The sequence below is a fragment of the Paracoccus marinaquae genome (assembly GCF_018860165.1).
GTDB classification, from domain to species: Bacteria; Pseudomonadota; Alphaproteobacteria; order Rhodobacterales; family Rhodobacteraceae; genus Paracoccus; species Paracoccus marinaquae.
This window is the reverse complement of the sequence record NZ_JAHKNG010000027.1, coordinates 1-50,013: the sequence shown is the minus strand read 5'-3', so window position 1 is coordinate 50,013 and position 50,013 is coordinate 1. Positions and strand designations below refer to the sequence as shown.

Genomic DNA, 50,013 nt, shown 5'->3' with positions numbered 1-50,013 from the left:
CTGTATGCAGGCTGTCGGCCGCGCTTGCCGGTCGGCTTGGCCTCCCACATCATCTCGGGGTCGAACCAGATCGTCAGCGAACCCCGGCGCTTCAGCGCTTCGGTATAGGACCGCCAGTTCCTGGTCTTGCAGGTCGGAGGTATCGGTCTGCTCATGTGACCCAGCTATCACGCTGGATGCACCGGATGAATCCAAAACCAGATTTTGCGCAACAGCGCCCCGCGAAACGGCCGATGGCATCGCCGCGCGCATCGCCCGCGAACCCGCCTTTCGGCCCGGCGCCCTGAAGCTTGCCCATGTCGACAATTCCGGCGATCTGGAGACGGCCTGCGCCGCCTTCCTGACCGCCCTGACCGAGGTTGCTGCCCCATGATCCTGGCCAATGCCGAACTGATCCTGCCCGATCGCGTCCTGCGCGGCGCCATCCATGTGGAGGATGGCCTGATCGCTGCGATCACCGAGGGCGGCGCGGTGCCCGAAGGCGCCATCGACTGCGCCGGTGCGCATGTCGCGCCGGGGCTGATCGAGCTGCATACCGACAATCTCGAGCGTCATATCCAGCCGCGGCCCGGCGTCGACTGGCCGCATTCCGCCGCGATCCTCGCCCATGACGGGGAACTGGCCTCGGCCGGGATCACCACCGTCTTCGACGCGCTCAGGGTCGGCGTGCTGTCCGGCAAGGCGGTCGAGAATGAACGCTATGCCCGCGCCATCGCCTCGGAAATCAATGCGCTGACGGCGGCGGGGCGGACCCGGATCAGCCATTTCATCCATCTGCGGGCCGAGACATGCTCGGAATCGCTGCTGGAGGAACTGGACGAGTTCGACGACACCGACCGGGTGCGGCTGCTGAGCCTGATGGATCACACGCCCGGCCAGCGGCAGTTCCGTGACCTGTCCAAGCTGGCGCAGTATCATCAGGGCAAGCACGGCCTGTCGGACGCGCAGTTCAAGGCCCATGTCGACCGCCTGCTGGGCCTGCGCCAGAAATATGGCGAGGTGCATGAGGCCGGCGCCGTCGCCGCCGCCCGGCGCATCGGCGCGGTGCTGGCCAGCCATGACGACACCACCCAAGACCATGTCGCCACCAGCGCGGGCCATGGCGCCCGGCTGGCCGAATTCCCGACCACGCCCGAGGCCGCCCGCGCCTGCCACGACCACGGCATCGCGGTGATGGTGGGCGGGCCGAACCTGATCCGGGGCGGGTCGCATTCCGGCAATGTCGCGGCCAGGGATCTGGCCGAGGCGGGGCTTCTGGACATCATTTCTTCGGATTATGTGCCCTCGAGCCTGCTTCTGGGCGCCTGCCAGCTGGCCCGGATCTGGGGCGACCTGCCGCGCGCCATCGCCACCGTCACCGATGCGCCCGCGCGCGCCACCGGCCTGACCGATCGCGGCCGGATCGAGTTCGGCCTGCGCGCCGATCTGATCCGGCTGGCCGACCTGGACCGGACCGCGCGGCTGACCGGCGTCTGGGTCGGGGGGCGGCAGGTCGGTTAGGCGTCGGCGCCGGCCGGAATGTCCCGGTGCCTGCCCGACAGGCTCAGGTGCCGCGTTCGATCAGCTTGCCGGGCAGGAATACGTCCTCCTTCTGCGGCCCCGCCAGCACGTCCAGCAGATTTTCGCACATGGCGGTGATGGGCTGGCGATAGGTGGTCAGGTGATAGGACGGGGCGGCGGCCAGCGGGATGTCGTCGAAGCCGGTGACGGCGATGCGCTGCGGACCGCCCGGCCGGTGGCGCAGGGCCTCGGTGGCACCGATGGCGAGGATGTCGTTCTCGCATACCAGCACATCCGGCAGCTGATCGGCCGGCTCGCTGTCCAGCAGCGCGTTCACCGTCTCGATCGCGGCGTTGAAATCATAGCGCCGGGCATGCTGTGCCCGGACGGCGGTGCCGGTCCGTTGCGCCCAGTAACCGAGGAAACTGTCCAGCCGGTGCAGCTTGGCCGACTGGGTGTCCGGCCCGGCGATGAAGGCCGGGCGCAGGTAGCCCTTTTTCAGCAGATGGTCGGCGATCTCGCGCATCGCCAGCCGGTCGTCGCACGAGATGGTCAGCGTGTTCGGGTTGCTGCTGTAGCGGGCAAAGACCACCAGCTTCTTCACCCGCCGCGCGCCAAGCGCCGTATCCAGCACCCGGTCGTCGAAGCGCGTTCCGATCATCACCGCGGCGTCCACCCGCCTCTGGCTGGCGGCCAGCAGCGCGGCCGAGGCATCCTCGCTTTCCGACATGTTGACCAGCAGCGTGCCCCAGCCATGCGACCACAGGATCCGGGTCAGCCGCTCCAGCAGGACCAGCTTGTGGGGGTTGTTGAAGTCATTGGTGACCAGCGCCACCAGATGCGACCGGTCCGAGGCCAGCGAGGCGGCCAGAAGATCGGGCGCATAGCCCAGCTTCTTGGCCGCCGCCATCACCTTCTCGCGGCTTCTGGGCGAGATCGAGGCATCCTGCTTGAAGGCCCGCGCGACCGTCCAGCGTGAAACCCCCGCTGCCTCGGCCACATGGTCGGCGGTCACCACCGGACCCGGCGCCGCGTTGTCTGGCATGTCGTTCATACCTCACCCTAACCCGCCCGGATCCGGCCCGCAAAGAAATTTGCACGCGTGAGCAAAATAATTATTGCACGCGCGTGCAAGCAGAGTAAGTATCGGCGCTAACAACAGGCCTGTGGCGATTCGAGGGAGGGTGCAGGATGCTGAGGGTTGCGCTGTTGGGTGCTGGCCGGATCGGTCAGGTCCACGCCAGATCCATTGCCGCAAATGGGGACAGCCGGCTGATCGCCGTCGCCGACGCGGTCCCCGAGGCGGCGCAGAAGCTTGCCGCCGATTTCGGCGCCGAGGTCCGCTCGATCGATGAGATCCTTGTCGATGACGGCATCGACGCCGTCCTGATCGCGACCTCGACCGACACCCATTCCGACCTGATCGAGCGTGCCACCGCCGCCGGCAAGGCGGTGCTGTGCGAAAAGCCCGTCGATCTGTCGCTGGATCGCGCTCTGACCGCGCTGAGGAACGTCGCCACGACCGGCCGGCCGGTGATGATCGGCTTCAATCGCCGTTTCGATCCGCAATTCGCCGCGCTCAAGGCGGCTTTCGACCGGGGCGAGATCGGCAAGGGTGAACTGCTGTCGATCACCTCCTTCGATCCGGCGCCGCCGCCGGTCAGCTATATCCGGGTCTCGGGCGGGCTGTTCCGCGACATGATGATCCATGATTTCGACATGGCCTGCTGGATCTTCGGCGGCGCCCCGTCGCGGGTCACGGCCGCCGGCAGTTCCATCGTCGATCCCGCCATCGGCGAGGCCGGCGATGTCGATACCGCCGTCGTCACGCTGCAATGGGACGACGGGCGCATCTGCGTCATCAAGAATTCGCGCCGCGCCGGCTATGGCTATGACCAGCGGATCGAGCTTCTGGGCTCGAAAGGGCTTCTGTCGGCCAGGAACGTGCTGGAAAACACCGTCGAGAAGATCACCGCCGAGGGCGCAAGCGCCGCGAAGCCGGTCTATTTCTTCCTCGAACGCTACATGCGGGCCTATGAAATCGAATGGACCGCCTTCATCGATGCGCTGAGGTCCGGGGCCAGGATGCCGGTGACCCTCGGCGAGGGGGTGGCCGCGCTGGCCTGCGCCGAGGCCGCGACGCGCTCGGCCGCGACCGGCGCGACTGTGGCGGTGACGCCCGACATGCTGGGGGCCTGAGCATGCGCCAGACGGGTTGCTGCACATGGATCTTCGGGGGCGAGGAACTGCCCGCCATCGCCGCCCGCGTCAGCCGGGCCGGTCTCGACGGGGTTGAACTGCACGGCGATATCGACGGGATCGACCCGGAACAGGCTGGCCGCATCTTCGCCGACCACGGGCTTGCGATCTTTTCGATCACGCCCGGCGACGCCGATATCTCGCATCCTGATCGGGCGATCCGCGATCAGGCGGTGGAATATTACGAACGCCTGATCGTCTGGGCCGGGCGTCTCGGCCAGCCCCCGGGCCTGCCGCGAATCTCCTGCCACGGGCTGGTGCAGCGGATCCGGCCCATCAGCGATCAGGCCGACGAGGACGCGCATCTGGCGGACAGCACGCGCCGCATCTGTGCGGCTGCCGAACGGGCCGGGCTGCCGGTCGTGTTCGAGATCCTCAACCGCTATGAAAGCCATCAGGTGCGGACCGTGGCCGAGGGGCTGGCGCTTCTGGATCGCGTCGGCGCGCCGAACCTGTCGCTGCTGCCCGACGCCTATCACATGAATATAGAGGAGGCCGATCCCGCCGCCGCCCTCGACCGGGGCGGGGACCGGATCGGGCTTTATCATGCCGCCGATTCCAACCGTGGCGCGATCGGCGACGGGCATACCGATTTCGCGGCACAGTTCGCCGCGCTGGACCGAATCGGCTATGATGGCCCGATCATCATCGAACCCGCCGCGCCCGGCCCCGACCCGTTCAACACGGACAAGGGCGAGGGTTTCCGTGACAGGCTGGAGGATATCCTGTCACGCTCGGTCCGCGCGATCCGGGCATTGGGCGGCTGAGAATGCATCCGGCGCCATCCGCGCCGGATGAGCAGGGTGCCGGGGAGGCGCCCGAATAACCACGAATGGGAGGAAAAACATGAAATTCTTGCTTGCAGCTACTGCCATGACCATGGCCCTTGCGGCCCCGTCTCTGGCGCAGGACATCGTTGTCGTGGCCCATGGTCAGGCCAACGACCCGTTCTGGTCGGTGGTCAAGAACGGCGCGGCCAAGGCCGGCGAGGACAGCGGCGCCAATGTCGAATTCCGCTCGCCCGAGACCTTTGACATGGTCCAGATGAGCCAACTGATCGACGCCGCCGTGAACCAGGAACCCGACGGGCTGGTCGTCTCGATCCCAGATCCCGATGCGCTCGGGCCCTCGATCCAGCGCGCCATCGAGGCCGGCATCCCGGTCATCTCGATGAATTCGGGCGGTGATGTGGCCGCCGATCTGGGCATCCTGCTGCATGTCGGCCAGTCGGAATACGATGCGGGCGTCGCTGCCGGCAGGAAACTGGCCGAACTGGGCGGCACCAAGGGCATCTGCGTCAACCAGGAGGTCGGCAATGTCGCGCTGGACCAGCGTTGCGCGGGCTTTGCCGAGGGGTTCGGCAACCCGGTCGAGGTGATCCCGACCCAGGCCGATCCGACCGAGGTGCAGTCCAAGGTGCGCGCGGCACTTGAGGCCGATCCCGATGTCAACGCGGTCCTGGGCCTGAACGCCACGCTGGTCGGCGAACCCTCGGTCGAAGCCGCCGCCGCAGTCGGCCGCGAGGGCGTGCTGATCGCCACCTTCGACATGTCGGCGGGCTTTCTCGAGGCGGTGGCCGACGGACGTGCCGCCTTCGCCATCGACCAGCAGCAGTTCCTGCAGGGCTATCTGCCGGTGAACTTCCTGGCGCTGCATGCCAAATACGGGCTGATGCCGGGCGGCGACGTGCCCTCGGGGCCGAACCTGATCACTCAGGACAAGGCCGCGCAGGTGGTCGAACTGTCCGCCCAGGGCATTCGCTGAGGCCGATCCCTGCGCGCGCGGCGGATGCGCCGCGCGCCTGCCACATCTTTCCCATCCGGGTGGAGGACCCCCATGACGACGGACGCTACGTCTCCGGCGGACGAACGGATCAAATCCGAATCGTTCGTCACCCGCCTGATGAAACGGCCAGAGCTCGGCGCCATCGGCGGCGTCATCCTGGTGACGATCTTCTTCCTGATCACCGCCGACAGCGCCATGTTCACGCTTTCGGGCATCGTCAACTTCCTGACGCCCGCCGCGCAGCTGGGCATCCTCGGCATTGCCGCGGCGATGCTGATGATCGGCGGTGAGTTCGACCTGTCCATCGGCTCGATGGTGGCCTTCACCGGGCTGATCTTCGGGGTCCTCGCGGTCAATATGGGCCTGCCGCTGATCGTCGCGATCCCGGTGACGCTGCTGGCCGCCGCCGCCATGGGGGCGCTGAACGGCTATGTCGTCATCCGCACCGGCCTGCCCAGCTTCATCGTGACGCTGGCCTTCCTGTTCATCCTGCGCGGTGCCTCGCTGGTCGGGCTGAAACTGTTCACCGGCGGCTCGACCCAGCTGCGCGGGGTGCGCGACGCGGTTCAGGGCGATTTTCTGACCCCGTTCTTCTCGGGCGATGCCTTCGGCGGGCTGTTCCGCTGGCTGGCCGAGCGCGGCATCGTCGAAAGTTTCGGGTCCGGCGCCCCCAAGGTGCCCGGCATCCCGGTCGAGATCCTGTGGTTCATCCTGATGGCGCTGGTCTGCACCTTCGTGCTGCTGCGCACGCCCGCCGGCAACTGGATCTTCGCCACCGGTGGCGATGACAATGCGGCGGCGAATTCCGGCGTGCCGGTCCGGCGGGTCAAGATCGCACTGTTCATGCTGACCGCCTGCGCCGCGGCGCTGGTCGCGGTCATCACCGTGATCGACGCCGGCTCGACCGATGCCCGGCGCGGCTTCATGAAGGAGTTCGAGGCGATTATCACCGCGGTGATCGGCGGCTGCCTGCTGACCGGCGGCTATGGCTCGGCCATCGGCGCCTTCTTCGGCGCCATCATCTTCGGCATGGTGACGATCGGGCTGACCTATACCGATTTCGATCAGGACTGGTTCCAGGTCTTTCTGGGCGCGATGCTTCTGCTGGCCGTGGTCTTCAACAACGTCATCCGCAAGCGCGTGACGGGAGAGCGTTGAGATGTCCGATCCCATCATCCATATGGAAAACATCAAGAAGCATTTCGGCAATGTCATCGCTCTGAACGGCGTGACCTTCGATGTCCGGCCCGGCGAATGCCACTGCCTTCTGGGCGATAACGGCGCCGGCAAATCGACCTTCATCAAGACCATGTCCGGCGTTCACAAGCCGACCGCGGGCGAGATCTTCTTCGAGGGCAAGCCGCTGAGCTTCGACAGCCCGCGCGACGCGATGGAGGCCGGCATCGCCACCGTCTTCCAGGATCTCGCCATGATCCCGCTGATGAGCGTGACGCGCAATTTCTTCATGGGCCGCGAACCGACCCGGGGCCGGGTCATCAAGCGCTTTGACGTGGACCGGGCCAATGCGGTCACCATGGAGGAAATGCGCAAGATGGGCATCAACCTGCGCGCCCCCGATCAGGCCGTCGGCACGCTGTCGGGGGGCGAGCGTCAGACCGTCGCCATCGCCCGCGCCGTCTATTTCGGCGCCAAGGTGCTGATCCTCGACGAGCCGACCTCGGCGCTGGGCGTGCGCCAGACCTCGAACGTGCTGGCGACCATCGACCGGGTCCGGGGCCAGGGTGTCGGGGTGGTGTTCATCAGCCACAATGTTCGTCACGCCATGGCCGTGGGCGACCGTTTCACGGTGCTGAACCGGGGCCAGACGCTGGGCACCGCCGTCAAGGGCGAAATCGACGCGGCGGAATTGCAGGACATGATGGCGGGCGGTCAGGAACTGGCCCGGCTCGAAGGGTCGCTGGGCGGCACGATCTGAAACCGGCGGGCCGGCGCGCCCGCCCCCGAAGGATAAAGGTGTGACGAGATGACGGACCGGATGCCTTCCCGCCCTCTGGGGGTGGCGCTGATCGGCACGGGCTTCATGGGCAAATGCCACGCCATGGCCTGGCGCAATGTCGCCACCGTCTTCGGCGGCGCCCATCCCCGGCTGGAGATTCTGTGCGACGCGCCGGCCGACAAGGCCGCGGGCTTTGCCGCCCGGTTCGGCTTTGCCCGGGGCAGCGACGACTGGCAGGCGACGGTGGCCGATCCGGGCGTCGATGTGGTGTCGATCACCACGCCCAACGGGTTGCACCGGCCCATGGCCGAGGCGGCCCTCGGCGCGGGCAAGCATGTCTGGCTGGAAAAGCCGATGGCACTGAGTTTGGCCGATGCGAAGGCCATGGCCGATCTTGCCGCCGCCCATCCCGGCCAGGTGACGCTTCTGGGCTATAACTATCTGCGCAACCCGGCCTTCCAGCAGGCGCGGCGGCTGATCACCGAGGGCGCCATCGGCCGCCCGCTGGCCTTCCGGGGCGTCTATGACGAAGACTATTCCGCCGATGCCAGCCTCCCGTGGTCGTGGCGGATGACTCACGAGGGGGGCGGGCTGGGCGCGCTGGGCGATCTGGGCTGCCACCTCGTGAGTCAGATGATCGCGCTGATGGGGCCGGTGGCCGAACTCACGGCCATGACCCAGATCGCCGTGCCGCAGCGGCCCTCGCCCGATGGCCCGCGCGCGGTGGAAAACGAGGACAGCGCCCTTGCGCTGATCCGCTTTGCCTCGGGCGCGCAGGGGTCCTTTGCCACCTCGCGCGTCGCGCGCGGCCGCAAATGCCGCCTGCAATGGGAGGTGCATGGCTCGGACGGCGCGCTGGTCTTCGATCAGGAGAACATGAACGAATTCTGGCTGTATCGCGCCGGCGAGGCCGGGTTCACCCGCCACCTCTCCGGCCCCGAACAGCCCGATTTCGCCGCCTTCTGCCCGGCGCCGGGGCATAATTTCGGCTTCAATGAACAGAAGGTCATCGAATGCCGCGACCTGCTGCAGGCCATTGCCGGCGGCCCCGTAGCAGCCCCCGATTTCGCGGCCGGCCTGCGGATCGAACGGATCATTCACGCCATGGCGACCTCTGAGGGCCGCCCGGTCAGGATCGAGGAGAATGCCCATGAAGACGCTTGACCTGATCACGATCGGCCGCAGTTCTGTTGACCTGTATGGCGACCAGATTGGTGGCCGGTTGGAGGACATGGGGTCTTTCAGCAAGTATATCGGCGGCAGTCCGACGAATATCGCCTGCGGGACGGCGCGGCTCGGGTTGAAGAGCGCCGTCATCACAGGTGTTGGTGACGAGCATATGGGCCGCTTCATCCGCGAGCAACTGGTGCGCGAGGGCGTGGACGTGCGCGGCGTGAAGACCGATCCCGACCGGCTGACGGCGCTGGTTCTGCTGGGCATCCGCGACGAGGACAGTTTCCCGCTGATCTTCTACCGCGAGAATTGCGCCGATATGGGGCTGACCGAGGCTGACATCGACGAGGATTTCATCGCCTCGGCCCGCGCCGTGGTGGCGACCGGCACGCATCTGTCGCATCCGCAGACCGAGGCCGCGACGATCAGGGCGCTGGATTTCGCGCGCAAGCACGGCGCGCGGACGGCGCTGGATATCGACTATCGCCCGAACCTCTGGGGCGTCGCCGGCCATGGCGAGGGCGAGAGCCGCTTCGTCGAAAGCGCCGCGGTGACGGCGAAGCTGCAGGCGAGCCTGCATTATTTCGACCTGATCGTCGGCACCGAAGAGGAGTTCCACATCGCCGGCGGCAGCACCGATACGATTGCGGCGCTGCGGGCGGTGCGGGCGGTCTCGGATGCGACGCTGGTCTGCAAGCGCGGGGCGGCCGGTGCGGTCGCCTTCGAGGGCGCGATTCCGGACAGCCTGGACGAGGGCCGGACCGGCCCCGGTTTCCCGATCGAGGTCTTCAACGTGCTGGGCGCGGGCGACGGGTTCTTTTCCGGGCTGATGAAGGGCTGGCTGGACGGCGAGGACTGGCCGCGCGCGCTGGAATATGCCAATGCCTGCGGGGCTTTCGCGGTCAGCCGCCATGGCTGCACGCCCGCCTATCCCTCGCTGACGGAACTGGACTTCTTTCTGAAGCGCGGCGTCACGCGGCCCGATCTGCGGAACGATGCCGAACTGGACCGGATCCACCGGGCGACGAACCGCACCAACCCGGGCGCGGGCGACTGGTCCGAGATGCGGGTCTTTGCCTTCGACCATCGCGGCCAGCTGGAGGAGATGGAGGGCTATACGCCCGCGAAGGGCGGCGCCTTCAAGGAGCTGTGCCTGAAGGCCGCGCGGCAGGTCGCGGACGGGCGTCCGGGCCATGGCATCCTCTGCGACAACCGTATCGGGCGGGCGGCCCTGCATGCGGCCTCCGGCGCGGGCCTGTGGATCGGGCGGCCCTGCGAATGGCCGGGCTCGCGGCCCTTGCAACTCGAGCCGGAACTGGGCGCGGATTGCGGCGGCTTGCACGAATGGGCGCGCGAGAATGTGGTGAAGGTGCTGTGCTTCTGCCACCCGGATGACGATGCGCAGGTGCGCGCGGATCAGGAGGCGACGGTGACGCGGCTTTATGCCGCCGCCCGGCGCAACAGGCTGGAATTCCTGCTCGAGATCATCCCCTCGAAGGTCGGGCCGGTCGATGACGGCACGGCGGCGGTGCTGATCCGGCAATTCTATGCCGCCGGGATCTTCCCCGACTGGTGGAAGCTGGAGCCGATGCGGAGCCGTGCGGGCTGGCAGAACGCGATCGCCGCCATCGAGGAGCATGACCGCCAGACGCGCGGCATCGTGGTCCTTGGGCTGGAGGCGCCCGAGGATGAGCTTGCGGCGAGTTTCAAGGTCGCGGCGGGCTTCGATCTGGTGCGCGGCTTTGCGGTCGGGCGCACGGTCTTCGCCGATCCTGCGCGGGACTGGCTGGCGGGGCGGATCGGCGACGGGGAGGCGGTGGCGCGGATGGCCGATCGTTACGCCCGGCTCTGCGCCATCTGGGACCGGGCGCGGGCCGCGGCGCGGCCGGCGGGCGAGGCGCGGGCGGCGCGGCGGGAAGGGGGCTTTGCCCCCATCGCCTGACGGCGATTCCCCCAGGATATTTGGCATGAAGGAGAATGGGCGTGGAGGCGAGAAGATGAGCGGGACGATCCGTCTGACGGCGGCGCAGGCGATGGTGCGCTGGCTGTCCGTGCAGATGAACGCGGAGGGCCAGCGCTTTGTCGAGGGCGTCTGGGCGATCTTCGGCCATGGCAATGTGGCCGGCCTGGGCGAGGCGCTGCACGGGATCGGCGACGCCCTTCCGACCTGGCGCGGGCAGAATGAGCAGACCATGGCCCATGCCGCGATCGCCTATGCCAAGGGCAGCGCGCGCCGGCGGGCGCAGGCGGTGACCACCTCGATCGGGCCGGGGGCCACGAATGTGGTGACGGCGGCGGCACTTGCGCATGTGAACCGGCTGCCGCTTCTGGTGATCGCGGGCGATGTCTTTGCCAATCGCCGCCCCGATCCGGTGCTGCAGCAGGTCGAGGATTTCGGCGACGGCACGGTTTCCGCCAATGACTGTTTCCGCCCCGTCAGCCGCTATTTCGACCGCATCACAAGGCCCGAGCATCTGCTGACGGCCTTGCCGCGTGCGATGCGGGTGATGACCGATCCGGCGGATTGCGGGCCCGCGGTGCTGGCCTTCTGTCAGGATGTGCAGGCGGAAGGATTTGACTGGCCCGAGGCGTTCTTCGCGCCGCGCGTCTGGCGCATCCGCCGGCCCGAGCCCGACCGGGCGGAACTGGCCGGGGTGGCGGCGATGATCCGCGCCGCAGAGGCCCCGGTGATCGTGGCCGGTGGCGGTGTCATCTATTCGGGTGCCGAGGAGGCGCTGGCGGATTTTGCCAGCCGCCACAACATTCCGGTGATCGAGACCCAGGCCGGCAAATCCGCCCTGCCGCAATCGCATCCGATGAACCATGGCGCGGCGGGGGTGGATGGCTCGGCCGCCGCGAACCGGGTGGCGGGGAAGGCCGATCTGGTGATCGGCATCGGCACGCGGCTGCAGGATTTCACCACCGGCTCGCGGACCCTATTCGGGGATGCGGCCCTGGCCTCGATCAATGTGCAGCCCTATGATGCGATGAAGCATGGCGCGGTCAGCCTCGTCGCCGATGCGAAGGTCGCGCTGGAGGCGCTGGCCGGGGCACTTGGCTTGTATCGCGCCGAGGCGGCCGAGCCGCAGGCGCGCGCCGATTGGCTGGCCGCCGTCGATGCCCATTGCGCCGCGCCCATGGACACGAACGCCCTGCCGACCGATGCGCAGGTGATCGGCGCGGTGCAGCGCGCGACCGGCGAAGACGCCATCGCCATGTGCGCCGCCGGCACCATGCCGGGCGCGCTGAAACTGCTGTGGCAGGCCAGCCGCCACGGCTATCACATGGAATACGGCTACAGCTCCATGGGCTACGAGATCGCGGGCGCGATGGGGCTGAAGCTGGCCCGGCCCGAGCGCGAGGTGATCTGCTTCGTCGGCGATGGCTCCTACATGATGGCGAACAGCGAGCTGGCGACGGCGGCGATGCGGCGCATTCCCTTCACCGTGGTCCTGACCGACAATCGCGGCTATGGCTGCATCAACCGGCTGCAGCGGGGCACTGGCGGCGCGCCCTTCAACAATCTCTATGCGGACAGCAGGATCGAGGCGCAGCCGCAGATCGACTTCGTGGCCCATGCCGCCAGCATGGGCGCGCATGCGGTGAAGGCCGAAACCATCGCCGATCTGGAGGCGCAGATCAAGGTGGCGCGGAGCCGCGACATCCCGACGGTCATCGTCATCGACACCACCGCCGAACCCGGCCCCGGCGACGGGCTGGAGGGGGCGGGGCACTGGTGGGACGTGGCCGTGCCCGAGGTCGGCGGGACCGACCGGCTGCGCGCCGCCCATGACGCTTATCTGCGCGGCATGGCCCGCCAGCGGCTTCTGAACTGAGGAAAGACGCATGATCCTTTATGGCACCAATCCCATCGCCTGGTCGAATGACGACGATCACAGCATCGGCGCGCATCTGAGCCTGTCGGACTGCCTGTCGGACTGCCGCGAGATCGGCTTTGACGGCATCGAGAAGGGCCACAAGATGCCCTCGGACGGGGCGGAGCTGAAGGCCGCGCTGGCCGTCTATGGGCTCGGCTTCATCGGCGGCTGGCATTCGACCAACATCCTCGCCCCCGGCGCGACCGCCGCGGCCGAGCGCGCGGCGCTGGACGCGCATATCGCCATGTCGAAGGCGGCGGGCAGCGATCTGGTTATCATCTGCGAATGTTCGAACACGGTGCATGGCGATCCGCAGGTGGCGGCGAATGACCGGCCGATCCTGTCAGATGCGGACTGGGACCGGCTGATGGCGGGCATCAACGATCTGGCCGCCCATGCCGCCCGGCAGGGGATGCGCTTCTGCTATCACCATCATGTCGGGTCCTGCGTCGAAAGCGCCGCCGATATCGACCGCTTCATGGCGGCGGCCGGCCCGGATGTGCATCTGCTGCTGGATACCGGGCATGCCCGTTTTGGCGGCGCCGATCCGGTCGAGGTCGCGCGCAGATACATGCAGCGCGTCGGCCATATCCATTGCAAGAACATCCGCGCCGGGGTGATGGATCAGGTCCGGGCCGAGGGGCTGTCCTTCATCGAGGGGGTCCGCCGCGGCGCCTTCACCGTGCCCGGCGACCCCGAGGGCTGCGTGGACTTCGCCCCGGTGCTGAAGATCGCGGCCGAGGCCGGCTATCAGGGCTGGCTGGTGATCGAGGCCGAACAGGACAGCGCCATCCGCGAGCCGCTGCAGTACCAGTCGATGGGCCATCGCGCCCTGCGCCGGATGGCGGTCGAGGCCGGGCTGGACCGCGATGCGCAGGCCCGGGCGTAAGGCGCGGGACCGCGCAACGCGCGTTGCCGGTGTACAGGCTGTGCACGCGCCGTGCCCCGCGCGTGTCCGCGTGGTGCAGCCGGATCCCCGGCAATTGCTGGCCCGAACCGCCCATCGGGCGATTTCGCCCGCAACGGGCTGCGCGCGCCCGTTGCGCGCCCATCTGAAAGGAGCCTCTGATGCCTGATCTTCTGCGCCGACCCTTCGGCAGCCATGGCAAGGTCCACCAGATCACCCCGGCCGATGCCGGCTGGCGCCATGTCGGCTTCGGGCTCTACCGGCTTCGCGCCGGCGACAGGATCGCCGAGGCCACCGGCGCCTGCGAGGTCATCCTGGTCATGGTCGAGGGCAAGGCGCGCATGAAGGCCGCCGGCCGGGACTGGGGCCTGCTGGGCGAGCGGATGGATGTCTTCGAGAAGACCCCGCCGCATTGCCTCTATGTGCCGGACGGCCATGACTGGCAGGCCGAGGCGGCGACGGATTGCGTGATCGCGGTCTGTTCGGCGCCCGGGCGCGGCGGCCATCAGGCGCGCCGGATCGGCCCCGACGGGATCACCCTGACCGAGCGCGGAAAGGGCACGAATACCCGCCATATCAACAACATCGCCATGGAGGACCAGGATTTCGCCGACAACCTTCTGGTGACCGAGGTGTTCACGCCCGCGGGCCACTGGTCCAGCTATCCCAGCCACCGCCACGACGAGGACGATTTCCCCCGCATCACCTATCTGGAGGAAACCTATTACCACCGCCTGAACCCCGGCAATGGCTGGGCGATCCAGCGCGTCTATACCGATGACGGCAGCCTCGACGAGGCGATGGCGGTCAGGGATGGCGACGTGGTCCTCGTCCCCCGCGGCCACCACCCCTGCGGCGCCCCCTACGGCTTCGAGATGTATTACCTCAACGTCATGGCCGGACCGCGCAGGAACTGGAGATTCATCCCCGCCCCAGAGGTCGAATGGATCATGGAACGGGACAAGGGGTAGGGAACAGCGGGGGGCGGCATTTTCCCGGCCCGAACCTCTCTCGGCGGTTCACCCCATGGGACATGTCTACTAGAGAGGCGGGAAAGGCAGGAACGATCAGGAGGGGCCGGCATGCGTGTCGTCTTCATGGGAACCCCGGAATTCTCGGTGCCGGCGCTGCGCGCGCTGGTGGCGGCGCATGATGTCGTCGCGGTCTATTCGCAGCCGCCGCGAGAGGCCGGACGAGGCCAGAAGCCGAGGCCCTCGGCCGTGCAGGCCGCAGCCGAGGCGTTGGGGATCACGGTTCGCACGCCGCTGCGGCTGCGCGACGCCGTGGCGCAGGCGGAATTCGTGGCGCTTGGCGCGGATGTGGCGGTGGTCGTGGCCTATGGATTGATCCTGCCGCAGCCGGTGCTGGATGCGCCGCGGCTCGGTTGCCTGAACATCCATGCCTCGCTTCTGCCGCGCTGGCGGGGGGCGGCGCCGATCCACCGGGCGGTGATGGCCGGCGACGCCGAAATCGGCGTGGCGATCATGCAGATGGAGGCGGGCCTGGATACCGGGCCGGTGCTGGCCGAGGCGCGCACGACGATCGGCGCCGAGGAAACGACCGCCGACCTGCATGACCGGCTGGCCGGAATGGGCGCCGATCTGATCGTCGAGGTCCTGGCCGGGCTGCCGATGACGGCCGTCCCGCAATCCGGGGCGGGGGTGAGCTATGCCGCCAAGATCGACAAGGCCGAGGCACGGATCGACTGGACCCGCCCGGCGGTCGAGATCGACCGGCAGATCCGCGGCTTGTCGCCCTTTCCGGGGGCCTGGTGCGAGATCGGGGCCGAACGGGTCAAGCTGCTGCGCAGCCGCCTGGCGAACGGGCAGGGGGCGCCCGGCGAGGTCCTGTCCGGCTTTCGCATCGCCTGCGGCGCGGGGGCGGTCGAGATCACCGAGGCACAGCGATCCGGCAAGAAGCCGATGGCCGCCCGCGATCTTCTGAGGGGCTGGGCGCTGCCCGCGCGGCTGAGCTAGGGGCGGGGGAACCCGCCCTTCGCGGCCGCTGCGGCGGGGGCCTGCCCCCGCCCGGCGGGCGCGAACGCCGTCGCGGGACGCAAATCTCGGCGGCAGGCGCTACAGCGCGCCGTGGCAGTGCTTGAACTTCCTGCCCGAACCGCAGGGGCAGGGATCGTTGCGGCCCGGATTGCCCCAGCTTGCGGGGTTGCTCTCGTCGAAGCCCTCGACCAGCGGGGCGGGCTTCTCCGCGTCGTCGCTCGATTGCTTCTCGGCGCCGTGCTCCATGGTCAGGTGTTCCTGCCGGGCCTTCTGCTGCTCGGCCATCTGGCGCAGCATTTCCTCGCGCTCGGCCTCGGTCAGCGGGCGGATCTGGGACAGTCGCTGGGTCACGTCGAAGCGCAGCCCGTCCAGCAGCGTCTCGAACAACTGGAAGCCCTCGGTCTTGTATTCCGACAGGGGATCGCGCTGCGCATAGCCGCGGAAACCCACGACCGAGCGCAGATGTTCCAGCGTGACCAGATGCTCGCGCCATTTCTGGTCGATCATCTGCAGCAGGACCTGCTTTTCGATCATCCGCATGTTCTCGATGCCGAAACCCTGTTCCTTCTCGGCCATGTAGGTGTCGGTGGCGTCCACGATCCGTTCCCGCAGCACCTCCTGATCCACGCCCTCCTCGGTCGCCCAGTCGGCGACCGGCAGGTTCATGTTCAGCTTTTCGCGCACGGCCGTCCGCAGCCCGTCGGTGTTCCACTGATCGGCATAGGTCTTCGGCGGCATGAAATCCTCGACAAGATCCTCGATCACCTGATGGCGCATGTCGGCCGCGATCTCGCCCACCTCCTCGCTGTCCATGATCTCGCGGCGCTGGCTGAAGATCGCCTTGCGCTGGTCGTTCATCACGTCGTCGAATTTCAGCAGCTGCTTGCGGATGTCGAAGTTCCGCCCCTCGACCTTGGCCTGGGCCCGTTCCAGCGACTTGTTGACCCAGGGATGGACGATGGCCTCGCCCTCCTTCATGCCCAGCGAGGACAGCACCTTGTCCAGCCGTTCCGAGCCGAAGATCCGCATCAGGTCGTCATCCAGCGACAAAAAGAACAGCGAGCGCCCCGGATCGCCCTGGCGGCCCGAGCGGCCGCGCAGCTGGTTGTCGATGCGGCGGCTTTCATGGCGCTCGGTGCCCAGAACGAACAGCCCGCCCGCATCCAGCACACGCTGCTTGTCGGTGGCGTGTTCTTTCTCGATCCGGGCGCGCAGTGTGTCGGGATGGGCCTCGGGATCGGCCTGCAGCGCCTCCAACACCTTCATCTCGACATTGCCGCCCAGCTGGATGTCGGTGCCGCGGCCGGCCATGTTGGTGGCGATGGTGACCGCGCCGGGCTTGCCGGCATCGGCGACGATCTGCGCCTCGGCCTCGTGCTGGCGGGCGTTCAGCACGTTATGGGGGATGCCGTCGCGGGTCAGCATGGCCGCCAGCATCTCGGACTTCTCGATGCTGGTGGTGCCGACAAGGGTGGGCTGGCCCTTGGCATGGGCTTCCTTGATCGCCTCGATCACGGCGGTGTATTTCTCGTCCGCGGTGCGATAGACCCGGTCGTCCTCGTCGCGGCGCTGGATCGGGCGGTTGGTCGGCACCTCGACCACGCCAAGGCGATAGATCTCGGCGAATTCCTCGGCCTCGGTTGCCGCCGTGCCGGTCATGCCGCCCAGCTTCTCGTAAAGCCGGAAATAGTTCTGGAAGGTGACGCTGGCCAGCGTCACGTTCTCGGGCTGGATATCGACGCCCTCCTTGGCCTCGATCGCCTGATGCAGCCCGTCCGAGAGGCGGCGGCCCTTCATCATCCGGCCGGTGAATTCGTCGATCAGCACCACCTCGCCGTCGCGGACCATGTATTGCTGGTCCTTCTGGAACAGCTTGTGGGCGCGCAGGGCCTGGTTGGCATGGTGGACGATGGTGGTCGATTCCGGGTCATAGAGGGTCTGGCCCTCGGGCAGCACGCCATCGGCCCACAGCCTCTGTTCCAGAAACTCGTTGCCCTCTTCGGTGAAGGTGGCGTTGCGGGTCTTCTCGTCCAGCTTGAAATGCTCTGCGGTCAGCTGCGGGACATACTTGTCCAGCACGCGATACAGTTCGCTGCGGTCCTGCGACGGCCCCGAGATGATCAGCGGCGTGCGGGCCTCGTCGATCAGGATCGAATCGACCTCGTCGACGATGGCGAAATGATGGCCGCGCTGGACCATCTCGGCGACCGAGCCCTTCATGTTGTCGCGCAGATAGTCGAAGCCCAGCTCGTTATTGGTGGCATAGGTGACATCGGCGGCATAGGCCTCGCGCTTCTCGGCCTCGGGCTGGAACGGATAGACGACGCCGGTGGTCATGCCAAGCTGCGCGAAGACCTTGCCCATCCAGGCGGCGTCGCGCTTGGCCAGATAGTCGTTCACCGTGACGACATGCACGCCACGCCCGGTCAGCGCGTTCAGATAGGCCGGGAAGGTGGCGACCAGGGTCTTGCCCTCGCCGGTCTTCATCTCGGCGATATTGCCCTGATGCAGGAAGATGCCACCCTTCAGCTGCACGTCGAAGGCGCGCAGGCCAAGGGCGCGGCGGGCCCCCTCGCGGCAATTGGCGAAGGCCTCGGGCAGGATGTCGTCAACGCTCTCGCCGCCCTCGACGCGCTGCCGGAATTCGCGGGTCTTCTCAATCAGCCCCTCGTCGCTCAGCGCCTTGAATTCCTCTTCCAGCGCATTGATCCGGGCCACCAGCGGGCGGGTCGATTTCACCTTGCGGTCATTGGGCGTGCCAAAGACCTTCTTCGCCAGAGTTCCGATGCCGAGCATGTTACCTTCGCAATCACGTTGTTGGGAAAGGCCGCCCCGGCCGGGCCACTTGCCCCTGCCTTCCGCATTGCCGTATCAGGGGCAGGAACGAAAAGCGGCGGCGGCGCCTTCCACGGTTGCGTGGGGATGTATGCCTCGCCTGCCTGACTGTCAACGCTGGCCCGGTTCCCTGAACGGTTCCGGGCGTGACTGCAAAGGATTTTTCATGCTGAGACCCTCGATTCTGGCCGCCGTCGTGATCGCGACCCCGGTGCTGATGCCCCTTGCCGCGCTGGCGCAGGACCAGAACGCCGATACCGTTGTCGCAACCGTGAACGGCCAGACGATCACGCTGGGGCAGATGATCGTGATGAAGCAGTCGGTGCAGGACCCGCAGATGGCCGGGCTGCCCGATCAGGCGCTGTGGGACCTGATGCTGGACCAGCTGGTCCGCCAGACCGCCGTGGCCGCGACCGGCGCGGAAAATGCCGGCGTGCGCGCGCAGCTGGAACTGCAGCGCCGCAACACGCTGGCCACCGCCGCGGTGACCGTGGTGGCCGAGGTCGCCCCGACCGACGAGGAGATTCAGGCCGCCTATGACCGGCTGTTCAGCACGGCCGAGCCGGTGACCGAATATTCCGCCGCCCATATCCTGGTCGAGACCGAGGAACAGGCGAAGGAAATCAAGGCCGAACTGGACGGAGGCGCCGATTTCGGCGCGCTGGCCGAGGAACGCTCGACCGGGCCCAGCGGCCCGAACAAGGGCGATCTGGGCTGGTTCAGCGCCGACCAGATGGTGCCCCCCTTCGCCGAGGCGGTGCAGGCGATGGAAAAGGGCGCCGTGTCCGATCCGGTGCAGACCGAATTCGGCTGGCATGTCATCAAGCTGAACGACAGCCGCGTGAAGGAGGCGCCCGAACTGGCCGAGGTCCGCGAGCAGATCGACCAGATGGTCCGCCGCGACAAGGTCGAGGCCGAGATCGAGCGCCTCGTCGGGGCAGCCGAGGTCGAAAAGACCGAGGGCGTCGATCCGGCGCTGATGAACAAGGTCGAGTTGCTGGAGGCCGAATGATGGGCAAGGCAGGTCTGCCGGTTTCCCCGCTGGCGCCCGCAGGCTTTCCCGACCTGCCGGTGATCGCCGGCGTCGAATTCGCCAGCGGTGCGGCCGGGGTCAAGTACCAGGGCCGCACCGATGTGACGCTGATCCGCATCGCGCCGGGTTCCACCGTGGCCGGGGCGTTCACCAGATCCTCGACCCGCGCGGCCTGCGTGCTGGACTGTCAGGCCAAGCTGGCGCAGGGCGGCGATGCGCCCGGGGGCGCGGCGATCATCGTCAATTCTGGCAACGCCAATGCCTTCACCGGCGCGCGCGGACAGGAATCGGTCAATGCCGTGACCGGCGCGGTCGCGACCCGGCTGGGGGTGCCCGCCGGGCGGGTGTTCTCGTCCTCGACCGGGGTGATCGGCGAGCCGCTGCCGCATGAGCGGATCGTCGCCATCATCGGCGATCTGGCGGAGGGGCTGGATCAGGGTGGGGCGGCGGATGCCGCCCGTGCCATCATGACCACCGACACCTTCCCCAAGGGCGCCTCGGCCGAGGTTCCGGGCGAGGGCGGGACAATCCGCATCGCCGGCATCGCCAAGGGTTCGGGCATGATCGCGCCCGACATGGCGACGATGCTGGTCTATGTTTTCACCGATGCGAAGATTGCCGCGACGCTGTTGCAGCGGGCGCTGAGCAGCGGCCTGGACCGCAGCTTCAACGCGATCACCGTGGACAGCGACACCTCGACCTCGGATGCGCTGATCCTTGCGGCGACCGGGCAAGGCGGCGCGGCCGAGATCACCTCGCTTGAGGGCGGCACAGGCGCGGCCTTCGTGCAGGCGCTGCATGGCGTCATGCGCGATCTGGCGCAGCTTGTGGTGCGCGACGGCGAGGGGGCGACGAAATTCGTCGAGGTGCAGGTGACGGGGGCGGTTTCGGAGGCCGACGCGCAGCGGGTCGCCATGGCCATCGCCAATTCGCCGCTGGTCAAGACCGCCATCGCCGGCGAGGACGCGAACTGGGGCCGGATCGTCGCCGCCGTCGGCAAATCCGGCGCCGAGGCCGATCGCGACCGGCTGACCATCCGCTTTGGCGACATGATCCTGGCCGAAAACGGCTGGCGCGCGCCCGATTACGACGAGGCGAAGGCCAGCGCCTACATGAAGAACCAGGATCTGCTGATCGCGGTCGATCTGGGGCTGGGGCAGGGCGCGCGGACCGTCTGGACCTGCGATCTGACCCATGGCTATATCGACATCAACGCGGATTACCGGTCTTGAAGACGGTCCTTGTCGCCGCCGTCGCGCTGATCGATCCTGACGGGCGGGTGCTTCTGGCGCAGCGCCCCGAGGGAAAATCCATGGCCGGGCTGTGGGAGTTTCCGGGCGGCAAGGTCGAGCCGGGCGAAACCCCCGAAGCGGCGCTGATTCGGGAACTGCATGAGGAACTGGGCATCGACACCTGGCAATCCTGCCTCGCGCCGCTGACCTTCGCCAGCCACAGCTATGAGGATTTCCACCTGCTGATGCCGGTCTTTGTCTGCCGCAAATGGCAGGGGATCGTGCGGCCCGTCGAGGGGCAGAAACTGGCATGGGTTCATGCCAGGGACCTGCGCGGCTATCCGATGCCGCCGGCGGATATTCCGCTGATCCCGGCGCTGCAGATGTGGCTCTGAGCGCGCAGCCGGGCGATTAGTCCCGGCCGGGTGCGCTTCGAGCCGCTGGCCGTAAACGAATCCTTCATAATCCGGTCAGGGGCGGCGCGCAGGTCGGTTGCCGCCCGAGGACCCCCGGTTTCACGCGATCCCAGGACGGCATATGAAAAAGGGCGGCCCGTCGCCGCCCTTCTCTGACCGAACAGATGCCTGCAGCACCTTACAGGGTGCGCTCGACCTCTTCGCGCTCGAAGATCTCGATGACATCGCCCGGGCGGATATCGTCGTAATTCTCGAACGCCATGCCGCATTCCTGACCGGATTGCACTTCCTTGACCTCGTCCTTGAAGCGCTTCAGCGTCTTCAGCGTGCCTTCGTGGATCACCACGTTGTCGCGCAGCAGGCGAACGCCGGCCGAACGGCGGGCGACGCCCTCGGTGACCAGACAGCCCGCGACCTTGCCGACGCCGGTGACCTTGAAGACTTCGCGGATCTCGGCATAGCCGATGAAGTTCTCGCGGACCTCGGCCGACAGCAGGCCGGAGGCGGCGGCTTTGATGTCGTCCACCAGATCGTAGATGATCGAGTAATAGCGGATCTCGACCCCCTTCTGGTTGGCGGAATTGCGCGCGGGCGCATTGGCACGGACGTTGAAGCCGATGACCGGGGCATTCGACGCCTCGGCCAGGCCGATATCCGATTCGGTGATCGCGCCGACGCCGTAATGCAGCACCCTGACCCGGACTTCTTCGTTGCCGACCTTTTCCAGCGCCTGCACGATCGCCTCGGCCGAGCCCTGCACGTCGGCCTTCACCACCACCGGCAGTTCGGACACGCTTTCATCCGCCTTGGCCTTCGCCATCAGTTGTTCCAGCGTCGTCGCGGCACCGGCCGCGGCGCGTTTGTCCTTGGCCTGCTGGTTGCGGTAATCGGCGATCTCGCGCGCCTGGGCCTCGGTCTCGACCACGTTCAGCACGTCGCCGGCTTCGGGCGTGCCGTTCAGGCCCAGAACCTCGACCGGAACCGAGGGGCCGGCCTCATCCACGCGTTCGCCCTTGTCGTTGATCAGGGCGCGGACCTTGCCCCACTGTTCGCCGACGACGAAGATGTCGCCGCGATGCAGGGTGCCGTTCTGGACCAGAACCGTGGCGACGGGGCCGCGGCCCACATCCAGCTGCGCCTCGATCACCGCGCCCTGCGCGGCGCGGTCGGGATTGGCCCGCAATTCGAGGATCTCGGCCTGCAGCGCGATGGCGTCCAGCAGCTGATCCAGCCCCTGGCCGGTCTTGGCCGAAACCTCGACATCCTGCACATCGCCCGACAGCTTCTCGACGATCACCTCGTGATGCAGCAGCGCCGTGCGCACCTTGTCGGGATCGGCGGCGGGCTTGTCGATCTTGTTGATCGCCACGATCATCGGCACCCCGGCCGCCTTGGCGTGGTTGATCGCCTCGACGGTCTGCGGCATCACCGCGTCATCGGCGGCCACGACCAGCACGACGATATCGGTGACCTGCGCACCGCGCGCCCGCATCGAGGTGAAGGCGGCGTGACCCGGCGTGTCGAGGAAGCTGAGCACGGCCCCCGATTCGGTCTTCACCTGATAGGCGCCGATATGCTGGGTGATGCCGCCGGCCTCGCCCGAGACGACATTGGCATGCCGGATCGCGTCCAGAAGCGAGGTCTTGCCGTGGTCGACATGGCCCATGATGGTGATGATCGGCGGGCGCGGCTGCAGATCCTCGGCCTTGTCCTCGACCGTGTCGATGACCTGCTCCACATCTGCATCCGAGACGCGCACGGCCTTGTGGCCGAATTCGTCGATCACCAGTTCGGCCGTGTCGGCGTCGATGGACTGGTTGCCGGTGACCATCATGCCCATCTTCATCAGCGACTTGACGACATCGGCGCCGCGTTCGGCCATGCGGTTCGCCAGTTCCGAGACCAGGATGGTTTCGGGCAGCTGCACTTCGCGCACCTGCTTTTCGGCCCGCTGGCCGCCGCCCATCGCCTTCTGGCGGGCGCGCTCCTGCTTGCGCTTCATCGCGGCAAGGCTGCGCTGGCGGCCGCCCTCGCCCTCAAGCGCCTGGTTCAGCGACAGCTTGCCCGAGCGGCGGTTGTCGTCGCGGGCGCCCTTGTTGCGTGCGTCGCGGTCAGTGCCGCGCTCGGGGCGGTCGCGCTCGGACCGGCGCGGGCCGCCGGCTGCAACGCCCTTGGTTTCGGCACGCGCGGCGGCAGCCTCGATCGAGGCCTGATCCGGCGCGGCGGCGGCGGGCTGCTTGGCAGCCGGCTTGGCCTCTTTCTTCGGCTCGTCCTTGCGCTTGGCCTTTTCCTCGGCCTCGCGGGCGCGGCGTTCGTCCTCTTCGGCCTTGGCCTTCAGCGCCTCTTCGCGTTCGCGGTCCTCGCGTTCCTTGGCCTCGGCCTCGGCGCGGCGGCGCTCGCGTTCTTCCTCGCGGGCCTTTTCCTCGGCGGCGCGGGCGGCGGCCTCGTCGGCTTCGCGCGCCTTGGCGGCGGCAAGGGCCTTCAGGCGGCGCTCCATCTCGGCTTCCGAGATGCCGGCCGGGCGCTTGGACGGATCGCTTGCATGCTTCGAGACCAGGGGCGATCTGACCTTGTCGGCAGCCCCCTGCGCCGCGCCGGGCTTCGGCACGACGACGCGCTTGCGCTTGGTTTCCACGACCACATTCTTGGTGCGGCCATGGCTGAAGCTCTGCTTGACCTGACCCGAACGGCTGCCTGCGCCGCCGACACCCAGGGTCTTTTTACCGTCTTTATCGCTCATCTGTGTCTTCATTCCTTCCCGGCCGCCGAATTGCTGCCGTCATGCCCGCGCAGACCCGTCAGTCTGCCGGCTTCCAAGATCACTTTGTCCGTCAGGCCACCCGCCGCAAGCGCGCCGTGTATGACATGATCGCGCCCGAAGGACAAACCCAATTCTGATGCGGTGAGGCAACCGAACCAGCGTCCGCCGGTCGGTGTCCACAGCTTGCCTTTTCCGCGTTCCGAGCCGTCGCTGGCCTGCAGCAGCACCTTCGCGCGCCCCTCGGCCAGCCAGCCCTTCACCTTCTCGAACCCGGCCACCGCATGGCCCGATTTCCGGGCCAGCGATACCAGTTCCACGACTCGCCTCGCCAGCCCCGCCTCGACCAGATCGGCCAGCCCCTCGGGCGCCGTCACCTGCGCCTTCGCGGCGCGCGAGAACAGCCCCTTGGCGGCGGCCTTCTGGATCGCGGCACGGTCGGCCGACACCCAGATGCCTCGCCCGGGCAGCTTCTCGGCCAGATCGGGCACGACCACCCCGTCGGGGCCGGCCACGAACCGGATCAGGCCGGGCTTGGGCTGGACCTCGCCGGTGACGATGCAGCGCCGTTCGGGCTCATCGCGAGTCTTTATGCGTCCACCGCGGCTCAAGCGCGCAGATCCGGGGCATCACGCCCCGGCCTCCTCGTCGCTGTCGCCTTCCTCGGCCTCGGCCTCGGTCGCGCTTTCCAGTTCCGCCGGATCGACCCAGCCCAGCATGACGCGGGCGGTCATCACCATGGTCTGCGCCTCTTCCAGCGAGATGTCGAAGGGTTCCAGCAGCCCTTCGTCCTTCACGCGCTGGCCATCCACCGTGGTCCAGCCGCCGGCCAGTTCCCAATCGGCGCAGGTGGCGAAATCTTCCAGGGTCTTGATGCCGTCCTTGGCCAGTGCCTCGACCATCTGGGGTGTCAGCCCCTCGAATTCAATGAGGCTGTCCTCGGCGCCCAGGGCGCGGGCGGCCTCGAGCGCGGCTTTCGCGCGGGCTTCCAGCACGTCGCGGGCGCGGGCCTGCAGCTCCTCGGCCGTGCCTTCGTCGACGCCCTCGATGGACAGCAGTTCGTCCAGGTCGACATAGGCGACCTCTTCCAGATCGGTGAAGCCTTCGGCGACCAGCAACTGGGCGAAGAACTCGTCCAGATCCAGCGCCTCCATGAACAGGCCCGTGCGGGCGTTGAACTCGGCCTGCCGGCGCTTGGATTCCTCTTCCTCGGTCAGGATGTCGATGTCGAGGCCGGTCAGCTGGCTGGCCAGGCGGACGTTCTGGCCGCGCCGCCCGATGGCGAGGCTCAGCTGCTCGTCCGGGACCACGACCTCGATCTTGTTCGCCTCTTCGTCGAACACGACCTTGGCCACCTCGGCCGGCTGCAGCGCGTTGACCAGGAAGGTCGCCTGATCCTCGTTCCAGGGGATGATATCGATCTTCTCGCCCTGCAATTCGCCGACGACGGCCTGAACGCGGCTGCCGCGCATGCCGACGCAGGCACCAACCGGGTCGATCGAGTTGTCGTAGGAGATGACGGCGATCTTGGCCCGGCTGCCCGGATCACGGGCCACGGCCTTGATCTCGATGATGCCGTCATAAATTTCCGGCACTTCCATCTTGAACAGTTCCGCCATGAATTGCGGATCGGTGCGCGACAGGAAGATCTGCGGGCCGCGCGTCTCGCGGCGCACGTCCTTGACATAGGCGCGGATGCGGTCGTTCGGGCGATAGCTTTCGCGGCCGATCTTCTCGTTGCGGCGCAGGATCGCCTCGCCCCGGCCGACATCGACGATGATGTTGCCGTATTCCTCGCGCTTGACGATGCCGTTGATGATGGTGCCGGCGCGGTCCTTGAATTCCTCGTATTGCCGGTCGCGCTCGGCCTCGCGGACGCGCTGCAGGATCACCTGTTTGGCGCTTTGCGCGGCGATGCGGCCCAGATCGACGGGCGGAACCTGTTCCTGAAAGACATCGCCCACCTGCGGCAGGCCGGCGAATTCCTCGACCATCTGGCCCTCGCGCAGCCAGATGGTGCGGCCGTCGCGGGACGGCTCGAAATAGGGCTTGGCCTGCGCCGGCGTGAACTCGGCCTGGTAATTCTCAAGCTCTTCTTCCTCGACCACGGTGCGGGCGCGGGTGAAGGTGGCATTGCCGGTCTTGCGGTCGATCCGCACGCGGATATCCATCTCCGAGCCATAGCGCGACTTGGCCGCGCGGGCGAGACTGTCCTCCATCGCCTCGATGACCAACTCGGGCTCGATCATCTTCTCGCGCGCGACGGCCTCGGCCGTCTGCAACAGTTCCAGCTGATTGGCAGAGGTGATCGCCATCACTTACTCCTTGGCATCGGCGCCGTCCGCGCCCTGATTGTCTTCGGTTTCGCCGTCGTCCTCGGTCTCGACCGCGTCGAAGGCGCTTTCATCAAGATGGTCGATCTCGACCCCGGCCTCTTTCTTCTGGCGCAGCATCTCGCGGATCAGCTCGTCGGTCAGGACCAGCTTGGCGTCGGAAAGCCAGTCGAAATTCAGCCCGATCGTATGGGTTTCGCCGGCCTCGTCGATATTCAGCAGCACTTCCTCGCCCTCGACCCCGGCCAGCACGCCCTTCCAGCGCTTGCGCCCGTCGATGGGCTGGTTCGTCTCCAGCTTGGCCTCATAGCCCTCGAAGGTCGCGAAATCCTTCAGCCGGGTCAGCGGCCGGTCGATGCCGGGGCTGCTGACCTCGAGGTGATAGGCGTCCTCGAGCGGATCCTCGACATCCAGCGTGGCGCTGACCGCGACCGAGATATCGCCGCAATCGTCGACATTGATGCCGCCTTCGGGCCGGTCGGCCATGATCTGCAGCGTCGCCGTCTTGCCGCCCTGCAGGCGGATGCGCACCAGCTCGAAGCCCAGATCCTCGATCACCGGGGTGATGATCTCGGCCAGGCGCCGGTCGATGGCGGTCTTGGCGATCAGGTCGTTCGACATGGGATCCTTGCAGATATGAAAAAGGGCCCTCAGCGGGCCCATGCGAATGCATCCGGTGGGCAGGGGGTGGAAGCCTGCGCCGCTGTTGAGCAGGCATATAGTCCCGAATCCCCTGGAATGCAAGCGTGACTGTGGCGGGTTCCGAAAAGGGGGGCGACCGGCCCCGCCGTGGCTCAGACTGCGTCCCGGTTTTCGGTCAGGGCCAGAAGGCGATCGGTCATGGCGAGAACCTCGTCGGGCGAGATGTAGAAGCCGTCCGCGCGCGCCTCGCCGATCACCATGCCGCAGCGCATGTCGGTGATCCGCAGCCATTCATGCGGCGCCGGATAGAACCGGTCCGGCGGCTGCAGGACCAGCAGCGCACCGCCGTCGCGCAGCCCGTAGATGGCGTGGCAGGCCTGGCTTCCCTCGGTCGAGATGACGACCGAGGCATCGAGGATGCGCGACAGGAACTCGCTGCTTCCGTCTTCGGGCGTCAGGATATCGACGCCGCTGGCCCGAAGCCTGTCTTCGAATTCTGCGGCATTCACGATATCCCTCTGCTCGCCCGAGGGGCCCCGCCGGATATAGACGATCCCGCCCCCGTTCCCGGTGGTGGAAAGCCGGTCGCGCAGCCTTCGGCGAAGGGTCCGATAGCGTCCGGCCTTGCCGGTCCCGAACCCGAGGTCGTTTGCGACGACCAGATTCCTGCAGCGCACCACCTGATCGTCGCGCCAGTCCTGATCGAACAGGGCTTCATATTGCCGTGCATCCGGTCGTGCGGGTCTCTGCACGGTCATCAGGTCGGGATCGTCGCGCAGCGCCTCGTAGGCCGAACAGTCGTCGCCCAGCCAATGCCCGAAGAATTGCAGGCCGGCGGCCGAATTGGGGATGATTGCACGGTCGAATTCAGGCGGATTGGCCAGGATCGAGGCCAGCCTCGGCAGGTAGGGCTTCAGCCAGAACATCTTGTCCCTGGTGACCGCGATGCCGCCGATGATGATTGTCTGGCCGAGGTCGTGAAACACCATCGGCGTTTCCGTGAAGCGGGTTTCGGTCAGGATCCCGACGGCCCTCGACAAGGGGATGTCGAAGCCGCAACGGACCACCCGCGACAGATGCTCGGCGTCGAATATCGCCGGGCGGCAGGCGATTTCCTTGGGTTCGTATTCGTACCGGCTGGGAACCAGATCCGAAAAAGGGTTGCCGGCGCGTCTGAGTTTGCTTGATCCGTTGCGCCCGAGATATCGCAGCAATCCCGCCGCCGGCAGATAGCGCGGGTCGCGCGGGGTCGTGCGGCGTTCCTTGGTCATGCTGGCCTTCCGGTAAAGTCGTCCGGGGGGCAGACTCACCCGCTTTCAGGTCGTGCGCAAGATCCCCTGGTCGCGGATCATGTCCATGACGGTGACCAGTTCGGACGAGATGCGCGGCTCGGACAGCGCGTGGCCCGAGGCGGGGATGAGGCGCAGGTCGCATGTCTCCCAGCCATCGGCCAGCCGATAGGCGCTGACCGGCGGGCAGACCATGTCATAGCGGCCCTGCACGATCACCGCCGGCAGATGCTCGATCAGGTGGCGGTCGCGCAGCAGCTGACCCTCGTCCAGGAAGCAGCCGTTCATGAAATAGTGGTTTTCAAGCCGGGCGAAGGCGCGCGCGTAATCCGTCGGCGCATGACTGGCGGCCGAGGCGTTCAGCCCGGCCAGCGCGTTCTCCCACATCAGCCAGGGCAGGGCATAGTGGCCCTGCTCCGTGTCGTCGCCCGAAAACAGCCGGCGGTGATAGGCGCCGATCATGTCGCCGCGTTCGACCATGGGGATCGGCCCCTGGAACTGGGCCCAGAGATCGGGAAAGAAACGGCCCGCGCCGCCGCCATAGAACCAGTCCAGTTCGGCCCGGCTGCCCAGGAACACGCCGCGCAGGATCAGCCCGGTCACCTGATCCGGATGGGATTCGGCATAGGTGATGGCCAGCGTCGCCCCCCAGCTGCCGCCGAACAGCAGCCAGCTTTCGATGCCCAGTTCGGTGCGGATATGCTCGATATCCGCCAGCAGATGCCGGGTTGTATTGGCCTCGACCGAGGCCGTGGGCCGCGAGCGGCCGCAGCCGCGCTGGTCGAACAGGACGACGCGGAAATGCGCTGGGTCGAAGAAGCGCCGCATGAACGGGCTGCAGCCGCCGCCGGGGCCGCCATGCAGCACGAGGACCGCCCGCCCCTCGGGGTTGCCGCATTGCTCGACATAGAGTTGATGGCCGTCGCCGACATCCAGCGTGCGGCGATCGAAGGGCTCGCCCGCCGGGTGCAGGCGGCCATGTGTCGCGGAGATTTGCCCTGCCATTCGGTCCATCCGCGCAGTATAGAGCCAAGCGGAAGCGCCCGCCAGAAGGACCGTCGCATGACCAGCATCGACCCCGGTGAAATCGCGAAATTCGAGGCGATGGCCGCCGAATGGTGGGATCCGGCGGGCAAGTTCCGGCCGCTGCACATGATGAACCCGGTGCGGCTGGATTACATCACCACCCAGATTGCCGCCGAATTCGGGCGCGACCGCCGCAGCCTGCGCCCGTTCGAGGGGCTGCGGCTTCTGGATATCGGCTGCGGCGGCGGGCTGGTGGCCGAGCCGATGGCGCGGCTGGGCGCGGATGTGACCGGCGCGGACGCGGCCGAGGGCAATATCGCCATGGCGCGGCTGCATGCCGAACAGCAGGACCTGCCGATCGACTATCGCGCCACCACCGCCGAGGCGCTGGTGGCCGGGGGCGAGGTCTTTGACATCGTGCTGGCGCTCGAGATCGTCGAGCATGTCGCTGATCCCGCCACCTTCATCGCCACCTGCCGCGATCTGGTGCGCCCCGGCGGACTGATCGTTGTCTCGACGCTGAACCGGACCGCGAAAAGCTTTGGCGCGGCGATCATCGGGGCCGAATGGATCATGCGCTGGCTGCCGCGCGGCACGCATGAATGGTCGCGCTTCATCACCCCGGACAAACTGGCTGGCATGGCCGAAAGCGCGGGCCTGCACCCGGTTGACCGGCGCGGGATGGTGTTCAACCCGATCGGCTTTGCCTGGAAACTGTCCGACCGCGACCTGTCGGTAAACTATCTGCTGAGCGCGCGCCGCCCGGCCTGACCAATCAGTCGGATTCCGGCCCGCCCTCCAGCCGCAGCCGCAATTCGCGCAGCACGGGCAGGGCGCCGCGCACCTTCTCGGCGCCGATATCGCGCACCACATCCGCGATCAGCGGCATGAAGGCGGCGATGGCGGCATCGCGCGCCGCGCGCCCCGCCGGGCTGATCGAGACGAACTTGCGCCGCGCATCGTCCCAATCGGGGCGGATATGGACATGGCCGGCCCATTCCAGCCGCGACAGGGTGTTGGTCATGGCGCCGCGGGTGACGTGGAACGCCTCGGCCAACTGCGCGGGCGTGCGTTCCTCGCTCACATGCGCCAGAAGGTTCAGGACCGAGAAATGCGAAATCTGCATGCCCCGTGGCAGCGCCTTGCTGATCAGGTTGCGCGACAACTGGTCGGCAATCAGCACTTCGGCGAACAGGCTGGCGGCCAACCGGTCGTTCGAGTGCGGCTTGTCGAGATCTGTCACGGTCTTGTTCATGGGTTTCAAGGGCCCTCGAAGGCGCGTTCATGGGTCAGGGACGGGATGCGCGACCGTGCCCTGTCGACCGCGTCAAGGTCAAGTTGAACTATCGTTACCCCCGGCTCCTGGCCGCCATCGGCCAGCACCTTGCCCCAGGGATCGACCGCCAGCGAATGGCCGTGGCTGCGCCGGGGCACGCGGTCGGGGCTGTGCGGGGCGGGATGGGTGCCGCATTGCGCCGGGGCCAGGACGAAACAGCCGGTCTCGATGGCGCGGGCGCGCAGCAGCACCTCCCAATGCGCCTCGCCGGTGGTCGGATTGAAGGCCGAGGGCACCGTCAGCAACCGCGCGCCGGCCAGCGCCAGCCGGCGGAAAAGCTGTGGAAAGCGCAGGTCATAGCAGATCGTCAGCCCGAGGGGCACCGCCCCCGCCCGCGCCAGAACCGCGCGGGCGCCGGGCCGGTAGGCGGCGCTTTCGCGATAGCTTTCGGTCTCCGAGATCTGCACATCGAACATGTGCAGCTTGTCATAGCGCGCGGCAATGCCGCCCTCGGGATCGATCAGGAAGCTGCGATTGACGAAGCGCGCATCGCCATCCTCCGATTTCAGCGCCAGAGAGCCGATCAGCAGCCAGATCCCCGCCGCCTTGGCCTCGACCCGCAGTGCCGACAGCGTCGGATCCTCGGGCTCGACATGCAGGACGGCCTCCTGCCGCCTGCGTTCGGGCGACAGCAGGTTGGTGGCCTCGGGCGTCAGCACGAATCGGGCGCCCTGGGCCACGGCCCGGCGAATCAGCGGGATCGTCCGGCCCAGATTGGCCAGGGGATCGTCGCCGACATTCAGCTGGATCAGCCCGACGGTCAGCCTGCCGCCCGCGCCGGTCATGCCGCGCGGCCCTGCAGCAGCGGATCCAGCCGGCCGTCGCGCTCCAGCGCGTGCAGGTCGTCGCTGCCGCCGACATGGGTTTCGCCCACGAAGATCTGCGGCACGGTGCGGCGACCATGGGCGCGCTGCGTCATCTCGGCCCGGCGTTCGGGGCGGGCGCCGACGTCGATCTCGGTGAACTCGACGCCTTTGCGGCGCAGCAGCGAGCGGGCGGCGATGCAGAAGGGGCAGGTCTGGGTCAGGTAGATCTCGACTTGGGGCTTGGGGGGCATGGCGGTCCTTCCGGTCGTGCGTCTTTCACACATCTAGTCATCCTTGACCGCCCGCGCCAGAACCGCGACCGAAACTGGCCCCGAGCCCGCCGCCAGCAGGGCCTCGGCCGAGGCCGCCAGCGTCGCGCCCGAGGTCGTCACATCGTCGATCAGCAGGACCGCGCGCCCCTCGGCCCGGGCGGCGCGGCGCGGGTTCGCGGCGATCGCGCCCGCGACATTGGCGAAACGATCGCTGACGCTGCGATGGTCCTGCCCCTCGGTCTGGCGGCGGCGCAACAGCAGGTCGGGGACATGCTCCAGCCCGCGGGCGCGGGCCAGATGGGCCGAGACCAGCGCCGCCTGGTTGTATTTCCGCTTCAGAAGCCGCAGCGGGTGCAGCGGCACCGGGGCGATGATCATGCCCGGCCGGATCAGCGGCGCGGCCGCGCGCGACAGCCAGCCGGCCAGCGCCGGGGCCAGATCGGGCCGGTCGCCATGTTTCAGCGCCAGCACCAGTTGCCGCCCGGTGCCGGCATAGACCATCGCCGCCCGGCCATGCCGCCAGGGCCGGGCGATGGACAGGCAGTCGTCGCAAATCAGCGTCTCCTGCGGCGCGCCGCTGCCGTCATCGGGCAGGGGCGCGCCGCAGCGGCCGCAGGCGGTGCCGGTGATGAACCGCGTCTCGCGCCAGCATTCGGCGCAAAGCCCGGCCCCGGCGTCGCCCGCGCCGCCGACAGGCTGGCCGCAGCCAAGGCATTGTGGCGGATAAAGCAGACGCAGCGCGCCTTTCATCGCCCCGCGAAGCACCCTATGTTCGCGCCCCATGAACACCCCCAATGACACCGACCGCCCCCTGATGACCGACCGCGCGGCGCTGCTGCGCCAGCGCGCGCGTGCGCTGCGCGCGGGCCATGCCGACGTGCTGCACCGGATCGCCGCCGACGAGATCGAGGATAGGCTGTCCGAGATTAACAGATCGTTTACGCGCCCCGCCGTGGTCACGGGCTTTCCCGATTTCTGGGCCGCGCGCTTTCCGCAGGCACGGGTGGTCGGTGACGAGCCGCTGCTGGACCTGCAGCCCGGCGCCCATGATCTGGTGATCCACGCCATGGCGCTGCACTGGGCCGAGGATCCGGTCGGCCAGATGGTCCAGTGCCGCCGCGCGCTGAGCGAGGACGGGCTGTTCATCGCCGTCTGCTTCGGCGGCCAGACCCTGCACGAGGCCCGCGCCGCGCTGGCCGAGGCCGAGGCCGAGGTGACCGGCGGGCTGTCGCCGCGGGTCCTGCCGATGGGCGAAATCCGCGACATGGGCGGGCTTCTTCACCGCGCCGGGCTGGCCCTGCCGGTGGCCGATCTGCTGAGCCAGCGGGCCAGCTATCGCGACCTGCTGCACCTTGCCCGCGATCTGCGCGCCATGGGCGAGGGCAATGCCATGGCCGCCCGCCTGCGCCGTCCGACGGGACGCGCGGTCTTTGCCCGCGCCGCCGCGCTGATGGCCCGGCATCATCCCGACCGCGACGATCCGTCCCGTGTCGCCACCAGCTTCGATCTGGTCTTTCTGACCGGCTGGGCGCCCTCCGCGACCCAGCAGAAACCGCTGCGGCCGGGCTCGGCCCGGCACAGCCTTGCCAACGCGCTGAACGACCTCAGGACCAAGACATGACGCCAGCCCCCGCGCCCGCCGACCACCCTGCGCTGCCCGAACCCAAGACCGGTATCCTGATCGCCAATCTCGGCACGCCGGACGGTTATGACTACTGGTCGATGCGCCGTTATCTCAGCGAATTCCTGTCCGACCGGCGGGTGATCGACTATCCGGCGTGGAAATGGCAGCCGCTCCTGCAGGGCATCATTCTGACCAAGCGGCCGTTCACTTCGGGGGCGAATTACAGGCTGATCTGGAACGAGGAAAAGGGCGAGAGCCCGTTGATGACCATCACCCGCGACCAGACGCAGGCGCTGCGCGACCGCGCCAGGGCCGAATGGGGCGACAAGGTGATGGTCGAGTTCTGCATGCGCTATGGCAACCCTTCGACCCAGGAGGTGCTGGAGCGGATGGTGAAGGCCGGCTGCCGGCGGATCGTCTTTCTGCCGCTTTATCCGCAATATGCCGGCGCCACCTCGGCCACCGCGAACGACCAGCTGTTCCGGGCGCTGATGGCGCAGAAATGGCAGCCCTCGGTGCGGACCTGCGATCCCTATTTCGACCGGCCGGACTATATTCAGGCGCTGGCCGGATCGGTGCACCGGGTGCTGGGCGGGCGGGTGCCCGCGCGGCTGATCGCCTCGTATCACGGCATGCCGAAACGCTACCTGCTGGAGGGCGATCCCTATCATTGCCAGTGCCAGAAGACCTCGCGCCTGCTGCAGGCAGCGCTTGGCTGGCCCGATGGCGTGATCGACACCACCTTCCAGTCGGTCTTCGGCACCGAGGAATGGCTGCGGCCCTACACGGTCGAGCATGTGGCGGAACTGGCGCGCCGGGGCGTCACCGACATCGCCGTGATCTCGCCCGCCTTCGCCGCCGACTGCATCGAGACGCTGGAAGAGATCAACGGCGAGATCCGCGAAAGCTTCGAACATGCCGGCGGCAAGGATTTCACCTATATCCCCTGCCTGAACGACGATCCGGCCCATGTCGAGGTGATGCTGAACGTCATCCGCGAGAATATCGGCGGCTGGGTCTGAAACCGGCTGCCGGAACTGGAATCGCCCGGCACCGTGGTCGGTGCCGGGCGGCGCTTTCGTGATCGGGCTGCCGCGTTACTGGGCGGCCGATGACATCATGCTGTTCATGATGGCGTCGGTGTCAAAGTCCAGGCTGGCCTGCCGCGGCGGGAAATCCTCGAACGAGGCGAAATATTGCTGGACGATCGCCAACGCCGGCGACAGCGCCCACGACCGGTTCTCCTGCCATTCGTCAAAGCCGCGGGCCTCGTGAAAGCGTTCGAACGGGTCCAGATCCAGACGAGTGATAAGCGGCGTCGTAAGGGTGTTCTGGACGCCGTTGAACCACCTGTCCTGCTCGGTGAACAGGAACTTCCATTCGCCGAAACGCACGCCGTGGAACTTGGTTTCGGTGGTAAAGAAGAACTCGTTGCGGTTGCTGGGGCCGCTCTGGGTCAGGATCGGGGTCTGGTCATAGCCGTCCAGATGAACCTTGTAGGTCTTGCCGCCGATCTCGGCGCCTTCCAGAAGCTGTTCCTTCAGGTCGGGCTGGCCCAGCTGCGACATGATCGTGGGCATCCAGTCTTCCATCGACATCATCTCGCCGGTGGTGGTGCCCTCGGGGATCACCCCCGGCCATTTGACCGCCATGGGGACCTTGAAGCCGCCCTCATAGCCGCCGACGCCCTTTTCGCCCCGGAAGGGCTGGTTGCCGCCGTCGGGCCATGAATTCGACGCCGCGCCGTTATCGGTCGAGAACATGACCATGGTGTTGTCGGCCACGCCCAACTCGTCCAGCAGGGCCAGCAGTTCGCCCACATCGTCGTCCATCTCGGTCATGCCGTCGGCATAGACGTTGCCGGTGCCGGTGATGCCGTCGTAATTCTCGTCCAGATTGGTGCGGTAATGCATCCGGGTGGTGTTGTGCCAGACGAAGAATGGCTCGCCGGCCTCAACCGCCTCGGTGATGAAGCGCTTGGATTCGGTCAGCACCTCCTGATCCAGGGTCCGCTGGCGTTCCTGGCCGAAATTGCCCAGATCCTCGATCTGCTGCTCACCCCCATCCGTCGCGGCATAGGAGTGGATGATGCCGCGCTGGCCAAAGCCCGCGGCCTGGATCGCCTCGGTCGGATAGTCGACCTGCTCGGTATATTCGCCGGCATTGAGGTGGTAGAGAATGCCGAAGAACTCGTCGAAGCCGTGGTTGGTCGGCAGATGCTCGTCCCGGTCGCCGAGGTGGTTCTTGCCGAACTGTCCGGTGCGATAGCCCAGCGGCTTCAGCATCTCGGCGATGGTCGGATCCTCGGATTGCAGGCCCAGTTCCGAGCCGGGCAGGCCCACCGTCGCCAGACCGACGCGCAGCGGATACTGCCCGGTGATGAAGGCGGCCCGGCCGGCGGTGCAGGAGGCCTGGGCATAGTGGTCCATGAACAGCATGCCTTCATCGGCGATGCGGTCGATGTTCGGGGTCTCGCAACACATCATGCCGCGGTGGTAGGCCGAGATGTTCCACATCCCGACATCGTCGCCCCAGATCACCAGAATGTTGGGGCGTTCGGCCTCCTGGGCCATCGCGACGCCCGCCATCAGGGCCAGCGCGAACGCGCCCCCGGACAATTCCTTTCGCATCAAGGTCTCCCTTCCTTTCAGCCGCTTGTCACGCAGAACCAAAAACCTCACGCATTGGTGAGGCTTCGGGATGGTAAGGTGTATCGGCGGGAAAGGATGCAACTTCAGCCACAAAATAGGCGAATTTTCGCCTATCGTGCCGTTTTGCTGGGCTGGTAGGCGGCAGGCAGCCCGTCGGACGTTCCTGCCATCTGTCCCGAAAGCGCCCTCAGATCAGCAGCACCTGCGTTCCGATCTTGGTCAGATCGTAAAGCTGCTGGATATGCTCGTTGTAAAGGCCGATGCAGCCGTTCGAGGATTTGCGGCCGATCTTGCGCGTGTCATGGGTGCCGTGGATGCGGTAATACTGCCAGCTCAGCCACAGCGCATGGGTGCCAAGCGGATTGTCCGGCCCCGGCGGCACGAAATCGGGCCATTCGGGGTTGCGTTTCTTCATCTCGGGCGTGGGCGCCCAGCTGGGGCCGACCACCTTCTTGATGATCTCGGTCCGGCCCTTGCGGGTCAGATCCTCGCTGACCGGGATCGACGAGGGGAAGAGGCGATAGACCGTCCCGTCCTCGGACCAGTAATGCACCGCGCGCGAGGTCAGATCGCACAGGATGGCACCATTGGTCAGGGTATCGAAATAGGGCCGCCAGTCCTGCGCCCGGAAGCTGGAGATATTGTGGCGCTGGTTGGCTGCCGCATCATATTGCACCGCGCCCGCATCCGGTGTGGCGCCGGGCGTGGCGCCGACGATGGGCTGGCCGGTATAGGGGTCGAACTGCTGCGCGAAGGATGGCGCCAGACCTGTGGCACCAAGCGCAGCCGCCGTAGCCAGAAAGGCCCGGCGGTTGAGAGCAGGGGTTTTGCTCATGGCATCTGTCCTTCGTTTCCTGGCCGCTCTTGCCGGTCGGCCTTGACTGCTCCGCCTCATGCGGATGCCCATCATATACGCCTGTGACGATGTGGCATCAATTCAAACTGCCGTAACCGGCTTCGATGCAACACTGTCCGGATTTCACGGATTCGTGCGTTTGAACGCGTCTCCTGCATTCGCTAGACCTGCGGTCAATCGCATGCGAGGGATGCCGGAAATGAATATAGTCAAGGTGCTTGCGGCGCTGTCGGTGGTTGTGCTGGCCGCGTGTCAGCCCCGCACCGTGCCGCAGCTGGGGCCGGACGGGCAGCCCGCGCCCGTGGCCTACACGATCAACGAACGCGAAGCGGCCGAAATTCCGCAGCGGGTGTTGCAGCAGATCAACACCCTGCGCGGCAATATCGCGCTGGCGCCGATGGTGCTGAACCCGCAACTGAGCGCGGCGGCGCTGGCGCAGTCGCGCGACATGGCGGCGCAGAACCGCGCCTGGCACTGGGGCTCGGATGGGTCCTCGCCCCTGGACCGTGCCCGCCGGCAGGGTTACACGGGAACGCTGGTGGGCGAGAATATCTCGGAAACCTATGAGAACGACATCCAGACCCTGAATGCCTGGATGGGCACGCGCGACACCCGCGACGTGATCATGGATCCGACCGCCCGCAGCCTCGGCTTTGCCTGGTATCAGGAACCCTCGGGCAAGATCTGGTGGACCTTGCTGTCCGGCAGCTGAGCCCGGGCGACGGTGAACGAGAAAGGCCCCGGCAATCTCCGGGGCCTTTCTTCATCGCGGTCGGGGCCGTCTCAGGGATTGATGACGATGGGCACGCCGGGGCGCAGCATCGCGTAAATCTCTTCGATTTCCTCGTCGTTCACGGCGATGCAGCCGGCGGTCCAGTCGCGCTGCTTCGGCGCCTTCACCCGGCCTTCGGGACCCCAGCCGTGGATGAAGATATCGCCGCCGGGCAGGAAGCCGAAGGACTGGGCATAGGCCTTGTCGTTCGCGTCCGGATAGGAAATCCCGACCGATAGGTGATACTGGCTGCGCGGGTTGAAACGGTCGATGAAATAGACGCCCTCGGGGGTCTTGCCGTCGCCCTCGAACTGCTTGTCGCCGACAGGCTCGTTCCCAAGCCCGATGTCATAGGCCTTGAGGACGGTCCTGTTGTTCAGCAGATACAGGCGGCGATCACCCTTGTTGATGACCACCTGGGTCACCTCGGGGCCATCATAGCCTTTGAACTTCGATTTCTTGGGCGGAGCGCCGCAGGCCGCCAACAGGGCCAGCAGCGACAGGGAAACTGTCCGACGGGTTGCGCGATACATCACTGCCTCAGGTGGTTTTTAAGGTTTTTATGCCTTCTGATTACCACGAAAGCCCGGGCCGGGCTAGCCGCGCAGGAACTCCGCCACGGTCTCGACATGCGGCGACCAGCGGAACTGATCGACCACCCAGAGCCGGGTCAGCCGATAGCCTCCATGCGCCAGAATCCGCGCATCCCTTGCGAAATTCACCGGATCGCAGGCCACGAAGGCGATGCGCGGCACGGTCGAGGCGGCGATTTCGCGGCATTGCGCCTCGGCGCCGCTGCGGGGCGGGTCGATCACGATTGCGTCAAAGCCGGTCAGCTCGTCAACCAGCAGCGGCCAGCGCGCCAGATCGCGAATCCCGGTCGTGATCCGGCGCAGCCCGGCCGCCCCGCGCCAGCCGGCATCCAGCGCCGCCAGCGGCGCGGCCAGCCCCTCGATCGCATGGATCTCGGCGGCCTCGGCCAGGGGCAGGCTGAAGGTGCCGCAGCCGGCAAAGAGATCGGCGACCCGGTCCGCGCCCGCGGTGATCGTGCGCACCGCGGCCAGCAGCGCCGCCTCGCCCTCGGCCGTGGCCTGCAGAAAGCCGCCCGGCGGCGGCACCACCTGCGCCCGCCCCATCGGCAGCGCGGCCGGGCGGCGGGTGATCGTCTGCCCGTCCCAGTCCAGTCGCGCCAGATCGCCCTCTTCGGCCAGTTCGGCCAGCGTCTGGAACAGCGCAGGCTGCATCGGCTTGCCGCCGGTGACGGCCAGATCCAGCCCGGCGGGGCCATGGATCACCGTCAGGGAAAGCTCGCCCGAACGCGAGGCCCCCGCCGTCACGATCCGGCGCAACAGCGGCAGCGCGGCGGTGATCTGCGGGCGCAGCACATGGCAATCGGCCAGATCGACGACCACATCCGAGGCGCGGGCGTGAAAGCCGACCAGCGCGCCCTTTTTCGTCCGCCGCCCCGACAGCACCGCCCGGCGGCGCGAGCGCCGCGGCGAGACATGCACGCCCTGCACCGGCGCCTCCAGCCCCTGCGCGGCCAGTGCCGCCTCGACCACCCGCCGTTTCCAGGCGGTGGTGAACCCTTCCGTGGCGTGCATCAGCGAACAGCCGCCGCAGGCGCGGTAATGCGGGCAGGCCGGTTTCACCCGCTGGGGCGAGGGTGTCACGATGCGCGGGTTGGCGATGCGCCCGTCCACGGCCTCGCCCTCGATCTCTTCGCCGGGCAGGGTCAGCGGCGCCAGCGCCCGGCCAGCCGGGCCAAGCGCGACACCATCGCCGCGCCGGCCCAGCCGCTCGATCCGCCACAGGCTCACTCGGCGGCCTCCTCCGTGCCCAGGAACCCGCCCGACTGCCGGTTCCAGTAGCGCGCATAAAGCCCGCCGCGCGCCAGCAACTGGTCGTGCCGGCCCTGCTCGACGATCCGGCCGGCGTCGATGACGAGGATCCGGTCCAGCTGCGCGATGGTCGACAGCCGGTGCGCGATGGCCAGCACGGTCTTGCCGGCCATGGCGCGCGACAGCGCCTCCTGCACCTGCGCCTCCACCTCGCTGTCCAGCGCGCTGGTCGCCTCGTCGAGGACCAGAATCGGCGCATCCTTCAGGAAGGCGCGGGCCAGCGCGATCCGCTGCCGCTGCCCGCCCGACAGCTTGACCCCGCGTTCGCCCAGGTGCGCGTCATAGCCCTTGCGCCCGGCGTGGTCCTGCAGCCCGAGGATGAAGTCATGCGCCTCGGCCGCGCGGGCCGCCGCCTCGATCTCGGGCTGGGTGGCGCCGGGCCGGCCATAAAGGATGTTGTCCCGGGCCGAGCGGTTGAACATCGCGGTTTCCTGCGTGACCATGGCGATCTGGCGGCGCAGGCTTTCCTGCGTCACCTGCCGCAGATCCTTCCCGTCGATGCGGATCGCGCCCTCCTCGACATCGTAGAGCCGCAGCAGCAGGGCCACCAGCGTCGACTTTCCCGCCCCCGAGGCGCCGACGATGCCGACCTTCTCGCCCGGTGCGACACGCAGCGACAGGTCGCCGATGCCGCCCGCCTCGCGGCCATAATGAAAGCTGACGTGATCGAACTCGATCCGGCCCTCGACCCGGCTCAGCCGGGTGGCATCGGGCGCGTCGGTCAGCGCATGCGGCGGGGTCAGGGTCTTCATCCCGTCCTCGACCTCGCCGATGCTGCCCCAGATGCCCATCAGCGCCATGCTGACCCAGCCGGTCATCTGGCTCAGCCGCATGGCGATGGCGCCGGCCGCCGCGATATCGCCGGGGCTGGCCAGCCCCTGCCGCCACAGCAGGATCGAGCCGCCGACAAGGATCACCGGCAGCACGCCCGCGATGATCATCAGCGACATGCGGAACCAGGTCGAGACGACGCCGAAATCCAGCGCCCGTTCGCGGAAACCGGCCATGGCGCCCAGGGCGGCGCGGTCCTCGTGTTCGGCATGGGCGAACAGCTTGACGGTCTTGATATTGGTGATCGTGTCGACGACCTGCCCGGTCACCATCGCCCGGGCCGAGGCGCGCGCCCCCGATTTCGAGCGGATGCGGGGCAAAAAGAAGCGGATCAGCGCGAAATAGGCCGCCAGCCAGACGATCAGCGCCAGCGCCCCCCAGCCATCGACCGACAGCAGGAAGGCGGCCGAGCCGATCACCGAAGCCAGCGCGAAGGCCACCACGTTCACCATTTCACTGGCGACCTCGGTGACGGCGCGGGCGGTCTGCATCTGCTTCTGCGCCAGCCGGCCGGCGAAATCGTTGTCGAAGAAGGTGACCGAATGGCCCATGGTCCAGCGATGCAGCCGCGACAGCACCAGCGGCATGATATTGGGCGCGATGATGACGTTGGAACTGGCCGTGGACAGGCCGAAGATCGCCGGGCGCAGGATCAGGAAGAAGCCCGCGAACAGGGCCACGGTCAGCCCGTTATCGGCCCAGAAACTGCCCGGCTGGCCGCCGGCCACGGCATCGACCACCATGCCCAGCAGCACGGCCGAGGCGACATCCGCCGCCCCGCCCATGGCCGAGGCGATGGCAGCGACGCCAAGGCCGCGCCATGCCCCCGAAAGGCACCAGCCGAAAAAGGCCAGCAGCCGGTCGGGCGGCGGCCCTTCGGCGGGGCGGAAGGCATCGACCATGCGGCCAAAACGCTGATGCAGGCTCATCCCGTCGTCTCCTCCCCGGCCAGCAGGGCCGCATCGATCAGGGCCGCCGCCGGCAGGGTAAAGCCCGACGCGATCCATTCGTCCTCGGCGGCCTTCAGCCCCCGCCCCAAAGCCGGTCCCTGCAGCTGCGCCGACAGATCCGCGGCCGTCACCGGCAGGCGCGCGCGCGCCGCCGCGGCCAGCCGCTCGCGCCAGTCCGGGGCAGGCGCCGCGCCCGTCCGCGCCGCGCGCAGCAGGGCCAGATCGGCGCCGGCCTCGGCCCCCATACGATAGCCCGCGCGATCCAGCGACCAGTCTGCCGCCAGCCCGTCGCGCAGCAATACCTGCTGGCGCGCCTCGGCCCGCGACAGCCGCAGCGCGTCCGCGACATCCTCGGCCCCGGCCAGTGCCGCCAGCCGCCGTGGCCATCCCGGCGCCATCCCGGCCAGCGCCTCGGTCCGCACCAGCCGGGCCAGCGCCGCTGCATCGGCGCCCGGCAGCAGCAGATCCAGCACGCCGGTCTCCTTCATCAGCCGCACCGAAGCCACCGGGTCCGAGGCCGACAGCAGCTTCTTCATCTCGACGCCGATCCGTTCGCGGGCGATCCGCAACAGCCCGTCCTTCAGCGCCGCGCAGGCCGCGACGGCCTGCGGGTCGGCCTCGCGGCCATAGCAGGCGAAAAAGCGGAAGAAGCGCAGGATGCGCAGGTAATCCTCGCGGATCCGCAGCCGCGCGTCGCCGACAAAGCGCAGCCGCCGCGCCGCCAGATCGGGCAGGCCGCCGACCGGGTCGATGATCTCGCCCGCACGGTCTGCGTAAAGCGCGTTCATGGTGAAGTCGCGGCGCTGCGCGTCCTCGTCCAACCGGTCGGAAAAGGCCACCACCGCGCGCCGGCCGTCGGTTTCCACATCGCGCCGGAAGGTCGTGACCTCGAAGCCGCGATGGCCCGAGACGACGGTGACGGTGCCATGCTCGATCCCCGTCGGCACCGGCCGCAGCCCGGCCGCCTCGGCCAGCCGGATGACCTCGGACGGGTGTGCGCCGGTGGCGATGTCGATATCCTCGACCCTCTGACCCAGCAGCGCGTTGCGCACGGCGCCGCCGACCAGATAGGCGCGCTGGCCGCCGGCCTCGATCGCGTCCAGCACCGCGACCAGCGCCGGATCCGCCAGCAGTCGGGCGGGCAGGCGGGTCATGGCTGCATCCTCCGGGCCAGCCCCAGCAGCATGCGCGCGGTCGCCCCCCAGAGGTAATAGGGGCCGTGGGGCGCGACGTAATAGCTGCGCCAGTCGCCGCGCCAGCGCCGCTTTTCGACGTGATAGCGCGACGGATCGGCGATATGGGCGAAGGGCAGGGTGAACACCTCGTCGACCTCGCCCGGCTCGGGGCGCGGCACGAACCTGCCGCGAATGATGCCCAGAACCGGCGTCACCGCGAAGGCGGTCACGGTCTGGTGCGGCGGCAGGGTGCCGATCAGATCGACCTGCGCCGGATCCAGCCCGACCTCTTCCTGCGCCTCGCGCAGCGCCGCCGCCACCTCGTCGGCGTCACCGGGATCGACCTTGCCGCCGGGCAGGGCGATCTGGCCCGGATGATGCCGCAGCCCCGAGGCGCGCTTGGTCAGCAGCAGCCGCCCGTCATCCTCGTGAAAGGCGGCCAGCACCCCGGCCGGGCGCAGCCGGGCCTCGGGCGGGGTCAGGTCGTTCAGCTCGAAATCCGAACTCGGCACGGCGGCCACGCGCAGCGCCGCCCGCAGCCGGTCCTCGGACCAGAGGGGGATCACTCGGCGGCCCTGTCGGTCGCGTCGCCGCCGGCCTCGGATCCGATCGGCTGGCCCTCGGCATCGACCGTTGCCTCGAAGCCCAGGCTTTGCGGGTCGAATTCGTAATGCGCGCCGCAGAACTGGCAATCGGCGGTGACGATGCCCTCGGGCGTGGTCATATGGGCGATGTCCTTGGCCGAATAGATCGACAGCGTGTCGCGGACCCGCTCAGAGGTGCAGGAACAGCCGAATTCCACCCGCTGCGCATCGAAGACGCGCGGGGTTTCCTCGTGGAACAGCCGCAGCAGCAGGTCGGTCGGCCCGACCGTGGGGCCGATCAGTTCCAGCGTCTCGACCGTGTCCAGCAGCAGGTTGGCGCGGTTCCAGTCCTCGGATTCGGCGCCCTGCAGGATATCGGCGGCCTCGATCAGCCCGCCCTCGCCGCTGCCACCCTCGCCCGAGGTCATCGGCTGGGCGGGCAGGGTCTGCAGCATGACGCCGCCGGCGCGCCAGTGTTCGGCCTCGCCGGTCAGTTGCGACCGGCCGCTGGCCAGCTGAAAGCGGGTCGGCAGCTGCTCGGACTGGGCGAAATAGGTCTGCGCGCAGGCCGAGAGCGAGCCGCCGGCCAGTGGCGTGATGCCCTGATAGGGCGTGGTGCCGCTGCCCTGGTCGATCAGGATGGCGAAATACCCCTCGCCGATCTGCTCGAAGGCCGGGCGGTCGTCCAGCCGGTCCTCGTCGAAACTGGCCCAGGCGCGGATCCTGGCCGGCGTGCCATCGGCCTCGGGGGCGTAGAAATCGGCGGCGATGGTGCGCACGGCACCATTGCCGCGCACCTGCAGGCTCAGCTTCCAGCGCAGCTTGACGGTTGGGCCGATCAGCGCCGTCAGCAGCGCCAGTTCGGCCACCAGCGCGCTGACCGGGGCGGGATAGGCGTGGCGCGACAGAATATGGTCCAGCACGCCGTCCAGCCGCGCGACACGGCCGCGGATCGAGGAACGGTCCAACTGGAAGGGCAGAACCGTGTCGTCCCAGGCGATCTGGTTGATCATGCTCATGGCGTATCCTTGAAATCTCGGGTGGCCGCGCGCGCGGGCGGGCCGGGTTGCCGCCCAATATAAGGGATCTGGCGGCAATCCCAAGGGGGGCGGTCTTTCGCCTTCACCGCAGCCGGGTTAGCCCTTGGCCCGGATGACGCAGGAGCGATGATGATTCCCCGTTTCGGCCAGCCCCCGCAGTCCGGCGCACAGTATCGGCGGCGCCCAGGTGCCTATGCGGTGCTGCTGCGCGAGGGGCGGGTCCTGCTGACCCATCAGGCCGCGCCCACGCCCGAATTCCAGTTGCCGGGCGGCGGCATCGATCGGGGCGAGGGCGCCATCGCGGCGCTGCATCGCGAGGTTCTGGAGGAAACCGGCTGGACCATCGCCGGCCTGCGCCGTCTCGGCGCCTATCGCCGGTTCTGCTACATGCCGGATTACGATCTGATGGCCGAGAAGCTGTGTTCGGTCTGGCACGCTCGTCCGGTCTCGCGCCGCGGCCCGCCGTCCGAGCCCGGCCACAGCGCGCATTGGTGCAGCCCGGATCAGGCGCTGTCGCTGTTGCCCGATCCCGGCGCGCGGGCCTTGCTGCGACGGGCGCTGAGGGGGCCGGGCTAAAGGCCGTGAACTTCGCAGGGGCGCGGGATCCGACGGGGCATCCGTCCGTTGCGCCGCGCGGCGGCCGCGTCAGTGTTCGGTGATCGGGATGGCTTCGGCCGGGCGCAGATATTCGATCAGGACCGCCGACATGTCATCGGGACGCTCGCCCCGGCAATATTCCGAAACCGACCAGGCCATGGATTCCAGGAATGCGTGCCCGCCGAGGAAGGCGTTGGTGCGCATGATCGCCTCCAGCCCCTCCTCGCCCAGCAGCCGGCCGGCCCGATTCGCCGCCTCGGTGATCCCGTCCGAGGTGATCAGCAGCCGCGATCCCGGCGGCAGCTGGAACTCCAGCTCGTCGAAGATCGGGTTCTCGAACACGCCGACCGGCATGCCGCCCTGTCCGACGGTGCTGACCTGACCCGTCGGATCCTGCAGCATCGGATGCGGATGGCCGGCCTGCACCATGCGGACCAGGCCGGTCACATGGTTCAACTCGGCATAGATCATGGTGAAATAGGTGTCGGTGTTCATTTCCTCCAACATCATGTTGTTGAAGAAATGCGCCAGCGCCGCCGGCGGCACGGCATCATTGCCCGCCTGCGCCGCGCGCAGCGCGACATTCTGGTCCGAGGCGCCCGACAGATGCACCGAAAGCTGCGCGGTCAGCAGGGCGGCGGTGACGCCATGGCCCGACACGTCCAGCGCATAGATGCCGATCCGGTCATCGCCGATCGGAAAGAAGCCGACAAGATCGCCGCCGATATGCCCGGCCGGCCGCAGCAGCAGCGACAGCTGGAACGGCCCGAACCGCCCCGAACGCTCGCGCACCAGTCCCTGTTGCAGCTTGCGCGCCTCCAGCAGGTCGCGGTCGAGGGCGGCCTGGGTCACCTCCAGACGCTCAAGCGCGCTGCGCAGTTGCGCGTTGCTGGCGCGCAGTTCCGCCTCCATCCGCAGCACCCGTTCGCCGACCGCAAGCCGGGCCAGCATCTTGGCCGAATCCGCCGGCAGGGTGACGAAATCATCGGCCCCGGCGCGCAGCCCGTCGGCAATGTTGCCATTGCTGCCGGCGGGGGCCAGCAGGATCAGATAGCTGCGTCGATGCGGGTCCTGCAGGCGCAACGCCCGGCAGAAATCCGGGCCGTCCATGCCCCGCATGGCCAGATCGTAGATGACGATATCGGGGGGCTGATCGGCGCAGAGCCGCAGCGCCTCGGCGCTGTCCACGGCTTGCGCCAGACCATAGCCGGCGCGGCGCAACTCGGCCGTCAGCCTGCGGGTCGCCGCCGACGGGGTGCAGGCAAGCAGCACCCGAAGCGGTGTCTCGGCCCCGGCCGATGCGGTCTCCTCGCCGCGTGTCTTGCGATTCCCAGCCCTCATGCCGCGCTTCTAGCGCAGGTGCGGTAAAGGCGCGGTAAATCGTGCCTAGGCAATAGGTCAAATTGTCTGGACCGGCGCCGGCCCCGCCGGGCCTCAGACCAGAAGTTCCGCCAGGATCTCGTCGCGGGTGATGTCGCGATAGGAAAGTCCCGCCCCGTCCAGCCGCTGCGCCAGCGCGGTCAGGTTGGCCGGTTCCGAGGTCTCGATCCCGATCAGCACCGAGCCGAAGTTGCGGGCCGATTTCTTCAGGTATTCGAACCGGGTGATATCGTCATCCGGCCCCAGCAACTGCAGGAAATCGCGCAGTGCGCCCGGGCGCTGCGGCATGCGCAGAACAAAATATTTTTTCACGCCGCTGAATCGCTGGGCGCGTTCCTTCACCTCGGGCAGCCGCTCGAAGTCGAAATTCCCGCCCGAGCAGATGCAGACGACCGTCCGGCCGGTCAGATCCCCCAGATCGCCGAGCACGTCCAGCGCCAGTGCCCCGGCAGGCTCCAGCACCACGCCCTCGGCATTCAGCATCTCCAGCATGGTGCCGCAGATCCGGTCCTCGGGGGCCAGATGCACGTCCGCAGGCGAAAAGCGGCGCAGCACCTCGAAGGGCAGCGCCCCGATCCGGGCGACCGCGGCGCCGTCGACAAAGCTGTCCACCGCCGGCAGGGCGACCGGGGCGCCGGTCTCCAGCGCCGCCTGCAGGCTGGCCCCGCCCAGTGGCTCGGCAAAGGCGAATCGGGTCTCGGGCGCGGTCTCTGCCAGATAGCGCACCACCCCCGCCGACAGCCCGCCACCGCCGACCGGCAGCACCACCAGATCGGGTGCCCGCTCCATCTGCGCCAGCATTTCCAGCCCCACCGTCGCCTGCCCCTCGATGATGTCGGGCGCATCGAAAGGCGACAGGAACTGCGCGCCCTGGCGGGCCGAAAACTCCTGCGAGGCGGCCAGCGTCTGGTCGAAATAGTCGCCGGTCAGCACGATCTCGACCGCATCGCCGCCAAAGACCCGGGTCTTGTCGATCTTCTGCTTCGGCGTCGTCACCGGCATGAAGATCGTGCCCCTCGCGCCGAAATGGCGGCAGGCATAGGCCACGCCCTGCGCGTGGTTGCCGGCGCTGGCGCAGACGAAATGCGCGTTCGTGCCGCGGGTGTCGCCGACCAGCTTGCGCATCGCGTTGAACGCCCCGCGTAGCTTGTAGCTGCGCACCGGCGTCAGATCCTCGCGCTTCAGCCAGATATCGGCGCCGTATTTCGCCGACAGGTGATCGTTGCGCTGCAGGGGCGTGGGCTCGAACAGGTCGCGAAGCGCGGCCTCGGCTCGGGCGACGGAGGCGACAAAGTTTTCCATGTTCCGCCCATGGCGCGAAAGCGCGGCCTTGGCAAGTCCCGTTGGCGGATATTGCCCGGCCGGCCCTTGTGAGGCCGGGCGATTGGCCTTATTCCCCCTGAAAATTCGAAAGGGTTCCGCCATGTCCGACGCGCCGAAGAAAGTCGTCCTCGCCTATTCCGGGGGACTCGACACCTCGATCATCCTGAAATGGCTGCAGACCGAATATGGCTGCGAGGTCGTCACCTTCACCGCCGATCTGGGGCAGGGCGAGGAGCTGGAACCGGCGCGCAAGAAGGCCGAACTGCTGGGCATCAGGCCCGAGAACATCCATATCGAGGATCTGCGCGAGGAATTCGTGCGCGATTTCGTCTTCCCGATGTTCCGCGCCAATGCCGTCTATGAGGGCCTTTACCTGCTCGGCACCTCGATCGCGCGGCCGCTGATCTCGAAGCGGCTGGTTGAACTGGCCCATCAGCACGGCGCCGACGCGGTCGCCCATGGCGCCACCGGCAAGGGCAACGATCAGGTCCGCTTCGAGCTTTCCGCCTATGCGCTGGATCCCTCGATCAAGGTCATCGCGCCCTGGCGGGAATGGAACCTCTCCAGCCGCACCAAGCTGATCGAATTCGCCGAGGCGAACCAGATCCCCATCGCCAGGGACAAGCGCGGCGAGGCGCCGTTCAGCGTCGATGCGAACCTGCTGCACACCAGCAGCGAGGGCAAGGCGCTGGAGGATCCGGCGGTCGAGGCCCCCGACTATGTCTATCAGCGCACCGTCAGCCCCGAGGATGCGCCCGATACGCCCGAATATATCGAGGTGACATTCGAGCGCGGCGACGCCGTGGCGATCAACGGCCGCACCCTGTCGCCGGCCACCATCCTGACCGACCTGAACGAGCTGGGCCGCAGGCACGGCATCGGCCGGCTGGACTTTGTGGAAAACCGTTTCGTCGGCATGAAGTCGCGCGGCATCTATGAAACGCCGGGCGGCACCATCCTGCTGGAAGCCCATCGCGGCATCGAGCAGATCACGCTGGACAGCGGCGCGGGGCATCTCAAGGATTCGCTGATGCCGCGCTATGCCGAGCTGATCTATAACGGCTTCTGGTTCAGCCCCGAACGCGAGATGCTGCAGGCCCTGATCGACCGCTCGCAGGAAAATGTCACCGGCACCGTGCGGCTGAAACTCTACAAGGGCAACGTGAACTGCGTCGGCCGCTGGTCGGACCATTCGCTTTACAGTGAGGCGCATGTCACCTTCGAGGACGACGCCGGCGCCTATGACCAGAAGGACGCGGCCGGCTTCATCCGCCTGAACGCGCTGCGCCTGAAACTGGTCGCGAACCGGAACGCGCGGGTGAAGTGAGCATGTGAGCAGAGCACGATATGCCGGTCTGCTATTCGCACTGAAGTGAAGGCTTCCTGAAGTCCACCACAGTGTAGCTGCCGCGCGGGTTACGCTGCCCGATGAACGTATAGGTACATTCCCACGTGCTCACATAGCCGCCGGTCGTCACAGCACTTCCACTGATATAGCTGCCGTAAGCCGTGCTGGAATAGTTGGTCGTCGCAGGCGTCACCATTGATTGGTTTTCCTGCCACATGAAGGCGCGCCGCCCGTCCGGCAGATCCACGTAACCATCGGGCGCGCCGCGATCCATTGCAACTTCGGTGATATCCTTGCCAAGATAGGATTTCATCATCTCCGAGGCGCAGCCGGTCAGAAAACCTACGGTTGCAGTCGCCAGAAATATAAGTCGAACCATCACAGTCTCTTTTGTTGGGTAGCCTTGAGGTAGCATGGCAATCCTTGCCGAAGAGTTAAATCAGCAAGATACCGGCCTGTTTGGCGGACCCGAGGGTCGCAATCGCTTTCTTTTGCGGCCCGTGTCGGCGAGACTGTCCTCCACGACCGAAAGGCCCCGCCATGACCCGCCCCGCCCGCATCGCCATCCTGACCGTTTCCGACCGCGCCGCCAGCGGCGAATACGAGGACAAGGGTGGCCCCGGCGCGGAAAGCTGGCTGCGCGAGGTCATCACCTCCCCGGTCGAGATCGCCCGTCACATCACCCCCGACGGCCGCGAGACCGTGGCCGCCCGGCTGCGCGATCTCTGTGACGGCGGCGCCGACCTGATCCTCGTGACCGGCGGCACCGGCCCCGCGCCGCGCGACCTGACGCCCGAGGCGGTCAGCGACGTGGCCGAACGCGAATATCCGGGCTTCGGCGAGGAAATGCGCCGCGCCTCGCTGGGCGAGGTGCCGACCGCGATCCTGTCGCGCCAGACGGCGGTCAGCCGGGGCCGGACGTTGATCATCACCCTCCCGGGCAAGCCCTCGGCCATCGCCACCTGCCTGAACGCGGTCTTCGCGGCGGTCCCCTATTGCCTCGACCTTCTGGGCGCGGGCTGGATCGAGACGGACCCGGCAAAGATCAGGGCGTTCCGGCCGAAAGGGAAATAATCAGCTCGAGGAAATCAGAAACGACATGAATGCGGAAAGCGGCTCTGATGATGTGACCGCCCCCGACGGCATCAATGTGCCAAGGCGGGCCTGCAACGATCCATAAAGGAGGGCGGTCATGTCGGAGATTATCACGGTCGGGCTCGATCTGGCTCAGAACGTGTTTCAGGTCCACGGGGCAGATGGAGCGGGGCAGCCTGTTCTGCGCAAGCAGTTGCGGAGGAATCGGGTTCTGGCCTTCCTCAGTGCGCTGCAGCCCTGTGTCGTCGAGATGGAAGCCTGCGGCGGGGCTCACTTCTGAGGTCGTGAGATCGGCAGGCTGGGCCATGATGTGCGGTTCATCCGACTCTGATGATGTGACCGCCCCCCGACGGCATTGATGTGCCAAGGAGGGTCTGCGATTATCCACAAGGGAGGACGGTCATGTCGGAGATTATCACGGTCGGGCTCGATCTGGCGAAGCATGTGTTCCA

General features: G+C 67.6%; 45 protein-coding genes and 2 pseudogenes. 23 read left to right on the top strand and 24 right to left on the bottom strand.

Features of this window, described 5'->3' with window-relative positions; genetic code table 11:
- Nucleotides 1-155, bottom strand: a pseudogene (locus tag KNW02_RS14215) (IS5/IS1182 family transposase); the annotation flags it as partial.
- A 214-nt stretch (nt 156-369) separates the two neighbouring features.
- Here KNW02_RS14215 and KNW02_RS14210 point away from each other — a divergent pair.
- Nucleotides 370-1,500, top strand: coding sequence for an alpha-D-ribose 1-methylphosphonate 5-triphosphate diphosphatase (locus tag KNW02_RS14210; RefSeq protein ID WP_216033941.1), 1,131 nt, complete (start codon nt 370-372; stop codon nt 1,498-1,500).
- A gap of 43 nt (nt 1,501-1,543) precedes the next feature.
- On the opposite strand, the gene KNW02_RS14205 is transcribed toward KNW02_RS14210, so the two are convergent.
- Complete coding sequence (locus KNW02_RS14205) at nt 1,544-2,545, bottom strand: LacI family DNA-binding transcriptional regulator (RefSeq protein ID WP_216033940.1); 1,002 nt, start codon at nt 2,543-2,545, stop codon at nt 1,544-1,546.
- A gap of 146 nt (nt 2,546-2,691) precedes the next feature.
- On the opposite strand from KNW02_RS14205, the gene iolG reads away from it, so the two are divergent.
- The 11 genes from iolG (at nt 2,692) to fmt (ending at nt 15,435) form a co-directional block, all read left to right on the top strand.
- The gene (iolG, locus tag KNW02_RS14200; protein ID WP_216033939.1) at nt 2,692-3,699 is read left to right on the top strand and encodes an inositol 2-dehydrogenase; all 1,008 of its coding nucleotides are present in this window, start codon (nt 2,692-2,694) and stop codon (nt 3,697-3,699) included.
- Between the two features lie 2 nt (nt 3,700-3,701).
- Nucleotides 3,702-4,526: a sugar phosphate isomerase/epimerase family protein gene (locus KNW02_RS14195; protein ID WP_216033938.1), complete on the top strand. Its 825-nt coding sequence runs from the start codon at nt 3,702-3,704 to the stop codon at nt 4,524-4,526.
- Between the two features lie 79 nt (nt 4,527-4,605).
- Nucleotides 4,606-5,523, top strand: a complete 918-nt coding sequence (locus tag KNW02_RS14190) for a sugar ABC transporter substrate-binding protein (protein ID WP_216033937.1) — start codon at nt 4,606-4,608, stop codon at nt 5,521-5,523.
- A 72-nt stretch (nt 5,524-5,595) separates the two neighbouring features.
- Entirely contained in the window at nt 5,596-6,702 is a 1,107-nt protein-coding gene (locus tag KNW02_RS14185) for an ABC transporter permease (protein WP_216033936.1), read from the top strand.
- Between the two features lies 1 nt (nt 6,703).
- Nucleotides 6,704-7,480 (top strand): ATP-binding cassette domain-containing protein, encoded by a 777-nt coding sequence (locus KNW02_RS14180; RefSeq protein WP_216033935.1) that lies wholly within the window; start codon nt 6,704-6,706, stop codon nt 7,478-7,480.
- Between the two features lie 60 nt (nt 7,481-7,540).
- Complete coding sequence (locus KNW02_RS14175; protein WP_216033934.1) at nt 7,541-8,665, top strand: Gfo/Idh/MocA family protein; 1,125 nt, start codon at nt 7,541-7,543, stop codon at nt 8,663-8,665.
- Nucleotides 8,652-10,616, top strand: coding sequence for a bifunctional 5-dehydro-2-deoxygluconokinase/5-dehydro-2-deoxyphosphogluconate aldolase (locus KNW02_RS14170; protein WP_216033933.1), 1,965 nt, complete (start codon nt 8,652-8,654; stop codon nt 10,614-10,616). Before KNW02_RS14175 ends, KNW02_RS14170 begins: the two co-directional genes overlap by 14 nt.
- A 55-nt stretch (nt 10,617-10,671) precedes the next feature.
- On the top strand, nt 10,672-12,510 hold the full coding sequence (gene iolD, locus KNW02_RS14165) for a 3D-(3,5/4)-trihydroxycyclohexane-1,2-dione acylhydrolase (decyclizing) (protein ID WP_216033932.1): 1,839 nt from the start codon (nt 10,672-10,674) through the stop codon (nt 12,508-12,510).
- A gap of 10 nt (nt 12,511-12,520) precedes the next feature.
- Entirely contained in the window at nt 12,521-13,441 is a 921-nt protein-coding gene (gene iolE / locus KNW02_RS14160) for a myo-inosose-2 dehydratase (RefSeq protein WP_216033931.1), read from the top strand.
- A gap of 179 nt (nt 13,442-13,620) precedes the next feature.
- Nucleotides 13,621-14,430 (top strand): 5-deoxy-glucuronate isomerase, encoded by an 810-nt coding sequence (iolB, locus tag KNW02_RS14155; RefSeq protein WP_216033930.1) that lies wholly within the window; start codon nt 13,621-13,623, stop codon nt 14,428-14,430.
- Nucleotides 14,431-14,541: 111 nt separating this feature from the next.
- Nucleotides 14,542-15,435, top strand: coding sequence for a methionyl-tRNA formyltransferase (gene fmt, locus KNW02_RS14150; protein WP_216033929.1), 894 nt, complete (start codon nt 14,542-14,544; stop codon nt 15,433-15,435).
- A gap of 99 nt (nt 15,436-15,534) precedes the next feature.
- Here the strand turns inward: fmt and secA are convergent, their stop codons facing one another.
- Complete coding sequence (gene secA, locus KNW02_RS14145; protein ID WP_216033928.1) at nt 15,535-18,252, bottom strand: preprotein translocase subunit SecA; 2,718 nt, start codon at nt 18,250-18,252, stop codon at nt 15,535-15,537.
- Between the two features lie 205 nt (nt 18,253-18,457).
- On the opposite strand from secA, the gene KNW02_RS14140 reads away from it, so the two are divergent.
- Genes KNW02_RS14140 through mutT form a run of 3 tightly spaced genes read left to right on the top strand, consistent with a single transcriptional unit; the run spans nt 18,458 to nt 20,951 of the window.
- Nucleotides 18,458-19,303 (top strand): peptidylprolyl isomerase, encoded by an 846-nt coding sequence (locus KNW02_RS14140; protein ID WP_216033927.1) that lies wholly within the window; start codon nt 18,458-18,460, stop codon nt 19,301-19,303.
- Entirely contained in the window at nt 19,303-20,556 is a 1,254-nt protein-coding gene (gene argJ, locus KNW02_RS14135; protein ID WP_216033946.1) for a bifunctional glutamate N-acetyltransferase/amino-acid acetyltransferase ArgJ, read from the top strand. Before KNW02_RS14140 ends, argJ begins: the two co-directional genes overlap by 1 nt.
- The gene (mutT, locus tag KNW02_RS14130; protein ID WP_216033926.1) at nt 20,553-20,951 is read left to right on the top strand and encodes an 8-oxo-dGTP diphosphatase MutT; all 399 of its coding nucleotides are present in this window, start codon (nt 20,553-20,555) and stop codon (nt 20,949-20,951) included. The genes argJ and mutT overlap by 4 nt, the downstream gene beginning before the upstream one ends.
- Nucleotides 20,952-21,150: 199 nt before the next feature.
- On the opposite strand, the gene infB is transcribed toward mutT, so the two are convergent.
- From infB to pip, 6 genes are all read right to left on the bottom strand, one after another.
- Complete coding sequence (infB, locus tag KNW02_RS14125) at nt 21,151-23,712, bottom strand: translation initiation factor IF-2 (protein WP_216033925.1); 2,562 nt, start codon at nt 23,710-23,712, stop codon at nt 21,151-21,153.
- Between the two features lie 8 nt (nt 23,713-23,720).
- Complete coding sequence (locus tag KNW02_RS14120) at nt 23,721-24,341, bottom strand: RNA-binding protein (RefSeq protein ID WP_216033924.1); 621 nt, start codon at nt 24,339-24,341, stop codon at nt 23,721-23,723.
- A gap of 18 nt (nt 24,342-24,359) precedes the next feature.
- On the bottom strand, nt 24,360-26,045 hold the full coding sequence (nusA, locus tag KNW02_RS14115; protein ID WP_216033923.1) for a transcription termination factor NusA: 1,686 nt from the start codon (nt 26,043-26,045) through the stop codon (nt 24,360-24,362).
- A gap of 3 nt (nt 26,046-26,048) precedes the next feature.
- Nucleotides 26,049-26,684: a ribosome maturation factor RimP gene (rimP, locus tag KNW02_RS14110; RefSeq protein WP_216033922.1), complete on the bottom strand. Its 636-nt coding sequence runs from the start codon at nt 26,682-26,684 to the stop codon at nt 26,049-26,051.
- A 173-nt stretch (nt 26,685-26,857) separates the two neighbouring features.
- Entirely contained in the window at nt 26,858-27,976 is a 1,119-nt protein-coding gene (locus KNW02_RS14105; protein WP_216033921.1) for a glycosyltransferase 61 family protein, read from the bottom strand.
- Nucleotides 27,977-28,021: 45 nt separating this feature from the next.
- Nucleotides 28,022-29,008, bottom strand: coding sequence for a prolyl aminopeptidase (gene pip, locus KNW02_RS14100; RefSeq protein WP_216033920.1), 987 nt, complete (start codon nt 29,006-29,008; stop codon nt 28,022-28,024).
- Between the two features lie 48 nt (nt 29,009-29,056).
- Here pip and ubiG point away from each other — a divergent pair, with 48 nt between their 5' ends.
- Nucleotides 29,057-29,791: a bifunctional 2-polyprenyl-6-hydroxyphenol methylase/3-demethylubiquinol 3-O-methyltransferase UbiG gene (gene ubiG / locus KNW02_RS14095; protein WP_216033919.1), complete on the top strand. Its 735-nt coding sequence runs from the start codon at nt 29,057-29,059 to the stop codon at nt 29,789-29,791.
- A 4-nt stretch (nt 29,792-29,795) separates the two neighbouring features.
- On the opposite strand, the gene KNW02_RS14090 is transcribed toward ubiG, so the two are convergent.
- From KNW02_RS14090 to KNW02_RS14075, 4 genes are read right to left on the bottom strand one after another with little or no spacing between them, the layout of a single operon-like run.
- Entirely contained in the window at nt 29,796-30,275 is a 480-nt protein-coding gene (locus tag KNW02_RS14090; RefSeq protein WP_216033918.1) for a MarR family winged helix-turn-helix transcriptional regulator, read from the bottom strand.
- Nucleotides 30,276-30,280: 5 nt separating this feature from the next.
- Nucleotides 30,281-31,141, bottom strand: coding sequence for a carbon-nitrogen hydrolase family protein (locus KNW02_RS14085; protein ID WP_252733894.1), 861 nt, complete (start codon nt 31,139-31,141; stop codon nt 30,281-30,283).
- The gene (gene grxC / locus KNW02_RS14080; protein ID WP_216033917.1) at nt 31,138-31,413 is read right to left on the bottom strand and encodes a glutaredoxin 3; all 276 of its coding nucleotides are present in this window, start codon (nt 31,411-31,413) and stop codon (nt 31,138-31,140) included. Before grxC ends, KNW02_RS14085 begins: the two co-directional genes overlap by 4 nt.
- 33 nt (nt 31,414-31,446) lie before the next feature.
- Nucleotides 31,447-32,217, bottom strand: coding sequence for a ComF family protein (locus KNW02_RS14075; protein ID WP_252733893.1), 771 nt, complete (start codon nt 32,215-32,217; stop codon nt 31,447-31,449).
- On the opposite strand from KNW02_RS14075, the gene KNW02_RS14070 reads away from it, so the two are divergent.
- Both KNW02_RS14070 and hemH read left to right on the top strand, forming a co-directional pair.
- Entirely contained in the window at nt 32,216-33,055 is an 840-nt protein-coding gene (locus tag KNW02_RS14070; RefSeq protein WP_216033916.1) for a methyltransferase domain-containing protein, read from the top strand. The two genes, KNW02_RS14075 and KNW02_RS14070, sit on opposite strands and share 2 nt — an antisense overlap.
- Nucleotides 33,052-34,080 (top strand): ferrochelatase, encoded by a 1,029-nt coding sequence (hemH, locus tag KNW02_RS14065; protein WP_216033915.1) that lies wholly within the window; start codon nt 33,052-33,054, stop codon nt 34,078-34,080. Before KNW02_RS14070 ends, hemH begins: the two co-directional genes overlap by 4 nt.
- Nucleotides 34,081-34,155: 75 nt before the next feature.
- Here hemH and KNW02_RS14060 read toward each other — a convergent pair whose 3' ends face one another.
- Nucleotides 34,156-35,688, bottom strand: a complete 1,533-nt coding sequence (locus tag KNW02_RS14060) for an arylsulfatase (RefSeq protein ID WP_216033914.1) — start codon at nt 35,686-35,688, stop codon at nt 34,156-34,158.
- 208 nt (nt 35,689-35,896) lie between these two features.
- Nucleotides 35,897-36,544 carry a L,D-transpeptidase gene (locus KNW02_RS14055; protein WP_216033913.1) on the bottom strand — a complete coding sequence of 216 codons (648 nt, stop codon included), beginning with the start codon at nt 36,542-36,544 and terminating at the stop codon, nt 35,897-35,899.
- 220 nt (nt 36,545-36,764) lie between these two features.
- Between KNW02_RS14055 and dalA the strand changes: the two genes are divergently transcribed.
- Nucleotides 36,765-37,277 (top strand): divisome-associated lipoprotein DalA, encoded by a 513-nt coding sequence (gene dalA / locus KNW02_RS14050; RefSeq protein ID WP_216033912.1) that lies wholly within the window; start codon nt 36,765-36,767, stop codon nt 37,275-37,277.
- Nucleotides 37,278-37,348: 71 nt separating this feature from the next.
- On the opposite strand, the gene KNW02_RS14045 is transcribed toward dalA, so the two are convergent.
- From KNW02_RS14045 to hslO, 6 genes are all read right to left on the bottom strand, one after another.
- Nucleotides 37,349-37,870, bottom strand: a complete 522-nt coding sequence (locus tag KNW02_RS14045) for a L,D-transpeptidase family protein (protein WP_216033911.1) — start codon at nt 37,868-37,870, stop codon at nt 37,349-37,351.
- Nucleotides 37,871-37,933: 63 nt separating this feature from the next.
- The gene (locus KNW02_RS14040) at nt 37,934-39,157 is read right to left on the bottom strand and encodes a class I SAM-dependent RNA methyltransferase (RefSeq protein WP_216033910.1); all 1,224 of its coding nucleotides are present in this window, start codon (nt 39,155-39,157) and stop codon (nt 37,934-37,936) included.
- Complete coding sequence (locus KNW02_RS14035; RefSeq protein WP_216033909.1) at nt 39,154-40,998, bottom strand: ABC transporter ATP-binding protein; 1,845 nt, start codon at nt 40,996-40,998, stop codon at nt 39,154-39,156. Before KNW02_RS14035 ends, KNW02_RS14040 begins: the two co-directional genes overlap by 4 nt.
- Nucleotides 40,995-42,173, bottom strand: coding sequence for a CCA tRNA nucleotidyltransferase (locus tag KNW02_RS14030; protein ID WP_216033908.1), 1,179 nt, complete (start codon nt 42,171-42,173; stop codon nt 40,995-40,997). Before KNW02_RS14030 ends, KNW02_RS14035 begins: the two co-directional genes overlap by 4 nt.
- On the bottom strand, nt 42,170-42,760 hold the full coding sequence (locus KNW02_RS14025) for a CoA pyrophosphatase (protein WP_348524735.1): 591 nt from the start codon (nt 42,758-42,760) through the stop codon (nt 42,170-42,172). Before KNW02_RS14025 ends, KNW02_RS14030 begins: the two co-directional genes overlap by 4 nt.
- Nucleotides 42,757-43,797: an Hsp33 family molecular chaperone HslO gene (gene hslO, locus KNW02_RS14020; protein ID WP_216033907.1), complete on the bottom strand. Its 1,041-nt coding sequence runs from the start codon at nt 43,795-43,797 to the stop codon at nt 42,757-42,759. Before hslO ends, KNW02_RS14025 begins: the two co-directional genes overlap by 4 nt.
- Nucleotides 43,798-43,947: 150 nt before the next feature.
- On the opposite strand from hslO, the gene KNW02_RS14015 reads away from it, so the two are divergent.
- On the top strand, nt 43,948-44,394 hold the full coding sequence (locus tag KNW02_RS14015) for an NUDIX domain-containing protein (protein WP_216033942.1): 447 nt from the start codon (nt 43,948-43,950) through the stop codon (nt 44,392-44,394).
- Between the two features lie 69 nt (nt 44,395-44,463).
- Here KNW02_RS14015 and KNW02_RS14010 read toward each other — a convergent pair whose 3' ends face one another.
- The gene (locus KNW02_RS14010) at nt 44,464-45,756 is read right to left on the bottom strand and encodes a PP2C family protein-serine/threonine phosphatase (protein WP_216033906.1); all 1,293 of its coding nucleotides are present in this window, start codon (nt 45,754-45,756) and stop codon (nt 44,464-44,466) included.
- A gap of 93 nt (nt 45,757-45,849) precedes the next feature.
- Nucleotides 45,850-47,097: a threonine ammonia-lyase IlvA gene (ilvA, locus tag KNW02_RS14005; protein ID WP_216033905.1), complete on the bottom strand. Its 1,248-nt coding sequence runs from the start codon at nt 47,095-47,097 to the stop codon at nt 45,850-45,852.
- A 121-nt stretch (nt 47,098-47,218) separates the two neighbouring features.
- On the opposite strand from ilvA, the gene KNW02_RS14000 reads away from it, so the two are divergent.
- A complete protein-coding gene (locus tag KNW02_RS14000) occupies nt 47,219-48,445 on the top strand; it encodes an argininosuccinate synthase (RefSeq protein WP_216033904.1) in 1,227 nt (408 codons plus the stop codon).
- Between the two features lie 31 nt (nt 48,446-48,476).
- Here the strand turns inward: KNW02_RS14000 and KNW02_RS13995 are convergent, their stop codons facing one another.
- Nucleotides 48,477-48,845 (bottom strand): hypothetical protein, encoded by a 369-nt coding sequence (locus KNW02_RS13995; RefSeq protein ID WP_216033903.1) that lies wholly within the window; start codon nt 48,843-48,845, stop codon nt 48,477-48,479.
- 161 nt (nt 48,846-49,006) lie between these two features.
- Between KNW02_RS13995 and mog the strand changes: the two genes are divergently transcribed.
- Nucleotides 49,007-49,540: a molybdopterin adenylyltransferase gene (mog, locus tag KNW02_RS13990; RefSeq protein ID WP_216033902.1), complete on the top strand. Its 534-nt coding sequence runs from the start codon at nt 49,007-49,009 to the stop codon at nt 49,538-49,540.
- A 118-nt stretch (nt 49,541-49,658) separates the two neighbouring features.
- Nucleotides 49,659-49,838 (top strand): annotated as a pseudogene (locus KNW02_RS13985) (IS110 family transposase); the annotation flags it as partial.
- Between the last annotated feature and the right edge of the window lie 175 nt (nt 49,839-50,013).

Bases quoted from the DNA above. Each gene is read 5' to 3' on its own strand.
- iolB (WP_216033930.1), top strand. From the start codon at position 13,621: ATGCCTGATCTTCTGCGCCGACCCTTCGGCAGCCATGGCAAGGTCCAC.
- ubiG (WP_216033919.1), top strand. From the start codon at position 29,057: ATGACCAGCATCGACCCCGGTGAAATCGCGAAATTCGAGGCGATGGCC.
- KNW02_RS14210 (WP_216033941.1), top strand. From the start codon at position 370: ATGATCCTGGCCAATGCCGAACTGATCCTGCCCGATCGCGTCCTGCGC.
- KNW02_RS14140 (WP_216033927.1), top strand. From the start codon at position 18,458: ATGCTGAGACCCTCGATTCTGGCCGCCGTCGTGATCGCGACCCCGGTG.
- KNW02_RS14070 (WP_216033916.1), top strand. From the start codon at position 32,216: ATGAACACCCCCAATGACACCGACCGCCCCCTGATGACCGACCGCGCG.
- KNW02_RS14175 (WP_216033934.1), top strand. From the start codon at position 7,541: ATGCCTTCCCGCCCTCTGGGGGTGGCGCTGATCGGCACGGGCTTCATG.
- KNW02_RS14105 (WP_216033921.1), bottom strand. From the start codon at position 27,976: ATGACCAAGGAACGCCGCACGACCCCGCGCGACCCGCGCTATCTGCCG.
- iolD (WP_216033932.1), top strand. From the start codon at position 10,672: ATGAGCGGGACGATCCGTCTGACGGCGGCGCAGGCGATGGTGCGCTGG.
- mog (WP_216033902.1), top strand. From the start codon at position 49,007: ATGACCCGCCCCGCCCGCATCGCCATCCTGACCGTTTCCGACCGCGCC.
- dalA (WP_216033912.1), top strand. From the start codon at position 36,765: ATGAATATAGTCAAGGTGCTTGCGGCGCTGTCGGTGGTTGTGCTGGCC.
- KNW02_RS14085 (WP_252733894.1), bottom strand. From the start codon at position 31,141: ATGACCGGCGCGGGCGGCAGGCTGACCGTCGGGCTGATCCAGCTGAAT.
- KNW02_RS14205 (WP_216033940.1), bottom strand. From the start codon at position 2,545: ATGCCAGACAACGCGGCGCCGGGTCCGGTGGTGACCGCCGACCATGTG.
- ilvA (WP_216033905.1), bottom strand. From the start codon at position 47,097: ATGGAAAACTTTGTCGCCTCCGTCGCCCGAGCCGAGGCCGCGCTTCGC.
- pip (WP_216033920.1), bottom strand. From the start codon at position 29,008: ATGGACCGAATGGCAGGGCAAATCTCCGCGACACATGGCCGCCTGCAC.
- iolG (WP_216033939.1), top strand. From the start codon at position 2,692: ATGCTGAGGGTTGCGCTGTTGGGTGCTGGCCGGATCGGTCAGGTCCAC.
- KNW02_RS14170 (WP_216033933.1), top strand. From the start codon at position 8,652: ATGAAGACGCTTGACCTGATCACGATCGGCCGCAGTTCTGTTGACCTG.
- KNW02_RS14055 (WP_216033913.1), bottom strand. From the start codon at position 36,544: ATGAGCAAAACCCCTGCTCTCAACCGCCGGGCCTTTCTGGCTACGGCG.
- KNW02_RS14060 (WP_216033914.1), bottom strand. From the start codon at position 35,688: ATGCGAAAGGAATTGTCCGGGGGCGCGTTCGCGCTGGCCCTGATGGCG.
- iolE (WP_216033931.1), top strand. From the start codon at position 12,521: ATGATCCTTTATGGCACCAATCCCATCGCCTGGTCGAATGACGACGAT.
- argJ (WP_216033946.1), top strand. From the start codon at position 19,303: ATGGGCAAGGCAGGTCTGCCGGTTTCCCCGCTGGCGCCCGCAGGCTTT.
- fmt (WP_216033929.1), top strand. From the start codon at position 14,542: ATGCGTGTCGTCTTCATGGGAACCCCGGAATTCTCGGTGCCGGCGCTG.
- grxC (WP_216033917.1), bottom strand. From the start codon at position 31,413: ATGCCCCCCAAGCCCCAAGTCGAGATCTACCTGACCCAGACCTGCCCC.
- KNW02_RS14000 (WP_216033904.1), top strand. From the start codon at position 47,219: ATGTCCGACGCGCCGAAGAAAGTCGTCCTCGCCTATTCCGGGGGACTC.
- KNW02_RS14090 (WP_216033918.1), bottom strand. From the start codon at position 30,275: ATGAACAAGACCGTGACAGATCTCGACAAGCCGCACTCGAACGACCGG.
- infB (WP_216033925.1), bottom strand. From the start codon at position 23,712: ATGAGCGATAAAGACGGTAAAAAGACCCTGGGTGTCGGCGGCGCAGGC.
- rimP (WP_216033922.1), bottom strand. From the start codon at position 26,684: ATGTCGAACGACCTGATCGCCAAGACCGCCATCGACCGGCGCCTGGCC.
- KNW02_RS14185 (WP_216033936.1), top strand. From the start codon at position 5,596: ATGACGACGGACGCTACGTCTCCGGCGGACGAACGGATCAAATCCGAA.
- KNW02_RS14015 (WP_216033942.1), top strand. From the start codon at position 43,948: ATGATTCCCCGTTTCGGCCAGCCCCCGCAGTCCGGCGCACAGTATCGG.
- KNW02_RS14195 (WP_216033938.1), top strand. From the start codon at position 3,702: ATGCGCCAGACGGGTTGCTGCACATGGATCTTCGGGGGCGAGGAACTG.
- KNW02_RS14045 (WP_216033911.1), bottom strand. From the start codon at position 37,870: ATGTATCGCGCAACCCGTCGGACAGTTTCCCTGTCGCTGCTGGCCCTG.
- KNW02_RS14190 (WP_216033937.1), top strand. From the start codon at position 4,606: ATGAAATTCTTGCTTGCAGCTACTGCCATGACCATGGCCCTTGCGGCC.
- hemH (WP_216033915.1), top strand. From the start codon at position 33,052: ATGACGCCAGCCCCCGCGCCCGCCGACCACCCTGCGCTGCCCGAACCC.
- KNW02_RS14010 (WP_216033906.1), bottom strand. From the start codon at position 45,756: ATGAGGGCTGGGAATCGCAAGACACGCGGCGAGGAGACCGCATCGGCC.
- KNW02_RS14075 (WP_252733893.1), bottom strand. From the start codon at position 32,217: ATGGGGCGCGAACATAGGGTGCTTCGCGGGGCGATGAAAGGCGCGCTG.
- secA (WP_216033928.1), bottom strand. From the start codon at position 18,252: ATGCTCGGCATCGGAACTCTGGCGAAGAAGGTCTTTGGCACGCCCAAT.
- KNW02_RS14035 (WP_216033909.1), bottom strand. From the start codon at position 40,998: ATGAGCCTGCATCAGCGTTTTGGCCGCATGGTCGATGCCTTCCGCCCC.
- KNW02_RS13995 (WP_216033903.1), bottom strand. From the start codon at position 48,845: ATGGTTCGACTTATATTTCTGGCGACTGCAACCGTAGGTTTTCTGACC.
- nusA (WP_216033923.1), bottom strand. From the start codon at position 26,045: ATGGCGATCACCTCTGCCAATCAGCTGGAACTGTTGCAGACGGCCGAG.
- KNW02_RS14030 (WP_216033908.1), bottom strand. From the start codon at position 42,173: ATGACCCGCCTGCCCGCCCGACTGCTGGCGGATCCGGCGCTGGTCGCG.
- hslO (WP_216033907.1), bottom strand. From the start codon at position 43,797: ATGAGCATGATCAACCAGATCGCCTGGGACGACACGGTTCTGCCCTTC.
- KNW02_RS14180 (WP_216033935.1), top strand. From the start codon at position 6,704: ATGTCCGATCCCATCATCCATATGGAAAACATCAAGAAGCATTTCGGC.